The organism is Hydrogenophaga sp. GW456-12-10-14-TSB4, assembly GCF_059424305.1.
The window spans coordinates 1-55,022 of the sequence record NZ_JBWKZH010000025.1 but is presented as its reverse complement, the minus strand read 5'-3'; the positions used below and the strand labels follow the sequence as shown (position 1 = coordinate 55,022).

The 55,022-nt window shown below is 68.4% G+C and carries 56 protein-coding genes (1 of these 56 running past the window's edge); 36 read left to right on the top strand and 20 right to left on the bottom strand.

What is annotated here, in order from left to right:
* The 4 genes from AC07ZS_RS14120 to zapE form a co-directional block, all read left to right on the top strand.
* Window positions 1–2,750 carry the 3' portion of a 2-oxoglutarate dehydrogenase E1 component gene (locus tag AC07ZS_RS14120; RefSeq protein WP_494799169.1) on the top strand. The gene continues 142 nt to the left of window position 1, outside the view, so only the last 2,750 of its 2,892 coding nucleotides appear in the window; the start codon falls outside the window, past its left edge; its stop codon occupies window positions 2,748–2,750.
* Between the two features lie 88 nt (window positions 2,751–2,838).
* On the top strand, window positions 2,839–4,095 hold the full coding sequence (odhB, locus tag AC07ZS_RS14115; protein ID WP_494799168.1) for a 2-oxoglutarate dehydrogenase complex dihydrolipoyllysine-residue succinyltransferase: 1,257 nt from the start codon (window positions 2,839–2,841) through the stop codon (window positions 4,093–4,095).
* Window positions 4,096–4,158: 63 nt separating this feature from the next.
* Window positions 4,159–5,586 (top strand): dihydrolipoyl dehydrogenase, encoded by a 1,428-nt coding sequence (gene lpdA / locus AC07ZS_RS14110; protein ID WP_494799167.1) that lies wholly within the window; start codon window positions 4,159–4,161, stop codon window positions 5,584–5,586.
* Between the two features lie 10 nt (window positions 5,587–5,596).
* Window positions 5,597–6,694: a cell division protein ZapE gene (gene zapE / locus AC07ZS_RS14105; protein ID WP_494799166.1), complete on the top strand. Its 1,098-nt coding sequence runs from the start codon at window positions 5,597–5,599 to the stop codon at window positions 6,692–6,694.
* Window positions 6,695–6,706: 12 nt separating this feature from the next.
* Here zapE and AC07ZS_RS14100 read toward each other — a convergent pair whose 3' ends face one another.
* Window positions 6,707–7,465, bottom strand: coding sequence for a PP2C family protein-serine/threonine phosphatase (locus AC07ZS_RS14100; RefSeq protein ID WP_494799165.1), 759 nt, complete (start codon window positions 7,463–7,465; stop codon window positions 6,707–6,709).
* A 164-nt stretch (window positions 7,466–7,629) separates the two neighbouring features.
* Between AC07ZS_RS14100 and AC07ZS_RS14095 the strand changes: the two genes are divergently transcribed.
* Window positions 7,630–9,669 carry an ATP-dependent DNA helicase gene (locus tag AC07ZS_RS14095; RefSeq protein ID WP_494799164.1) on the top strand — a complete coding sequence of 680 codons (2,040 nt, stop codon included), beginning with the start codon at window positions 7,630–7,632 and terminating at the stop codon, window positions 9,667–9,669.
* Here AC07ZS_RS14095 and AC07ZS_RS14090 read toward each other — a convergent pair.
* Complete coding sequence (locus tag AC07ZS_RS14090) at window positions 9,632–10,396, bottom strand: outer membrane protein assembly factor BamD (protein WP_494799186.1); 765 nt, start codon at window positions 10,394–10,396, stop codon at window positions 9,632–9,634. The genes AC07ZS_RS14095 and AC07ZS_RS14090 overlap by 38 nt on opposite strands.
* Before the next feature lie 116 nt (window positions 10,397–10,512).
* Here AC07ZS_RS14090 and AC07ZS_RS14085 point away from each other — a divergent pair, with 116 nt between their 5' ends.
* The 22 genes from AC07ZS_RS14085 (at window position 10,513) to AC07ZS_RS13980 (ending at window position 31,949) form a co-directional block, all read left to right on the top strand.
* Window positions 10,513–11,523, top strand: a complete 1,011-nt coding sequence (locus AC07ZS_RS14085) for an RluA family pseudouridine synthase (RefSeq protein ID WP_494799185.1) — start codon at window positions 10,513–10,515, stop codon at window positions 11,521–11,523.
* Between the two features lie 189 nt (window positions 11,524–11,712).
* On the top strand, window positions 11,713–12,435 hold the full coding sequence (gene scpB / locus AC07ZS_RS14080; protein WP_494799163.1) for an SMC-Scp complex subunit ScpB: 723 nt from the start codon (window positions 11,713–11,715) through the stop codon (window positions 12,433–12,435).
* Window positions 12,344–13,687, top strand: a complete 1,344-nt coding sequence (locus AC07ZS_RS14075; RefSeq protein WP_494799162.1) for a pseudouridine synthase — start codon at window positions 12,344–12,346, stop codon at window positions 13,685–13,687. The genes scpB and AC07ZS_RS14075 overlap by 92 nt, the downstream gene beginning before the upstream one ends.
* A gap of 116 nt (window positions 13,688–13,803) precedes the next feature.
* The gene (gene ndk, locus AC07ZS_RS14070) at window positions 13,804–14,229 is read left to right on the top strand and encodes a nucleoside-diphosphate kinase (RefSeq protein WP_159593822.1); all 426 of its coding nucleotides are present in this window, start codon (window positions 13,804–13,806) and stop codon (window positions 14,227–14,229) included.
* Window positions 14,230–14,236: 7 nt separating this feature from the next.
* Window positions 14,237–15,385, top strand: coding sequence for a dual-specificity RNA methyltransferase RlmN (rlmN, locus tag AC07ZS_RS14065; RefSeq protein WP_494799161.1), 1,149 nt, complete (start codon window positions 14,237–14,239; stop codon window positions 15,383–15,385).
* Window positions 15,382–16,248, top strand: a complete 867-nt coding sequence (gene pilW / locus AC07ZS_RS14060; RefSeq protein WP_494799160.1) for a type IV pilus biogenesis/stability protein PilW — start codon at window positions 15,382–15,384, stop codon at window positions 16,246–16,248. The genes rlmN and pilW overlap by 4 nt, the downstream gene beginning before the upstream one ends.
* The gene (locus AC07ZS_RS14055) at window positions 16,241–17,152 is read left to right on the top strand and encodes a RodZ domain-containing protein (RefSeq protein WP_494799159.1); all 912 of its coding nucleotides are present in this window, start codon (window positions 16,241–16,243) and stop codon (window positions 17,150–17,152) included. Before pilW ends, AC07ZS_RS14055 begins: the two co-directional genes overlap by 8 nt.
* 2 nt (window positions 17,153–17,154) lie before the next feature.
* The gene (gene ispG, locus AC07ZS_RS14050; RefSeq protein ID WP_494799184.1) at window positions 17,155–18,435 is read left to right on the top strand and encodes a flavodoxin-dependent (E)-4-hydroxy-3-methylbut-2-enyl-diphosphate synthase; all 1,281 of its coding nucleotides are present in this window, start codon (window positions 17,155–17,157) and stop codon (window positions 18,433–18,435) included.
* A 49-nt stretch (window positions 18,436–18,484) separates the two neighbouring features.
* Complete coding sequence (hisS, locus tag AC07ZS_RS14045; protein WP_494799158.1) at window positions 18,485–19,789, top strand: histidine--tRNA ligase; 1,305 nt, start codon at window positions 18,485–18,487, stop codon at window positions 19,787–19,789.
* Between the two features lie 91 nt (window positions 19,790–19,880).
* Entirely contained in the window at window positions 19,881–20,546 is a 666-nt protein-coding gene (locus AC07ZS_RS14040; RefSeq protein ID WP_494799157.1) for a YfgM family protein, read from the top strand.
* Window positions 20,547–20,551: 5 nt separating this feature from the next.
* Window positions 20,552–21,706, top strand: coding sequence for an outer membrane protein assembly factor BamB (gene bamB / locus AC07ZS_RS14035; RefSeq protein ID WP_494799183.1), 1,155 nt, complete (start codon window positions 20,552–20,554; stop codon window positions 21,704–21,706).
* Window positions 21,707–21,756: 50 nt separating this feature from the next.
* A complete protein-coding gene (der, locus tag AC07ZS_RS14030) occupies window positions 21,757–23,091 on the top strand; it encodes a ribosome biogenesis GTPase Der (RefSeq protein ID WP_494799156.1) in 1,335 nt (444 codons plus the stop codon).
* 65 nt (window positions 23,092–23,156) lie between these two features.
* Window positions 23,157–23,426: an RNA chaperone Hfq gene (gene hfq, locus AC07ZS_RS14025; RefSeq protein ID WP_084360358.1), complete on the top strand. Its 270-nt coding sequence runs from the start codon at window positions 23,157–23,159 to the stop codon at window positions 23,424–23,426.
* Between the two features lie 79 nt (window positions 23,427–23,505).
* Window positions 23,506–24,678, top strand: coding sequence for a GTPase HflX (gene hflX / locus AC07ZS_RS14020; protein ID WP_494799155.1), 1,173 nt, complete (start codon window positions 23,506–23,508; stop codon window positions 24,676–24,678).
* Window positions 24,679–24,808: 130 nt separating this feature from the next.
* Window positions 24,809–26,107: an FtsH protease activity modulator HflK gene (gene hflK / locus AC07ZS_RS14015; protein ID WP_494799154.1), complete on the top strand. Its 1,299-nt coding sequence runs from the start codon at window positions 24,809–24,811 to the stop codon at window positions 26,105–26,107.
* A gap of 26 nt (window positions 26,108–26,133) precedes the next feature.
* Complete coding sequence (gene hflC, locus AC07ZS_RS14010) at window positions 26,134–27,027, top strand: protease modulator HflC (RefSeq protein ID WP_494799153.1); 894 nt, start codon at window positions 26,134–26,136, stop codon at window positions 27,025–27,027.
* Window positions 27,028–27,059: 32 nt separating this feature from the next.
* Window positions 27,060–27,245: a DUF2065 domain-containing protein gene (locus AC07ZS_RS14005; protein ID WP_494799152.1), complete on the top strand. Its 186-nt coding sequence runs from the start codon at window positions 27,060–27,062 to the stop codon at window positions 27,243–27,245.
* A 106-nt stretch (window positions 27,246–27,351) separates the two neighbouring features.
* On the top strand, window positions 27,352–28,545 hold the full coding sequence (locus AC07ZS_RS14000; protein WP_494799151.1) for an ATP phosphoribosyltransferase regulatory subunit: 1,194 nt from the start codon (window positions 27,352–27,354) through the stop codon (window positions 28,543–28,545).
* Entirely contained in the window at window positions 28,542–29,930 is a 1,389-nt protein-coding gene (locus tag AC07ZS_RS13995; RefSeq protein WP_494799150.1) for an adenylosuccinate synthase, read from the top strand. Before AC07ZS_RS14000 ends, AC07ZS_RS13995 begins: the two co-directional genes overlap by 4 nt.
* Window positions 29,931–29,996: 66 nt before the next feature.
* Window positions 29,997–30,521, top strand: coding sequence for a phosphoribosyltransferase (locus AC07ZS_RS13990; protein WP_494799149.1), 525 nt, complete (start codon window positions 29,997–29,999; stop codon window positions 30,519–30,521).
* Between the two features lie 5 nt (window positions 30,522–30,526).
* The gene (locus AC07ZS_RS13985) at window positions 30,527–31,720 is read left to right on the top strand and encodes a PLP-dependent transferase (protein WP_494799148.1); all 1,194 of its coding nucleotides are present in this window, start codon (window positions 30,527–30,529) and stop codon (window positions 31,718–31,720) included.
* Between the two features lie 34 nt (window positions 31,721–31,754).
* A complete protein-coding gene (locus AC07ZS_RS13980; protein ID WP_494799147.1) occupies window positions 31,755–31,949 on the top strand; it encodes a hypothetical protein in 195 nt (64 codons plus the stop codon).
* A gap of 35 nt (window positions 31,950–31,984) precedes the next feature.
* Here AC07ZS_RS13980 and mnmH read toward each other — a convergent pair whose 3' ends face one another.
* Entirely contained in the window at window positions 31,985–33,064 is a 1,080-nt protein-coding gene (gene mnmH, locus AC07ZS_RS13975) for a tRNA 2-selenouridine(34) synthase MnmH (protein WP_494799146.1), read from the bottom strand.
* Window positions 33,065–33,070: 6 nt separating this feature from the next.
* Window positions 33,071–33,733, bottom strand: a complete 663-nt coding sequence (locus AC07ZS_RS13970; RefSeq protein ID WP_494799145.1) for an arylesterase — start codon at window positions 33,731–33,733, stop codon at window positions 33,071–33,073.
* 16 nt (window positions 33,734–33,749) lie between these two features.
* On the opposite strand from AC07ZS_RS13970, the gene AC07ZS_RS13965 reads away from it, so the two are divergent.
* Entirely contained in the window at window positions 33,750–34,436 is a 687-nt protein-coding gene (locus tag AC07ZS_RS13965) for an ABC transporter ATP-binding protein (RefSeq protein WP_494799144.1), read from the top strand.
* 7 nt (window positions 34,437–34,443) lie between these two features.
* Here the strand turns inward: AC07ZS_RS13965 and AC07ZS_RS13960 are convergent, their stop codons facing one another.
* Genes AC07ZS_RS13960 through AC07ZS_RS13945 form a run of 4 tightly spaced genes read right to left on the bottom strand, consistent with a single transcriptional unit; the run spans window position 34,444 to window position 37,490 of the window.
* The gene (locus AC07ZS_RS13960) at window positions 34,444–34,791 is read right to left on the bottom strand and encodes a thioredoxin family protein (RefSeq protein ID WP_494799143.1); all 348 of its coding nucleotides are present in this window, start codon (window positions 34,789–34,791) and stop codon (window positions 34,444–34,446) included.
* The gene (locus AC07ZS_RS13955; protein ID WP_494799142.1) at window positions 34,781–36,079 is read right to left on the bottom strand and encodes a c-type cytochrome; all 1,299 of its coding nucleotides are present in this window, start codon (window positions 36,077–36,079) and stop codon (window positions 34,781–34,783) included. Before AC07ZS_RS13955 ends, AC07ZS_RS13960 begins: the two co-directional genes overlap by 11 nt.
* Window positions 36,076–36,813 carry a c-type cytochrome gene (locus AC07ZS_RS13950; RefSeq protein ID WP_494799141.1) on the bottom strand — a complete coding sequence of 246 codons (738 nt, stop codon included), beginning with the start codon at window positions 36,811–36,813 and terminating at the stop codon, window positions 36,076–36,078. The genes AC07ZS_RS13955 and AC07ZS_RS13950 overlap by 4 nt, the downstream gene beginning before the upstream one ends.
* Window positions 36,810–37,490 carry an acyl-CoA dehydrogenase family protein gene (locus AC07ZS_RS13945; RefSeq protein WP_494799140.1) on the bottom strand — a complete coding sequence of 227 codons (681 nt, stop codon included), beginning with the start codon at window positions 37,488–37,490 and terminating at the stop codon, window positions 36,810–36,812. The genes AC07ZS_RS13950 and AC07ZS_RS13945 overlap by 4 nt, the downstream gene beginning before the upstream one ends.
* Window positions 37,491–37,688: 198 nt before the next feature.
* Here AC07ZS_RS13945 and AC07ZS_RS13940 point away from each other — a divergent pair, with 198 nt between their 5' ends.
* The 7 genes from AC07ZS_RS13940 (at window position 37,689) to AC07ZS_RS13910 (ending at window position 42,656) form a co-directional block, all read left to right on the top strand.
* Window positions 37,689–38,042, top strand: a complete 354-nt coding sequence (locus AC07ZS_RS13940; protein ID WP_494799139.1) for a CidA/LrgA family protein — start codon at window positions 37,689–37,691, stop codon at window positions 38,040–38,042.
* Window positions 38,039–38,716, top strand: coding sequence for an LrgB family protein (locus AC07ZS_RS13935; protein WP_494799138.1), 678 nt, complete (start codon window positions 38,039–38,041; stop codon window positions 38,714–38,716). Before AC07ZS_RS13940 ends, AC07ZS_RS13935 begins: the two co-directional genes overlap by 4 nt.
* Window positions 38,717–38,772: 56 nt before the next feature.
* The gene (locus tag AC07ZS_RS13930; protein ID WP_494799137.1) at window positions 38,773–40,197 is read left to right on the top strand and encodes an aminotransferase-like domain-containing protein; all 1,425 of its coding nucleotides are present in this window, start codon (window positions 38,773–38,775) and stop codon (window positions 40,195–40,197) included.
* Window positions 40,198–40,223: 26 nt separating this feature from the next.
* Window positions 40,224–40,967: a 23S rRNA (guanosine(2251)-2'-O)-methyltransferase RlmB gene (gene rlmB / locus AC07ZS_RS13925; protein ID WP_291113339.1), complete on the top strand. Its 744-nt coding sequence runs from the start codon at window positions 40,224–40,226 to the stop codon at window positions 40,965–40,967.
* A 4-nt stretch (window positions 40,968–40,971) separates the two neighbouring features.
* On the top strand, window positions 40,972–41,700 hold the full coding sequence (locus tag AC07ZS_RS13920; protein WP_494799136.1) for an SIR2 family NAD-dependent protein deacylase: 729 nt from the start codon (window positions 40,972–40,974) through the stop codon (window positions 41,698–41,700).
* 188 nt (window positions 41,701–41,888) lie between these two features.
* The gene (locus tag AC07ZS_RS13915) at window positions 41,889–42,179 is read left to right on the top strand and encodes a GNAT family N-acetyltransferase (RefSeq protein WP_494799135.1); all 291 of its coding nucleotides are present in this window, start codon (window positions 41,889–41,891) and stop codon (window positions 42,177–42,179) included.
* A gap of 84 nt (window positions 42,180–42,263) precedes the next feature.
* A complete protein-coding gene (locus tag AC07ZS_RS13910; RefSeq protein WP_494799134.1) occupies window positions 42,264–42,656 on the top strand; it encodes a nuclear transport factor 2 family protein in 393 nt (130 codons plus the stop codon).
* Window position 42,657: 1 nt separating this feature from the next.
* Here the strand turns inward: AC07ZS_RS13910 and AC07ZS_RS13905 are convergent, their stop codons facing one another.
* The 10 genes from AC07ZS_RS13905 to AC07ZS_RS13860 form a co-directional block, all read right to left on the bottom strand.
* Window positions 42,658–43,251: a chromate transporter gene (locus tag AC07ZS_RS13905; protein WP_494799133.1), complete on the bottom strand. Its 594-nt coding sequence runs from the start codon at window positions 43,249–43,251 to the stop codon at window positions 42,658–42,660.
* A 4-nt stretch (window positions 43,252–43,255) separates the two neighbouring features.
* Entirely contained in the window at window positions 43,256–43,876 is a 621-nt protein-coding gene (locus tag AC07ZS_RS13900) for a chromate transporter (protein WP_494799132.1), read from the bottom strand.
* A gap of 7 nt (window positions 43,877–43,883) precedes the next feature.
* Complete coding sequence (locus tag AC07ZS_RS13895; protein WP_494799131.1) at window positions 43,884–44,756, bottom strand: AraC family transcriptional regulator; 873 nt, start codon at window positions 44,754–44,756, stop codon at window positions 43,884–43,886.
* Window positions 44,753–45,214 carry a GyrI-like domain-containing protein gene (locus AC07ZS_RS13890; protein WP_494799130.1) on the bottom strand — a complete coding sequence of 154 codons (462 nt, stop codon included), beginning with the start codon at window positions 45,212–45,214 and terminating at the stop codon, window positions 44,753–44,755. Before AC07ZS_RS13890 ends, AC07ZS_RS13895 begins: the two co-directional genes overlap by 4 nt.
* Window positions 45,215–45,298: 84 nt before the next feature.
* Window positions 45,299–46,228 carry a bifunctional helix-turn-helix transcriptional regulator/GNAT family N-acetyltransferase gene (locus AC07ZS_RS13885; RefSeq protein WP_494799129.1) on the bottom strand — a complete coding sequence of 310 codons (930 nt, stop codon included), beginning with the start codon at window positions 46,226–46,228 and terminating at the stop codon, window positions 45,299–45,301.
* A gap of 53 nt (window positions 46,229–46,281) precedes the next feature.
* Window positions 46,282–46,674: a response regulator gene (locus AC07ZS_RS13880; protein WP_494799128.1), complete on the bottom strand. Its 393-nt coding sequence runs from the start codon at window positions 46,672–46,674 to the stop codon at window positions 46,282–46,284.
* Window positions 46,675–46,682: 8 nt separating this feature from the next.
* Entirely contained in the window at window positions 46,683–48,305 is a 1,623-nt protein-coding gene (locus AC07ZS_RS13875) for a sensor histidine kinase (RefSeq protein ID WP_494799127.1), read from the bottom strand.
* Window positions 48,306–48,442: 137 nt separating this feature from the next.
* Window positions 48,443–49,186 carry a 3-oxoacyl-ACP reductase FabG gene (gene fabG / locus AC07ZS_RS13870; protein WP_494799126.1) on the bottom strand — a complete coding sequence of 248 codons (744 nt, stop codon included), beginning with the start codon at window positions 49,184–49,186 and terminating at the stop codon, window positions 48,443–48,445.
* Window positions 49,187–49,189: 3 nt separating this feature from the next.
* On the bottom strand, window positions 49,190–51,343 hold the full coding sequence (locus tag AC07ZS_RS13865) for a 3-hydroxyacyl-CoA dehydrogenase NAD-binding domain-containing protein (RefSeq protein WP_494799125.1): 2,154 nt from the start codon (window positions 51,341–51,343) through the stop codon (window positions 49,190–49,192).
* Between the two features lie 118 nt (window positions 51,344–51,461).
* Window positions 51,462–52,667, bottom strand: coding sequence for an acetyl-CoA C-acetyltransferase (locus tag AC07ZS_RS13860; RefSeq protein WP_494799124.1), 1,206 nt, complete (start codon window positions 52,665–52,667; stop codon window positions 51,462–51,464).
* A 98-nt stretch (window positions 52,668–52,765) separates the two neighbouring features.
* Between AC07ZS_RS13860 and AC07ZS_RS13855 the strand changes: the two genes are divergently transcribed.
* Entirely contained in the window at window positions 52,766–53,929 is a 1,164-nt protein-coding gene (locus AC07ZS_RS13855) for an acyl-CoA dehydrogenase family protein (protein WP_494799123.1), read from the top strand.
* A gap of 13 nt (window positions 53,930–53,942) precedes the next feature.
* Here AC07ZS_RS13855 and AC07ZS_RS13850 read toward each other — a convergent pair whose 3' ends face one another.
* Together AC07ZS_RS13850 and AC07ZS_RS13845 are read right to left on the bottom strand one after the other, a co-directional pair.
* The gene (locus tag AC07ZS_RS13850) at window positions 53,943–54,572 is read right to left on the bottom strand and encodes an ABC transporter ATP-binding protein (RefSeq protein ID WP_494799122.1); all 630 of its coding nucleotides are present in this window, start codon (window positions 54,570–54,572) and stop codon (window positions 53,943–53,945) included.
* 1 nt (window position 54,573) lies between these two features.
* Window positions 54,574–55,022: general secretion pathway protein GspB (locus AC07ZS_RS13845; protein WP_494799121.1), on the bottom strand; the 449-nt coding region annotated here is incomplete at its 5' end.

Below are 55,022 nucleotides of genomic sequence, written 5' to 3'. Positions count from 1 at the left end.
GCGGCTACTTCGACGCGCTGCAGAACGTCCCCGCCGGTGATGGCTCCGACGCCCGCGACGTCCCGCACCAGCCCGTCATCAATGCCTTCGCCGAGCGCGCCAAGCAGGGCGGCACCAAGGTGGTCGTCGCCGCTGGCGCCGATTCCGAACTCGCCCGCAAGCGCACCGCCGTCCAGCAGCTCATTGCCGCCTACCGCAACGTCGGCGCCCGCTGGGCCGATCTCGACCCGCTCAAGCGCGCCGAGCGTGACCACATTCCCGAACTCGAACTCTCGTTCTACGGCTTCACCGACGCCGACCTCGAGACCGTGTTCAACACCAGCAACACGTTCTTCGGCAAGGAAACCATGTCCTTGCGCGAGTTGCTCAACGCCTTGCGCGAGACGTACTGCGGCACCATCGGTGCCGAGTACATGTACATCACCGACCAGAGCCAGAAGCGCTGGTGGCAGGAGCGCCTGGAAGCCACGCGCACCAAGCCCGTCTTCAATGCCGACAAGAAGAAGCACATCCTCGACCGCCTGACGGCGGCCGAAGGCCTGGAGCGCTTCCTGCACACCAAGTACGTGGGCCAGAAGCGCTTCTCGCTGGAAGGCGGCGAGAGCTTCATCGCCTCGATGGACGAACTGATCACCCAGGCCGGCCAGATCGGCGTCCAGGAAATCGTGATCGGCATGGCGCACCGTGGGCGCCTGAACGTGCTGGTCAACACCCTGGGCAAGATGCCCAAGGACCTGTTTGCCGAGTTCGACCACACCGCCCCCGAAGAACTGCCCTCCGGTGACGTGAAGTACCACCAGGGCTTCAGCTCCGACGTGACCACCCCCGGCGGCCCGGTGCACCTCTCGCTGGCGTTCAACCCCTCGCACCTGGAAATCGTGAACCCGGTGGTGGAAGGCTCCGTGCGCGCCCGCATGGACCGCCGTGGCGACCCCCTGGGCAAGCAGGTGCTGCCCGTGCTGGTGCATGGCGACGCCGCCTTCGCCGGCCAGGGCGTGGTGATGGAAACCTTGGCGCTGGCCGAAACCCGTGGTTATTCCACCGGCGGCACGGTGCACCTGGTGATCAACAACCAGATTGGTTTCACCACCTCCGACCCGCGTGACAGCCGTTCCACGCTGTATTGCTCGGACGTCGTGAAGATGATCGAAGCGCCGGTGCTGCACGTCAACGGCGACGATCCCGAAGCCGTGGTGTTCGCCACCAAGCTCGCGCTTGATTTCCGCATGACCTTCCAGAAGGACGTGGTGGTTGACATCGTGTGCTTCCGCAAGCTCGGCCACAACGAACAGGACACCCCGAGCCTGACGCAGCCGCTCATGTACAAGAAGATCGCGGCCCACCCCGGCACGCGCAAGCTGTACGCCGACAAGCTGGCCGCGCAAGGCCTGGGCGAGACGCTGGGCGACGACATGGTCAAGGCCTACCGCGCCGCCCTGGACGCCGGTCGCCACACCGTGGACCCGGTGCTGACCAACTTCAAGAGCAAGTTCGCCGTGGACTGGAGCCCGTACCTGGGCAAGAAGTGGACCGACAGCGCGGACTCGGCCATTCCCATGGCCGAATGGAAGCGCCTGTCGGATCGACTGACCACGATTCCGGACAACGTCACCCCGCACCAGCTGGTGAAGAAGGTGTATGCCGATCGCGCGGCCATGGGCCGTGGCGACATTCCGGTGGACTGGGGCATGGGCGAGCACATGGCGTTCGCCTCGCTGGTGGCCAGTGGCTTCCCCGTGCGCCTCTCGGGTGAGGATTGCGGCCGCGGCACGTTCACGCACCGCCACGCCGTCATTCACGACCAGAACCGCGAGAAGTACGACGAGGGCATCTACGTGCCGCTGCAGAACGTGGCCGACAACCAGGCTCCGTTCGTGGTGATCGACTCCATCCTGTCCGAAGAGGCCGTGCTCGGTTTCGAATACGGCTATGCCTCGAACGATCCGAACACGCTGGTGATCTGGGAAGCCCAGTTCGGCGACTTCGTCAACGGTGCGCAGGTCGTGATCGACCAGTTCATCGCCTCCGGCGAAGTGAAGTGGGGCCGCGTCAACGGCATCACGATGATGCTGCCGCACGGCTACGAAGGCCAGGGCCCGGAGCACAGCTCCGCTCGCCTGGAGCGCTTCATGCAGCTGGCCGCCGACACCAACATGCAGGTCGTGCAGCCCACCACCGCGAGCCAGATCTTCCACGTGCTGCGCCGCCAGATGATCCGTGGGCTGCGCAAGCCGCTGATCATCTTCACGCCCAAGTCGCTGCTGCGCAACAAGGACGCGACCTCGCCGCTGTCCGAGTTCACCAAGGGCGGTTTCCAGACCGTGATCCCGGAGCAGAACGCCGATGTCGTGAAGAAGGCCGAGAAGGTCAAGCGCGTCATCTGCTGCTCGGGCAAGGTGTACTACGACCTCGTCAAGAAGCGCGAAGAGCGCGGCTCGGACGACGTGGCGATCGTGCGCGTGGAGCAGCTGTACCCGTTCCCGCACAAGGTGTTCGGCGCCGAGCTGCGCAAGTACCCCAACGCGACCGACATCGTCTGGTGCCAGGACGAACCGCAGAACCAGGGCGCCTGGTTCTTCGTGCAGCACTACATCCACGAGAACATGCTCGAAGGCCAGAAGCTGGGCTACGCCGGGCGCGCAGCCTCCGCGTCGCCGGCCGTGGGTTATGCCCACCTCCACCAGGAGCAGCAGAAGACCTTGATCGAAGCTGCTTTCGGCAAGCTCAAGGGCTTCATTCTCACCAAGTGAATTGAGCGGACCCGAGCCGGTCTGCAGGCGATGACGTCCTGCGACCGGCCCGTCCGACGCACCCCACAGAAAACCAGGTAGAACACTCATGGCAATCGTAGAAGTCAAAGTCCCGCAACTGTCCGAATCGGTGGCTGAAGCCACCCTGCTGGCATGGAAGAAGAAGGCCGGCGAGGCCGTCGCCGCCGACGAAATCCTGATCGAAATCGAAACCGACAAGGTCGTGCTCGAAGTGCCCGCACCCGCCGCCGGCGTGCTGGTCGAGCTGGTCCAGGGCGACGGCGCCACCGTGGCCGCCGATCAGCTGATCGCTCGCATCGACACCGCTGCCGTCGCCGGCACGGCCGCACCCGCACCCGCCGCCGCACCCGCGGCCCCTGCCGCCGCGCCGGCCGCAGCCGCTGCGGCCACGTCCCAGTCCAAGGCCGGTGTGGCCATGCCCGCCGCCGCCAAGCTGATGGCCGACAACAACCTGGCCGCCGGCTCGGTCGCCGGCACCGGCAAGGACGGTCGCGTGACCAAGGGCGACGTGCTGTCGGCCGTGGCCGCCCCCAAGGCCGCCGTGGCGGCGCCCGTGGCGATCCCCACCGGCGCGCCCACCAAGGTGCTGCCGCAGGTGCCCGTGGTGGCGCCTGACCTGGGTGACCGCCCTGAAGAGCGCGTGGCCATGACCCGCCTGCGCGCCCGCGTGGCCGAGCGCCTGCTGCAGTCGCAATCGACCAACGCCATCCTGACCACGTTCAACGAAGTGAACATGGCGCCCGTGATGGAGATGCGCAAGAAGTTCCAGGAGAAGTTCGAGAAGGAACACGGCGTCAAGCTGGGCTTCATGAGCTTCTTCGTGAAGGCTGCTGTGCATGCGCTCAAGAAGTACCCGATCCTCAACGCCTCGGTCGACGGCAACGACATCGTCTACCACGGTTACTTCGACATCGGTATCGCCGTCGGTTCGCCCCGCGGCCTGGTGGTGCCCATCCTGCGCAACGCGGACCAGATGAGCTTCGCCGAGATCGAGAAGAAGATCGCCGAGTTCGGCCAGAAGGCCAAGGACGGCAAGCTGGGCCTGGACGACCTCACCGGCGGCACGTTCTCCATCTCCAACGGCGGCACCTTCGGCTCGATGATGTCCACCCCCATCATCAACCCGCCGCAGTCGGCCATCCTGGGCGTGCATGCCACCAAGGACCGCGCCATGGTGGAAAACGGCCAGGTGGTCGTGCGTCCGATGAACTACTTCGCCATGTCCTATGACCACCGCATCATCGATGGTCGTGAAGCCGTGCTGGGTCTGGTGGCGATGAAGGAAGCGCTGGAAGATCCCGCCCGCCTGCTGTTCGACATCTGATCCGCAAGCTATCCCGCCAACGCCCCGCCAGGGGCGTTGGCCCTTTGAATTCAGGAACACAACATGTCCCAATCCTTTGACGTCGTCGTGATCGGCGGCGGCCCCGGCGGCTACATCGCCGCCATCCGTGCGGCACAGCTCGGCTTCAAGGTCGCCTGTATCGACGAGTGGAAGAACGCCGCCGGCGGTCCGGCACCGGGCGGCACCTGCACCAACGTCGGTTGCATTCCCAGCAAGGCGCTGCTGCAATCGTCCGAGCACTTCGACCACGCCAACCACCATTTCGCTGATCACGGCATCAGCGCCACCAACGTGAAGATCGACATCGCCAAGATGGTCGGCCGCAAAGACACGGTGGTGAAGCAGAACAACGACGGCATCCTGTACCTGTTCAAGAAGAACAAGGTCACCTTCTTCCACGGCCGCGGCTCGTTCGTGAAGGCCGTCGAAGCCGGCTACGAGATCCAGGTGACTGGCGCGAAGGAAGAAGTCATCACCGGCCAGCAGATCATCCTGGCCACGGGCTCCAACGCCCGCGCGTTGCCCGGCGTGCCGTTCGACGAAGAGACCGTGCTGTCCAACGACGGCGCCCTGCGCATCGGCGCAGTGCCCAAGAAACTGGTGCTGATCGGCTCCGGCGTGATCGGCCTCGAAATGGGTTCGGTCTGGCGCCGCCTGGGCTCCGACGTGACCATCCTCGAAGGTCTGCCGACCTTCCTGGGCGCGGTGGACGAGCAGATCGCCAAGGAAGCCAAGAAGGCGTTCGACAAGCAGGGCCTGAAGATCGAACTGGGCGTGAAGGTCGGTGACATCAAGACCGGCAAGAAGGGCGTGAGCGTGGCCTACACCAACGCCAAGGGCGAGGCGCAAAGCATCGATGCCGACAAGCTGATCGTTTCCATCGGCCGCGTGCCCAACACCATCGGCCTCAACGCCGAAGCCGTGGGCCTGCAGCTCGACGAGCGCGGCGCCATCGTGGTGGACGACGAGTGCCGCACCAGCCTCAAGGGCGTGTGGGCGGTGGGCGACGTGGTGCGTGGCCCCATGCTGGCGCACAAGGCGGAAGAAGAGGGCGTGGCCGTGGCCGAGCGCATCGCCGGCCAGCACGGGCACGTCAACTTCAACACCATCCCCTGGGTGATCTACACCAGCCCCGAGATCGCGTGGGTGGGCCGCACCGAGCAGCAGCTCAAGGCCGACGGTGTGAAGTACAAGGCCGGCACCTTCCCGTTCCTGGCCAACGGCCGCGCGCGGGCGCTGGGCGACACCACCGGCATGGTGAAGTTCCTGGCCGATGCGACCAGCGACGAAATCCTGGGCGTGCACATCGTGGGCCCCATGGCCAGTGAACTGATCGCCGAGGCCGTGGTCGCGATGGAGTTCAAGGCCAGCGCCGAAGACATCGCGCGCATCTGCCACGCCCACCCTTCGCTCTCGGAAGCGACGAAGGAAGCCGCGCTGGCGGTGGACAAGCGCACGCTGAACTTCTGAAGCGCCGATCTTGAGCGTTCGCAGCAGGTACGAGGCCGCGCTCAAAGAGCGCGGCTACACGACGGACCCCGCGCAACAGCGCGCCATTGACGCGCTGGAGCGTTGCGCGTCCGAATGGGCGGTGTACAAGCAGAAGCGCTCGAACTCGCTGAAAAAGCTCTTCGTCAACCCCGAGATTCCGCGCGGCGTGTACATGTACGGCGGCGTGGGCCGGGGCAAGAGCTTCCTCATGGAGTGCTTCTTCGAGGCGGTGCCGCTGCGGCGCAAGACGCGGCTGCACTTCCACGAGTTCATGCGCGAGGTGCACCGTGAACTGCGCGAGCTGCAGGGCACGGTGAACCCGCTGGACGAACTGGGTGCGCGCATCGCCAAGCGCTACAAGCTCATCTGCTTCGACGAGTTCCACGTGGCGGACGTGACCGATGCCATGATCCTGCACCGCCTGCTGGACGCGCTGTTCAAGGCGGGCGTGGGATTCGTCACCACGTCCAATTTCCGTCCCGACGACCTCTACCCCGACGGGCTGCACCGCGATCGCATCCTGCCGGCGATCGAGCTGCTCAAGCAGCGGCTGGAGGTGCTGAATGTGGACAACGGCACCGACTACCGCCAGCGCACGCTCAACCACATCCAGCTCTACCACTGGCCGCTGGGACCGCAGGCCGACGAGGCGATGGAGACCACCTTCCAGGAGCTGGCCGAGATGGGGGACCAGGACGCCGTGATGCACATCGAAGCGCGGCAGATCCAGGCCTTGCGGCGCGCGGGCGGCGTGATCTGGTTCGACTTCCGCACGCTCTGCGGCGGCCCGCGTTCGCAGAACGACTACCTCGAAATCGCCTCGCAGTTCCACACGCTGATGTTGTCGAACGTGCCGCAGATGTCGGTGCGCCAGGCATCGGAAGCGCGGCGCTTCACCTGGCTGGTGGACGTGCTGTACGACCGGCGCGTCAAGCTGGTGATGTCGGCGGCGGTACCGCCCGAGCAGCTGTACCAGGAAGGGCCGATGTCGCACGAGTTCCCGCGCACTGTCTCGCGGCTGACCGAGATGCAGTCACAGGAATTCCTGTCGCTGGAGCACCGGTTGGTGGATACCGGCCTGACCTGATGGAACCCGGCCTCAGCCCAGCGGGTCGAGCTTGACGATGGTGATCGAGAGGTTGTCGCCCATGCCTTTGGCGCGGGAGCGGGCCTTCTGGATCAGAAACTCACAGGCCTCGCGGGGCGAGAGCATGGCGATGGTGCTGGCCAGTTCTTCCGGGGTGAAGTAGTGCCAGATGCCGTCGCTGCAGGCCATGATCGCGTCACCCGCGCTCAGCTGAGGCACCACATGCAGGTCCACCGGCGGGTCGTTCTCCGTGCCCAGGCAACCCATCAGGATGTTGGCGTGCGGGTGGTCCAGCGCTTCCTCCTCGCTGATCTCGCCCTGGTTGACCAGCGTCTGCACATAGGAATGGTCCATGGTGCGGAAGACCATCCGACCGTTGCGGAAGTGGTAGATGCGCGAGTCGCCCGCGTGCACCCAGTGGCTGTCGCCGCCCGGGTTGATCAGGAACGCGGCGATGGTGCTGTGCGGCTCCTGCTCGGCGGAGACGGCCGTGAGCTTGATGACCAGATGGGATTCCTCGACGATCTGGCGCAGCAGCGCGGCGGCATCGTCCGTCTCCGGGTCGTAGCGGTCGAACAGCTGCCGGGCCGTGAGCATCACCTGGTCCGAGGCTTTGCGCCCGCCGCTGCGACCACCCATTCCGTCGGCCAGCACCGCCAGCAGACAGGTGCCGTGGCGCGGATGGTGCAGCAGGCTGACCTGGTCTTGCTGGTAATCGCGGTCGCCCCGGTGGATGCCGGTGGACGCCTGGATGCGGTAGCCTTTGGACATGAATGTGCGGGGCGGTCTGTGCGGGTGGGGAAATGGGTGCAATGGTATCCACATCTGTGCTGCGCGAAGCCCGGCAGAGGCCGAAACCGTGAACCCTTGCGCGCCGGTCCGCCGTCCGGCGGCGTGGGCCTGCTCAACGGCGCCCGGCGCGGGTGGGAGTCGGCTTGAGCGAGCTTGAAAACGGCGTTGCGGCCGCGTTCGCCGCCGACGGGCCGTTGGCACGCGCGCACGGCCATCTGCGCCCGCGCCAGGGGCAGCTGGACATGGCCGCCGCCGTGGCCCGGGCCATCGAAAACGGGCACGGTCTGGCCGTCGAGGCCGGCACGGGGGTGGGCAAGACCTTTGCCTACCTCGTGCCCCTGTTGCTGAGCGGACGGCGCGCCCTGTTGTCCACCGCCACCCAGGCGCTGCAGGACCAGCTGTTCGCTCGCGACATTCCCGCCGTCGTTCGCGCGCTCGGGCTGCCGGTCCGGGTGGCCCTGCTCAAGGGGCGCTCGAGCTATGTGTGCCTGCATCGGCTGGAGCAGGCCTTGCACGGGCCGGCGTCGGCCGGTCCGCGCGATCCGGCCATCTCTGCCGGGCTGACCCAGGTGCTGCATTGGGCCCACCGGTCACGCAGCGGCGACCTGGCCGAGCTGGAGGCTCTGGACGAGCGCTCGCCGCTGCGTCCGCTGATCACGTCCACGCGAGACAACTGCCTGGGCGCCAGCTGCCCGCGCCATGGCGAATGCCATGTCAACCGCGCGCGCGGCGAGGCCTTGCAGGCCGAGTGGGTGGTGATCAACCACCACCTGTTCTTCTCCGATCAGTTGCTGCTGGAGACGGGGGTGGCCTCGCTGCTGCCCGCAGCCGATGTGGTGGTGTTCGACGAAGCGCACCAGTTGAACGACACCGGCATTCCCTTTCTGGGGCGAACGCTGGGTGCGGGGCAGCTGCGTGAGCTGGCGCGCGACCTCGCCACCCAGGGCGCGCAATGGGCCCGTGGCCAACGGCCTTGGGCGCACCTGGCGCTGGCGATCGAACAGGCCTCGCGTGCCATGGCGGCGCTGCCGCGGCAGGCCAGCGCCAGCGGTGGCCGGCATCGCTGGCACGGCGCGGCGCCCGAGGGTGTCGACACGCTCGCCTGGCAGCGCGGCATCGCCAATCTGGGGCAGGCGCTGGCGGCCGCTCTGGCGGCGCTCACCGCGACGGCTCAAGCCGCCGCCGAGCTCGAACGGCTGCGCGTGCGCGTGCAGGCTCTGCAGACCGTCTGGGACGATATGGGCTTCGGTCCGTCGGCCGCGCAAGCGTCCGAGATGGTGAGGTGGGTGGAGTGGGGGGAGGGCCGGCATTGGCGCATCGTCTGCGCACCGCCCGACAGTTCCCGTCTGTTCCAGTCCTTGCTGGACGAAGCTCCTGGCCGACGCAGCTGGGTGTTCTCGTCGGCCACACTCGGTGATGATGCGGAACTGAGCTGGTTCACCCGGGGCCTCGGGCTGGATGCGCTGGGCCTGCAAACGCTGCGCGTGCCCAGCCCGTTCGACCATGCGACCCAGGCGGCCCTGTATGTGCCGCACGACCTGCCCGAGCCCGCCGATGCCTCGCACACCCCCGCGCTGGCCGATGCGGTGGCGCGCTGGGCTTCGCGCCTGGGTGGCCGCACCCTGGTGTTGACCACCACGCTGAAGGCCGCATCGCGCATGGCCGAGCACCTGCAGGGGCTGGTGGCGCAGGGCCGCTGCGCACCGCTTCGGGTGCTGGCCCAGGGGCGCCTGTCCAAGCGCGCGCTGTTGGCCCGGTTCCGCGAGGGAAGCGAGCCGTCGGTGCTGGTGGCGTCGGCGTCGTTCTGGGAGGGGGTGGATCTGGCCGGCGACGCGTTGCAGCTGCTGGTGATCGACAAGCTGCCTTTTGCGCCGCCGGACGATCCCTTGATGCAGGCGCGCGGTCAGCGCCTGGAGGCCCAGGGCCTGAGTGCGTTCAACGATGCCTTCCTGCCCGAAGCCGCCATGGCGCTCAAGCAGGGGGCGGGGCGCCTGATCCGCGCCGAGACCGACCAGGGGATTCTCGTGATCGGCGACCGGCGCCTGATCACGCGGTCTTACGGCAACCGCTTGCTGGAGGCCTTGCCGGCGATGCGCCGGCTGGTGGACGAGACTGACATGGAGGCCGGCCTCGATGCGCTGGTGCTTACCAGATCTTCCACCAAGGATCGTCCTTGGATTTGAAACCCTGGCTCAGGTACTCGCTGTTCGGGTAGCTGGTCTGCATCACGCGGCGGGTGTCGTCGCGCAGTTGGGTCAGCCCGAGGGCATCGTAGGAACGCAGCATGATGAACAGCGCTTCTTCCAGGGCCGGGGCGTTGACGTAGTCGGTCAAGGCGGTCTGGGCGCGGTTGATGGCCGCCACGTAGGCGCCACGGCTGTGGTAGTAGCGCGCCACATGCACCTCGTACTGGGCCAGCGAATTGACGATGTACGTCATGCGGTCGCGGGCGTCGGGGCTGTAGCGGGAATCCGGAAAGCGGGTGACGAGCTCGCGGAAGGCGCCGAACGATTCCTTGGCGGCTTTCTGGTCGCGCTCGGAGAGGTCCTGGCGCGCCAGCGAGCCGAAGAGGCCGAGGTTGTCGTTGAAGTTCACCAGCCCCTTGAGGTACAGGGCATAGTCCATCGCCGGGCTGGTGGGATGGAGCTTCTGGAACCGGTCCAGGGTGGCGAGGGCCTGGGCTTGTTCGCTCGCCTTGTACTGGGCATAGGCCTTGTCGAGCTGGGCTTGCTGAGCCAGCGGGGTACCGGCGGCACGGCCTTCGAGCTTTTCGTACAGCGTCACCGACTTCTCGTAGTTGCCGGCGGCGCGCTCTTCGGTGGCTTCGCTGTAGATGCGGTTGGGGCTCCAGCCCGCCGTTTCATCCACGGGGGTCGTGCTGCAGGCACTGAGCACCAGCGCCGAGGCCATTGCGCACAGGGGCACAGCCGATAATCTGGACGTCAACTTCACGGGCGCACCTTTACAACGGAACAATAGACTTGGCTTCGCAAATTATATCGACGGGGGATGTGACAACCGGTTCCATGCCGGGCCCGGACATGGAGGGTGGCGCGGTGCTGGACGAACTGGCGCCGGAAGTGGAAACGCGGGTCTGCGAAGTGCCTGCGGACATGCACGGCTGGCGCATCGATCGCGCGCTGGCGCAATTGATCCCCGAGTTCTCGCGCTCCTACCTGCAGCAGCTGATGGTCGACGGGGCCGTGGAGATGCGCGGCACCGCCTTGCGCAAGCCCTCCGCCCGCATCGCGGCCGGCGACCGGCTGGCGGTGGAGCTGCGACCCACGCAGCAGGCGCAGGCCTTCGTGCCGCAGGCGATGGCGCTGGATGTCGTGTATGAAGACGCCGACCTGCTGGTGATCCAGAAGCCCGCCGGGCTGGTGGTGCACCCGGCGGCCGGGCACTGGACGGGCACCCTGCTCAACGGCCTGCTAGCGCACCACGCCGGCGCGGCCTCGCTGCCGCGCGCCGGCATCGTGCACCGGCTCGACAAGGACACCTCGGGGCTCATGCTCGTGGGCAAATCGCGCCAGGCCGTGGAGGCGCTCGTGCGCGCCATCGCCGCGCGCGAGGTGAACCGCCAGTACCTGGCCCTGGCTCATGGGCGCTGGCAGGGCGCGGCCGAGAAGGGGGTGGACCAGCCGATCGGACGCGACGTGCACAACCGGCTGCGCATGGCCGTCGTTCGCCCCGACACCGGGATCGGGAAGGCCGCGCAGACCACCATCCGTCTGCTCGACACGTCGGATCAGGCCTGCCTGGTGGCGTGCAAGCTGCACACCGGGCGCACGCACCAGATCCGGGTGCACATGGCCTGGCTGGGACATCCCCTGGTTGCGGACACGCTGTATGGCGGCCGGGCCCTGTGGGGCATCGATCGCCAGGCCCTGCATGCGGCGCGCTTGTCGCTTCGGCACCCGATCACCGGCGAGCCGCTGGCGTTTCGTTCGCCGCCGCCGCCCGACCTGCTGGCCGCCATGGCCGGCAGCGGCCTCCGCTACAATGAGCCGGGTCCGGGCAGCGGATTCCTCGAGTGAACGCCACCGTGCGACGAGTCGAGTCCCCGGCCTCACGAACCCCTCCTTTTTGGCCCTGCCAGGCAACAGGTTCTTTCCCGGCGTTTCGTGCCGACGGCCTTTGCCGTCCTCGCCGGTTCGAGTGTGACGGGCGTTGTGCCCACCCCCTGTACCGCCCCGGCCCAAGCCGGTTTTTGACAGACTGACACCATGAACACCACGGATGCCAAGCGCGTCCTCGAGACGGCGTTGATCTGCGCACCCCAGCCCCTGTCCGTGCGGGAGCTGGGCGCGCTGTTCGAGGCGGAGGTCTCGGCGGACACGCTCAAGACCTTGCTGGCCGACCTGCAGCTGGAGTGGACCGGCCGCGGCGTGGAGCTGGTGCAGGTGGCCAGTGGCTGGCGCTTCCAGAGCCGGCCCGAGCTGCGCCCCTACCTGGACCGGCTGCACCCTGAAAAGCCGCCCCGCTACAGCCGCGCCACGATGGAGACGCTCGCCATCATTGCCTACCGCCAGCCCGTGACCCGGGGCGACATGGAGGACATCCGCGGCGTGACCATCAACTCGCTGATCATCAAGCAGCTGGAAGACCGGGGCTGGGTCGAAGTCATCGGCCACCGCGAAACCGTGGGCCGTCCCGCGCTGTTCGCCACCACGCGCCAGTTTCTCGATGATCTGGGCCTGTCGTCGCTCGATCAGCTGCCCCCGCTCGAGAGCAATGAAATCCAGGAATCGGCCCTGGATCGGCTGGATTTCGAGGCCCTGTCGTCGAACCTGTCGCCCGAAGCTGCTGACGTGGCCGACGAGTCCGAAGCGCCGGCGCTGGTCGAGACCATGGCCGATGCCGAGACCCCCACCCCAGATACGCAGACCAGCGCCCCCTCCACCCAGGAACACCATGAACCCGGCGAACACCCCTCCAGCGACGCCTGAGTCGACCCCCGACGCGACGTTGCCGCCCGCCGATCCCGCGGTGGCGCCCCCTGAAGCCCTGCGCTTCGACGACGTCGTCAGCGGCGCCTTCGACGCCGAGCAGGAGCAGGACCAGTCGCTGCCGACCAAGCGCGTGCTGGCGCCTCAGGCCGAATCGCCCAAGCTGCACAAGGTGCTGGCGCAGGCGGGCATGGGCTCGCGGCTGGAGATGGAGCAGCTCATCCTGGAGGGCCGCATCTCGGTCAACGGCGAGCCGGCCCACATCGGGCAGCGCATCCAGTTCGGGGACGTCATCAAGGTCAATGGCAAGCCGGTGCGCGTGCGCATGACGCCGCCGCCGCCGCGCGTGCTGGCGTATCACAAGCCCGCGGGGGAGGTGGTCTCCCACGACGACCCGCAGAACCGGCCGACCGTGTTCCGGCGCCTGCCCAAGCTGATGCAGGGCAAGTGGCAGTCGGTCGGTCGACTGGACCTCAATACCGAAGGCCTGCTGCTGCTGACCAACTCCGGTGAGCTGGCCAACCGCCTGATGCACCCGCGCTTCGGTCTGCAGCGCGAGTACGCCGTGCGCGTGCTGGGCGCCTTGTCGAACGAGGAAAAACAGCGTTTGCTCGACGGCGTGAAGCTGGACGACGGCGTGGCCCAGTTCGCCAGCATCGAAGACGGCGGAGGCGAGGGCGCCAACTGCTGGTACCGGGTGACGATCGGTGAAGGCCGCAACCGCGAGGTGCGCCGCATGTTCGAGGCCGTCGGCCATGCGGTCAGCCGGCTGATCCGCATCCGTTATGGCGCCGTGATGCTGCCCAGGGGGCTCAAGCGCGGCGTGTGGCTGGAACTCGACGACCGCGACATCGCCCGCCTCACGGCGGCGGCCGGACTGGTAGAGGCCGACGAACCGCGCGGCCCGCGCCCCGGCGGCCGGCACCCGGCCCAGCGCGGCAAACAAGGCGCCAAGGGTGGCCGCACCCAGGGAAAACCGCCGGGCAGTCGCCCCGAAGGCCCCGGTTTCGGCGATCGCCGGACCAACAGCGGCTATGGCATGGGCGGGGCGCCAGGGGGCGCCAAGCCGCGCGGTGCCAAGGGCCCGGGCAAGGGGCAGGGTGGTGCGGGTTCGCAGCCGGACCCGATGAAAACCTCTTTTGGCTACATCGGTCAGGACGCCCTGCAGCGCCGGCGCGAACAGGACGCCGGGCGGGGCGGTCCGCCCGGAGGTGGCCGCCGCCGGGGTGGTGGACGTTCGGGCGGGCGCTGAAAGGCGTTCCACACGCCCACGCTCCACGGCACGGACACCCGGGCAATGTAGAATCGTGGGCTTTGTAAGGCCCTTGCGGGCTTCGACAAATTCAACCGAAAAACTTCAGGATTCCTATGGCCATCGAACGCACCCTCTCGATCATCAAACCCGACGCCGTCGCCAAGAACGTCATCGGCCAGATTTACGCCCGTTTTGAAGCCGCCGGCCTGAAGGTCGTGGCCGCTCGCATGGCCCACCTCTCGCGTGGCGAGGCCGAGGCCTTCTACGCCGTGCACAAGGAGCGTCCCTTCTTCAAGGACCTGGTCGACTTCATGATCTCCGGTCCCGTGATGATCCAGGCGCTCGAAGGCGAAGGCGCCATCGCCAAGAACCGCGACCTGATGGGCGCCACCGATCCCAAGAAGGCCGCCGCCGGCACCATCCGCGCCGACTTCGCCGACAGCATCGACGCCAACGCCGTGCACGGCTCCGACGCGCCCGAGACGGCCGCTGCCGAAGTGGCTTTCTTCTTTGCCGGTCTCAACGTCTATTCGCGTTGATCATGGTATGACGGCCAATCTGCTCGACTTCGATCTCGAGGGTTTGGCCGCCTTTTGCGAGCAGCTGGGCGAGAAGCGCTTTCGCGCCGTCCAGCTGTTTCGCTGGATCCACCAAAAAGGGGCGTCGGACTTCACCCAGATGACCGATCTCGCGCGCAGCCTGCGCGAGAAGCTGCCCGGCGTCTGCGCCATCACCGACCTGCCCGTGCTCTCGCGCCAGGATTCGGCCGACGGCACCATCAAATGGCTCTTCGATGTGGGCGACGGCAATGCGGTGGAAACCGTGTTCATTCCCGAAGAAGACCGAGGCACGCTGTGCATCTCCTCACAGGCCGGTTGCGCCGTGGGTTGCCGCTTCTGCTCCACGGGGCACCAGGGTTTCTCGCGCAATCTCACCACCGGTGAGATCCTGGCCCAGCTCTGGCACGCCGAGCATTTTCTGCGCCGCCACCTGCAACGGGGGGAACGCGTGATCACCAACGTGGTCATGATGGGCATGGGCGAACCCTTGCAGAACTACAACGCGCTGGTGCCGGCGCTGCGCGCCATGCTCGATGACCACGGCTATGGCCTCTCGCGCCGCCGCGTGACCGTCTCCACCTCCGGTGTGGTGCCGATGATCGACCGCCTGGCGCAGGATTGCCCGGTGGCCCTGGCGGTGTCGCTGCACGCCCCCAACGACCCCCTGCGCGACGACCTCGTGCCGTTGAACCGCAAATACCCCATCGCCGAGCTGCTGGATGCCTGCCTGCGCTACCTGCCGGCGGCGCCACGCGACTTCATCACCTTCGAGTACTGCATGCTCGACGGCGTGAACGACCAGCCCGAGCACGCCCGTGAACTGCTGGCCTTGCTCAAGCAGCACGGCGAGCGCGGTGTGCCGTGCAAGATCAACCTGATTCCTTTCAACCCCTTCCCCGACTCCGGCCTGACCTGCTCGCCGCGCGCGGTGGTGCAGCGTTTCGGGCAGATGCTCAATGAAGGCGGTGTGGTGACCACGGTGCGCAAGACCCGTGGGGACGACATCGATGCCGCCTGCGGTCAGCTGGCCGGCGACGTGCTCGACCGCACCAACGCGGCCCAACGCCTGGCAAAGCGCCGCGGCGCCGCGGCCGAGCGCCCCATCCGTTTCGTTCACAAGGAAAGGCAGGCATGACACACGCGATCCGCTCCGGTTTCTTCGGGCCCCACGCAACCTCGGGTCTGCGTGGTTGGGTGACGAGTTTCTGGATGGGCGTGCTGCTCATGTTGCTGGCAGGCTGCGCACAGACGCGTGGCTTGCCCGCCAGCACCGCCGCTGCGGTGGCGGCCGGTGCCGAACCGGTCACCGAGTCGGACGAGCCCGAAGCGCGCAAGCGCGCGCGCATCCGGGTCGAGCTGGCCTCAGGCTACTTCGAGCAGGGCCAGACCACGGTGGCGCTGGACGAGATCAAGCTGGCACTGGGAGCCGATCCGAACTACGCGCCGGCCTACACCCTGCGCGGCCTGGTGTATGCGCGCTTGAACGAGCTGCGGCTCGCGGAAGACAGCTTCAAGCGCGCCCAACTGCTCAGCCCGCGCGACCCCGACGTCCTGCACCACTACGGCCTGTTCGCGTGCCAGCAGGGCCGCTATCCGCAGGCGATCGAGCTGTTCCAGCAGGCGCTGGCCAGTCCCGTGTACGGCGGGCAGGCCAAGACGCTCATGGTCAAGGGCATCTGCCAGGTGCGGGCAGCCCAGTTTGAAGAAGCCGAGGGCAGCCTGGCCCGTTCCTACGAGCTCGATCCCGGCAATCCCATCACGGCCTACAACCTCGCGACCCTGCAATTTCGCCGGGGCGAGAACGCCAAGGCGCAGTTCACCATTCGCCGGTTGAACAACAGCGAACTGGCCAACGCCGAAACCCTGTGGCTGGGCATCAAGGTGGAGCAGCGCATGGGCAACACCGAGGCCATGGCCCAACTGGCCCAGCAACTGAGCCGGCGTTATCCGGACTCGCGCGAATGGGCGTCGTATCAGCGGAGAGCATTTGATGAATGAGGTGTCAGCCAACGAGGGTTCCCCCGTGGCCATGGAGGGCGGGTCGCGCCCGGTGCTGCTGCGCGCGGCGCGCGAAGCCGCGGGCTTGCACATTGCCGCGCTCGCGGCCGCCCTCAAGGTGCCGGTGAAGAAGCTTGAAGCCCTGGAAGCCGGGCGCTACAGCGAATTGCCCGATCTGACCTTCGCGCGCGCACTGGCTTCCAGCGCCTGCCGCCATCTCAAGATCGACCCGGCACCCATCCTGCAACAGATTCCGCAGAGCGTGATTCCCGAGCTGGGTGGCTCGCGCCATGCGATCAACACGCCTTTCCAACCGGCGCACGACCCGGCACCGATCAACCCGCTGAGCTGGCTTTCGCGGCCTGCGCTGCTGGCCGCCATCGTGCTGCTGCTCGGCGCCCTGGTCATCGTCTTCATGCCGCGTGCGGAAGAGCCGGCTCCGGTCGAGGCGGGCAATGTGGTCACGCCACTCGAAACGCCGGCGGAGCCCGTGGCGGCGACCGAGCCTGTGCCGGCTCAGGAGCCTGCACCGGCCCCTGCGCTCCCGGGCGCAGACGGCGCGGCACCCGTGGCCCCGGCAGCACCGGTCTCCACCGCACCTGTGGTGCCGCCAGCGGCATCGACACCACCCGAGGCTGCGGCGTCCGCCGCTCCCACTCCCGCTGCCGGCAGTTTGCTCACCATCGCCGCGACCGGGGAGTCCTGGGTGGAGGTCGTCAATGGCTCGGGCAGCGTGGTGATCCAGCGCATGCTGCAGGCCGGTGACGCCGTCGATTTCTCCAGTGCACCGCCCTACACCGTGGTGCTGGGCCGCGCCGAGGCCGCGCAGGTCACGGTGCGCGGCAAGCCGTTCGATGTGACGCGCTATGCGCGCAACAATGTCGCCCGATTCGAGGTGAAATGAACATGGACACCCTGGTGCGCCCCGCCGCGTCATGTGAACCGATTCCGCTGTCGGCGGCGCGAGCGCGCCGCACCCGCCAGGGGGTGGTGGCCTGGGGCGACCACCGTGTCACCGTCGGCGGTGATGCGCCGGTGCGTGTGCAGTCCATGACCAACACCGACACCGCCGATGCCGTGGGCACGGCGATCCAGGTCAAGGAGCTCGCGCTGGCTGGCTCCGAGCTGGTCCGCATCACGGTCAACAACGACGAGGCCGCCAAGGCCGTGCCCTACATCCGCGAACAGCTCGATCGCATGGGCATCAACGTCCCGCTGATCGGCGACTTCCACTACAACGGCCACCGCCTGCTGACCGACCACCCGGCCTGCGCCGAGGCACTGTCCAAGTACCGCATCAACCCCGGCAATGTGGGTCGCGGCGACAAGGGCGATCGCCAGTTCGCGCAGATGGTGGAGATCGCCGCGCGCTACGACAAGGCCATCCGCATCGGTGTGAACTGGGGCAGCCTGGACCAGGATCTGCTCGCGCGCCTGATGGACGAGAACGCGAACCGCAGCACCCCGTGGGAAGCGCGCCAGGTGATGTACGAGGCGCTGATCACCTCCGCACTCGAATCCGCTCGCAAGGCCGAAGAGATCGGCCTGAACGGCAACAACATCGTGCTGTCCTGCAAGGTCAGCGGCGTGCAGGACCTCATCGCGGTCTACCAGGCCCTGGCGCAGCGCTGCGACTACGCGCTGCACCTGGGTTTGACCGAGGCTGGCATGGGCACCAAGGGCGCGGTGGCTTCGGCGGCAGCGCTCTCCGTGCTGCTTCAGCAGGGCATCGGGGACACCATCCGCGTCTCGCTCACGCCGCAACCGGGCGAAGCGCGCACGCAGGAAGTGGTGATCGCGCTGGAGATCCTGCAGGCCCTGGGCATGCGCGCCTTCGTGCCGTCGGTCACCGCCTGCCCGGGCTGTGGCCGCACCACCAGCACCACCTTCCAGGAGCTGGCCAAGCAGATCGACGACTACCTGCGCGGCTCCATGCCGGTCTGGCGCGCGCGCTACCCCGGCGTGGAAAACCTCAAGGTCGCCGTGATGGGCTGCATCGTCAACGGCCCGGGTGAAAGCAAGCACGCCGACATCGGCATCAGCCTGCCCGGCACCGGCGAAGCACCCGCCGCCCCGATCTTCATCGACGGGCAGAAGGCCATGACCTTGCGGGGCGACGGCATTGCCCGTGAGTTCCAGCAGATCGTTGAAAACTACATCGAGAAGAAATTCGGCACGACGCCCTGAGCGGTGGGCTCACCCACCGTGCCGGGCGCACGGCTGAACGAAAGATTGCATGGCAGACAAACTGAGCGCCGTCAAAGGCATGAACGACATCGCCCCTCCCGCGTCCGCGCACTGGGAGTGGCTCGAAGACACCCTGCGCACGCTGATGCGCCGCTACGGCTACCGCAACCTGCGCACGCCCATCGTCGAACCCACGGCGCTGTTCGTGCGGGGGCTGGGCGAAGTGACCGACATCGTCGAGAAGGAGATGTACTCCTTTGAAGACCGGCTCAACGGGGAGCAGCTGACGCTGCGTCCTGAGAACACGGCTGGTGTGGTGCGCGCGGCGCTGGAGCATTCGATGCTGTACGACGGCGGCAAGCGCCTGTACTACATGGGGCCGATGTTCCGGCACGAGCGACCGCAGCGCGGCCGTTACCGGCAATTCCACCAGTTCGGCGCGGAAGCCCTGGGCTTCGCCGGCCCGGATGTGGACGCCGAACTCATCGTGCTGGCCTGTGACCTCTGGGCCGAACTGGGCCTGACCGGCATCGAGCTCGAGATCAACAGCCTGGGGCAGCCGCCCGAGCGCCTGGCCCACCGCCAGGCCCTGATCGCCTACCTCGAGGCGCACGCCGACCAGCTCGACGAAGAAGCGAAGCGCCGCCTGTACAGCAACCCCTTGCGCATCCTGGACACCAAGAATCCTGCGATGCAGGACCTGGTCAACGCCGCGCCGCGCCTCATGGACCACCTGGGTGCCGAGTCGCTCGACCACTTCAACCGCCTGCGCGGCCTGCTCGATGCGCACGGCATCGCCTACCGCATCAACCCGCGCCTGGTGCGCGGCATGGACTACTACAACCTCTCGGTGTTCGAGTTCGTCACCACCCAGCTGGGTTCGCAGGGCACGGTGTGCGCGGGCGGCCGCTACGACGGCCTGTTCGAGCAGATCGGCGGCAAGGCCGCGCCGGCCGTGGGCTGGGCGATGGGCATGGAGCGCATCCTGGAGCTGCTGAAAGAGCAGGGCCTGCTGCCCGAGCAGCCCGCGCCCGATGCCTACGCCGTGGTGCCAGAGGCTGCCCGGGTGCCCCAGGTGATGCCGGTGCTGCGGGCCCTGCGCCAGCAGGGTGTGAACGTGCAGATGCATGCCGGTGGTGCCGACGGCATGGGCAGCATGAAGTCGCAATTCAAGAAGGCCGACGCCAGCGGCGCGCGGTTTGCGCTCATCTTCGGCGAGCATGAAATGGCCCAGGGCGCCGTGGCGCTCAAACCCCTGCGCGGCCCGCGCACGGACGCACCGGCCGAAGCCGCGCAGAGCCTGCTGCCGCTCGACGCCATCGCCGATTGGGCGGGGCGTCTGCGCGCCGCCTGAGGCTCGCGCCACCGCAAGGGCGGCCTGGGGGCCGCCCGCCTACAATCCCCCGTTGCGCACGCTGCGCACGAATTCCAGACAAGCATCCACCATGGCCAAACACCTCGACCTTGAAGAACAGGAACAGATCGATCAGATCAAGCACTTCTGGGCCCAGTACGGCAATCTCATCAGCTGGGTGCTGATCGTCGTCTTCGGTTCCTTCGCGGCCTGGAACGGCTGGAACTACTGGCAGCGCACGCAGGGCGTGAAAGCCGCCGCGTTGTACGACGAGGTCGATCGCGCGGTGCTGGCGCGCGACACCGATCGGGTGGAGCGCGCCCTGGCCGACATGCAGGCCCAGTTCGGCGGCACCACCTTCGCCACCCAGGCGGCTCTGCTGGCGGGCAAGACCCTGTTTGAGGCCGGCCAGGTCGACAAGGCCCGCGCCGCACTGAACTGGGTGGTCGACAAGTCCGGCGATGCGTCCTACCAGGCCGTGGCGCGCTTGCGCTTGGCCGCGCTGGACGTGGAAGCCAAGGCCTTCGATCAGGCCCTCAAGACGCTGGACGCCTCGGTGCCCAAGTCGTTTGTGCCCCTGGTGGCCGACCGCCGCGGCGATGTCTTCATGGCCCAGGGCAAGACCGACGAAGCCAAGGCCCAGTACCAAAGCGCCTGGCAGGCCCTGGGCGAACGCACCGAATACCGCCGGCTGGTCGAAGTGAAGCTCGCCGCCCTGGGCGTGGACACCGCCAGCCTGACTTCCACCGCACGATGAATTCCATGGTCACCTGCACCCCCCGTTCAGTCTCGGCCTCCTGGCGCCGGGCCTTGCCCGTCATCGGTTTGGTTGCCGCCGCCTTGCTGTCGGCCTGCGGTTCCAGCACGAAGAAGCCGCAACCCACCGAGTTGCCGGCCGTGGCGGCCTTGATGGGCACCCAGCTCGCCTGGTCGGCCCAGGTCGGCGAAAGCCATGCCTCGCTGGTGCCGCTGGTGGCGGGTGGCCGTGTGTTCGTGGCCGGCGGCACGGGCCAGGTGGCCGCGCTGGATGCCGCCACCGGCCGGGATGTGTGGCGCCTGAATCTGAACACGCCGATCGCCGCTGGTGTGGGCGCCGACGGCCAGACGGCCGCCGTGGTGACCCGCAACAACCAGCTGGTGGCGATCGCCGATGGCAGCGAGCGTTGGCGAGTGCGCCTGCCCGCGCGCTCCTTCACCGCGCCCCTTGTGGCCGGCGAGCGCGTGTTCGTGCTCACGGCCGACCGCGTGGTCACCGCCTTCGACGGCAAGACCGGCGCCCGGCTCTGGAGCCAGAGCCGCCCCGCGGAACCGCTGGTGCTGAGCCAGACGGGCGCGCTGCTGGCGGTCGGTGACACGCTGGTGGTGGGCTTGGCAGGGCGCCTGACGGGCCTGAACCCCGACAACGGATCGGTGCGCTGGGAGGCCCCCATCGCCACATCGCGGGGCACCAACGAGGTGGAGCGCCTGGTCGACATCGTGGGTCCGGTCAGCCGCATCCGCAACAGCGTCTGCGCCCGGGCCTATTCGGCCGCCGTGGGCTGCGTGGACGCGAGCCGTGGCACCGTGGTCTGGACGCGCGCCGCCCAAGGCACGACCGGTGTGCATGGCGACGACCGCCTGGTCTTCGGCAGCGAGAGCGATGGCCGATTCCAGGCCTGGCAGCGCGCCACCGGTGAGCCGGCCTGGAGCATCGACCGCCTGAAATACCGCGGCCTGACCGCACCGCTGGCCCTGGGCCGTGTGGTGGCGGTGGCCGACAGCCGCGGGCTGGTGCACCTGATCTCCCGCGAGGACGGCAGCGAAATGACCCGCCTGACCACCGACGGCTCGCCCATCGACGCGGCGCCGGTGCTGGCGGGCGACGCGTTGCTGGTGCAAACCCGCAACGGCGGCGTGTTCGCCTGGCGTCCCCAATAATGGCCGCCACGAACACCGTGTTCGTGACCGCCTGAACGAAAGCTTTTTCCGTGAAACCCGTCATCGCCCTGGTGGGCCGGCCCAATGTCGGCAAGTCCACCCTGTTCAACCGCCTGACGAGTTCACGCGACGCCATCGTGGCCGACTTTGCCGGCCTGACCCGCGACCGCCACTACGGCAATGGCCGACAAGGCCGGCGCGAGTACATCGTCATCGACACCGGCGGCTTCGAGCCCGAGGCCAGCGAAGGCATCTACAAGGAGATGGCCAAGCAGACGCGGCAGGCCGTGGCCGAGTCCGATGTGGTGATCTTCGTGGTGGATGCCCGAGCGGGCATCAGCGCGCAGGACCATGAGATCGCGGGTTACCTGCGCCGCCTGGGCAAACCCACGTTGCTGGTGGCCAACAAGTCCGAAGGCATGACGCAAGGGCTGCAGCTGGTGGAGTTCTACGAACTCGGGCTGGGCGAGGTGATGGCGGTGTCCGGTGCCCACGGGCAGGGTGTGCGCTCCATGCTGGACACGGCCCTGGAGCTCATTCCGGGTCTGCCGCCGGAGGACGAGGAAGAGCCCGAAGTCGAGACCGGCGTGATCCGCCTTGCGGTGGCAGGTCGCCCCAACGTGGGCAAGTCCACCCTCATCAACGCCTGGCTGGGCGAAGAGCGCCTGGTGGCCTTCGACCTGCCGGGCACCACGCGCGATGCCATTTCCGTGCCCTTCGAGCGCTCGGGCCAGAAATTCGAGCTGATCGACACGGCCGGCATCCGCCGCAAGGGCAGGGTGTTCGAGGCGATCGAGAAGTTCTCGGTGGTCAAGACCCTGCAGGCGATCGAAAACGCGCATGTGGTGCTGCTGCTGCTGGACGCCACGCAGGGTGTGACCGACCAGGATGCGCACATTGCCGGCTACATCCTGGAGAGCGGCCGTGCCGTGGTGCTCGCCATCAACAAGTGGGACGCGGTGGACGCTTACCAGCGCGAGCAGATCGAGCGCCAGGTCGAGACGCGGCTGGCCTTCCTCAAGTTCGCCTCGCTGCACCTGATTTCCGCCCAGAAGCGCCAGGGCCTGGGCCCGGTGTGGAAGTCGATCACGCAAGCCCACGCTTCGGCCATGCGCAAGATGTCGACCCCGGTGCTGACCCGGTTGTTGATGGAGGCGGTCGCCTTCCAGGCGCCCACCCGCAGCGGCATGTTCCGGCCCAAGATGCGCTACGCTCACCAGGGCGGCATGAACCCGCCGGTGATCGTGATCCACGGCAATTCCCTGGAAAACGTGCCGGACGCCTACAAGCGCTTTCTCGAAGGGCGCTTCCGCAAGGCCTTCGATCTGGTGGGTACCCCCTTGCGGATCGAGTTCAAGACCTCGGCCAATCCCTTCAAGGAGTAGGAGTTTCGACTCAACCGCGGTCCGGTGACACGGCTGTGGTATTGTCCATTCCTCATTAACTTTCATTGAACACGGAGCATATCGTGAGCAATAACAAAGGCCAGCTCTTGCAAGACCCTTTCCTGAACCAGCTTCGCCGGGAACATGTGCCCGTGTCGATCTACCTGGTCAACGGCATCAAATTGCAGGGTCAGATCGAGTCGTTCGACCAATACGTCGTGTTGCTTCGCAACACGGTCACGCAGATGGTCTACAAGCACGCGATCTCCACCATCGTGCCGGGCCGCCCGGTGCAGTTCTCGGCCGTCGGCACGGACGAGCCGGCAGCCTCCTGATTCAGCACCTGAATCGCATCCGGCCCGTGCAGCCGACCTGCCGGGCCCGCAACGCCTTGCGCGTTGTTGCCCTACCGAATTGAATTCACCCTCATCCTCCCCGTCTTCCACGCCCTCCGTCATCCTGGTTGGCGTGGACTTTGGTGTGCCTCATTTCGACGCCGGGCTCGAGGAACTGGGCTTGTTGGCCCAGACCGCGGGCTACACGGTGGCCGAGCGCGTCAGCTGCAAGCGCCGTGCACCCGACCCGGCCTTGTTCGTGGGTTCGGGCAAGGCCGACGAAATCAAGATGCTCGCGCAGTCCACCGGCGCGACCGAGGTGCTGTTCGATCAGTCGCTCAGCCCGGCGCAGCAGCGCAACCTGGAGCGGCATCTGGGCCTGCCGGTCAACGACCGCACCCTCCTGATCCTGGAAATCTTCGCCCAACGCGCGCGCAGCCACGAAGGCAAGCTGCAGGTCGAGCTGGCGCGCCTGCAGTACCTGTCGACGCGCCTGGTGCGGCGCTGGTCGCACCTGGAGCGGCAGAGCGGCGGCATCGGCATGCGCGGGGGCCCGGGTGAAACGCAGATCGAACTGGACCGCCGCATGATCGGCGAGGCCATCAAGCGCACCAAGGAGCGCCTGGAGAAGGTGAAGAAGCAACGCTCCACCCAGCGCCGCCAGCGCGAGCGCCGCGACACGTTCTCCATCTCGCTCGTGGGCTACACCAACGCCGGCAAATCTTCGCTGTTCAACGGCCTCGTGAAGGCGCGCGCCTACGCGGCCGACCAGCTCTTCGCCACGCTGGACACCACCACGCGCCAGCTCTACCTGGGCGAAGCAGGGCGCTCGGTCTCGCTCTCGGACACCGTGGGCTTCATCCGCGACCTGCCGCACGGCCTGGTCGATGCTTTTGCGGCCACGTTGCAGGAAGCGGCCGATGCCGACCTGCTGCTGCATGTGGTCGATGCGTCCAACCCGTCTCACCCGGAGCAGATCGCTTCGGTGCTCGATGTGCTCAAGGACATCGGCGCGGACCAGGTGCCCCAGATCCTGCTGTTCAACAAGCTCGACGCCATGGACCCGGCCTCCGTGCCGCATGTTCTGAGCGATGCCATGGAACTGGAAGGCCAGTCGGTCCCTCGAATCTTCGTCAGTGCGCGCACGGGCGAGGGCCTGCCCGAGTTGCGGGCCCTGCTGGCCGCGCACGTGATCGCGCAAAGGCCGGGTGCAGACCCCATGCTCCCGGAAATCGGCGAACCCGTGTCCTGATTGGGCACAATGTGATGGTTTTGAATCGACAAAGAGTTGGCAACCCATGGATGTGAATCTGCTATTCCCCGCCCGCGGCGCTGACCGCGCGACCCGCCCTGTCCACCGCGGCTGGCGTGGGCTGTGGGGCATGTTCAATCTGAATGATCCCCGTTGGGGCCGGGGCGACGACGAACCGCGCAACGACGGCGGTCAGGACCCGGGACGTGACGACGATCGCAACGCACAGCGTCCCCCGCCGCGCGGGCAGGGCCCCAACCAGGGGCCGCCGGATCTGGACGAACTCTGGCGCGATTTCAACCGCAAGCTCGGTGGACTGCTGGGCAACAAGGGCCGTGGCGGTGGCCATGGCGGCGGCAACGGTTCCGGTGGCGGTGCCGGTTTCAACCCCAATCCCAAGGCGACTGGCATCGGCTTCGGCCTCATTGCCGGCGTCGCGCTGCTCATCTGGATGGGCACGGGCTTCTTCATCGTGCAGGAAGGCCAGCAGGCCGTGATCACCCAGTTCGGCAAGTACCACAGCTCCGTGGGCGCGGGCTTCAACTGGCGCCTGCCGTACCCGATCCAGCGCCATGAAACCGTGTTCGTCACGCAGATCCGCTCGGTGGACGTCGGCCGCGACAACGTCGTGCCGGCCACCGGCCTGCGCGAATCGGCCATGCTGACCGAAGACGAGAACATCGTGGAGATCAAGTTCGCGGTGCAGTACCGCCTGAACGACGCCCGCGCCTTCCTGTTCGAGAGCCGCGATCCCGATGCCGCTGTCGTGAAGGTGGCCGAGACGGCGGTGCGCGAGGTGGTCGGCAAGATGAAGATGGACGCGGCGCTGGCCGAGGAGCGCGATCAGATCGCTCCGCGCGTGCGCACGCTGATGCAGAACATCCTCGACCGCTACAAGGTGGGCATCGAGGTCGTGGGCATCAACCTGCAGCAGGGTGGGGTGCGCCCGCCCGAGCAGGTGCAGGCGTCGTTCGACGACGTGCTCAAGGCCGGCCAGGAACGTGAACGGGCCAAGAACGAGGCCCAGGCCTACGCCAACGACGTGGTGCCGCGCGCCCGCGGTGCGGCTTCGCGCCTGACCGAAGAGGCCGAAGGCTACCGTGCCCGCATCGTGGCGCAGGCCGAAGGTGATTCGCAACGCTTCCGCTCGGTGCTGGCCGAGTACCAGAAGGCGCCTCAGGTGACGCGCGAGCGCATGTACACCGACGCCATGCAGGAGATCTACAGCAACGTGACCAAGGTGCTGGTGGATTCCAAGTCGGGCTCCAACCTGCTGTACCTGCCGCTGGACAAGATCATGCAGATGACGGGCCAGCCAGCCTCGACGCCGAGCGTGCAGCCCAGCGCGCCCACGCCGAGCACGATCCCGGCGCCCACCAGCCGCAGCACGGACAACGCCGCGCGTTCGCGCGAGCGCGAGAGCCGCTGAACGACGCCAGCGACCAGAGAAGCAACATGAACAAACTCGGTTTCATCATCACATCCTTCATCGTGGTTCTGGCGATCGCCAGCTCCATGCTGTTCGTGGTGGACCAGCGCCAGTTCGGCGTGGTCTTCCAGCTGGGCCAGATCAAGCGGGTCGTCACCGAACCCGGCCTGAACTTCAAGCTGCCGCCGCCGTTCCAGAACGTGTCCTACATCGACAAGCGCCTGCTCACCCTGGAGAGCACCGACACCGAGCCGACACTCACCGCCGAGAAGCAGCGCGTGGTGATCGACTGGTACGTGCGCTGGCGCATCAGCGAGCCGCAGGAATACATCCGCAACGTCGGCGTCAACGAACGCGCCGGCGCCCTGCAGCTCAACCGTGTGGTGCGCAACTCCTTCCAGCAGGAAGTCAACAAGCGCACGGTGAACGAACTGCTGTCTACCCGCCGCGAGCAACTCATGGCCGACGTCAAGCGCGAAGTGCTGGCGGCCGTGCGTGGTGCCGACAAGCCCTGGGGCATGGACGTGGTCGACGTGCGCATCACGCGCGTCGATTACGCCGAGAGCATCACCGCCTCGGTCTACCAGCGCATGGAAGCCGAGCGCAAGCGCGTGGCCAACGAGCTGCGTTCCACCGGCTTTGCCGAGGGTGAAAAGATCCGCGCCGATGCCGATCGCCAGCGCGAGGTGATCGTCTCCGAAGCCTACCGCGATGCGCAGGCGATCAAGGGCGCGGGCGATGCCAAGGCCGCCGCGGCGTTCTCCGACGCTTTCGGCCGCGACCCGGCATTCGCCCAGTTCTACCGCAGCCTGGAAGCGTACAAGTCGAGCTTCGCCAGCAAGTCCGACGTGCTGGTGGTCGACCCTTCGTCCGACTTCTTCAAGGGCATGCGCAGCAGCAACGTGGCGCCGGCTCGATGAGCCTCAGCCGTTGACGCGGGCCGGTTGAACCCATGTCGGATGCGATCTGGCCCGCGCTGGCCCTGGTGCTGATCTTCGAGGGGCTGCTGCCCCTGCTGGCACCCAGGCTGTGGCGCCGCGTCTTCACCGACATGCTGAGCCTGCGCGACGGGCAGTTGCGCTTCTTCGGTCTGATCTGCCTGGGCAGCGGTGTGCTGCTCTGGTGGTCGCTGACCTGATCCTTCGCCCCCTTTTCGGCGCCGATCCGTGCGCTGGCCGATACCCGCCGGGGTTGCCTCCGGGGGGCCGGTAGAATCACGTTTTTAACAGCGCCTGAAAATAGCCATGTCTGCCTGGGTCCTCCCGGATCACATTGCCGATGTCCTGCCTTCCGAGGCCCGTCACATCGAAGAACTTCGCAGGGGCTTGCTGGACACGGCCCGGGGCTACGGCTACGAGCTGGTCATGCCGCCGTTGCTGGAGCACCTGGAATCCCTGCTCACCGGCACGGGCGAAGCCCTCGGTCTTCAGACCTTCAAGCTGGTCGATCAGCTCTCCGGACGCACCCTGGGGTTGCGCGCGGACAGCACGCCCCAGGTCGCCCGCATCGACGCCCACCTGCTCAACCGCCAGGGCGTGGCCCGCCTGAGCTACTGCGGTCCGGTGGTGCACACCCGCATCGATCGCCCGCTGGCCAGCCGTGAGCCGCTGCAGTTCGGCGCCGAGATCTACGGCCACGCGGACCAGGAAGCCGACCTGGAAATCATCGAGCTCGCGCAAGCCTGCCTGCGCAGCGCGGGCGTGAAGGGCCTGCAACTGGACATGGCCGACGTGCGCGTGATCGACGCCGTGCTCGCCCCCGCCTCGCTGACCGCCGCGCAGGAAGCCCGCATCCACGCCGCGCTCAATGCCAAGGACGTCGCCGAACTCGAACAGCTCGCGCGCGACCTGCCGCCTGCCGTGCGCCGCGATCTGGTGGCCTTGCCGCGCCTGTTCGGCGGCGTGGCCGTGCTCGACGAGGCGCAGCGCATCCTGCAACCGTCTGCGGCCCTGCACGCCGCGCTGGACAGCCTGCGCTGGCTGGCCTCGCACGCGCAGGGCATGGACGTGTCGATCGACCTGGCGGACCTTCGCGGCTACGCCTACTACACCGGCATGCGCTTCGCCCTGTTCGCCCAGGCGCCGCAAGGCCAGGCCGGGCAGGCGCTCGAGCTGGCGCGGGGAGGGCGCTATGACGAGGTCGGCGCCGTGTTCGGTCGCAACCGCCCGGCGGTGGGCTTCAGCCTGGACCTCAAGGAGCTGGTGAGCGCCGTGGCGCCGCGGCCCCTGGTGGCCGCCATCCGCGCCCCTTGGGGCATGGACGCCGGCCTGCGCCAGGCCATCGCCGAACTGCGCGCGCAGGGCCACACCGTGGTGTGCGCCTTGCCGGGCCACGACCACCAGGTCGACGAATTTCACTGCGACCGCGAACTGGTGCCCGATGCGGCCCGCCGCGGCGCCTGGACAGTACAAACCCTTCAAACGGAAACCAGCAAATGAAGAACAGCAGCAGCGCCGTGACCCCCGGGCGCAACGTCGTGGTGGTGGGCACCCAGTGGGGTGACGAAGGCAAGGGCAAGCTGGTCGACTGGCTGACCGAAACCGCCACCGGCGTGGTGCGCTTCCAGGGCGGCCACAACGCGGGCCACACGCTGGTCATCAATGGCGTGAAGACGGCGCTGCACCTCATCCCCAGCGGCATCATGCGCGCCGGCGTGAAGTGCTACATCGGCAACGGTGTGGTGCTCTCGGTGAGCAAGCTGTTCGAGGAAATCGCGGGCCTGGAGAAGGCCGGTGTCGAGGTGCGTTCGCGCCTGCGCGTGAGCGAAGGCTGCCCATTGATTCTGCCGTTCCACGCCGCCATCGACATCGCGCGCGAAGCCGCCAAGGTGAAGGCCGGCACCGAGAAGATCGGCACCACGGGTCGCGGCATCGGCCCGGCCTACGAAGACAAGATCGCGCGCCGTGCGCTGCGCGTGCAGGACCTGAAGTACCCCGACCGTTTCGCCACCAAGCTGCGCGAACTGCTGGACCTGCACAACCACGTGCTCACCAGCTACCTGCACTCCGCCGACATGGCCTGGGACGACAAGCTCGCCTCGTACATGAAGGACGGCGCGATCCAGTTCGAGCCGGTGTACGCCGAGGCCATGCAGCAGGCCGAACTGCTCAAGCCCATGATCGCCGACGTCTCGCGCGAACTCAACGCCGCGCACCAGGCGGGTGCCAACCTGCTGTTCGAGGGTGCGCAAGGCACGCTGCTCGACATCGACCACGGCACCTATCCCTTCGTCACCTCCAGCAACTGCGTGGCCGGCAACGCCGCCGCCGGTTCCGGCGTGGGCCCGGGCCTGCTGCACTACGTGCTGGGCATCACCAAGGCGTACTGCACCCGCGTGGGCGGCGGCCCGTTCCCCACCGAGCTGGAATGGGAAAAGGAAGGCACGCCCGGCTGGCACATGGCCACCGTGGGCGCTGAAAAGGGCGTGACCACCGGTCGCAGCCGCCGTTGCGGCTGGTTCGATGCCGCGCTGCTCAAGCGCTCGGCCCAGGTCAACGGCCTCTCGGGTCTGTGCATCACCAAGCTCGACGTGCTGGACGGGCTCAAGGAACTCCAGCTTTGCACCGGTTACGAATTGGATGGCGAGGTCATCGACATCCTGCCGATGAGCGCGGAAGACATCGCGCGCTGCAAGCCGATCTACGAAACGCTGCCCGGATGGAGCGACTCGTCGGTGGGCGCCACGCGCTACGAAGACCTGCCGGTCAACGCCCAGCGCTACCTCACGCGCATCGCGGAGACGACCGGGGTGCCGATCCACATCGTCTCCACCAGCCCGGACCGCGACCACACCATCCTGCTGCACAACCCCTACCATGGGTGAAATCCCCGGGGGCCGCGCGCGGCCCTTCGTGCAGAATTCCCACCGATATCCCCATCCGGAGCCCGCATGCTGACCGAAGACGGCAAACACCTCTACGTCTCCTACGACGAGTACCACAACCTGATCGAGAAGCTCGCGCTCAAGGTCTACCAGTCGGGGTGGGAGTTCGACACCATCCTGTGCCTGGCACGGGGTGGCATGCGTCCGGGCGACATCCTCTCGCGCATCTTCGACAAGCCGCTGGCCATCATGTCCACCAGCTCCTACCGCGCCGCCGCCGGTACCGAGCAGGGCAACCTGGACATTGCGCGTTACATCACCACGCCCAAGGGCGAGATCGCAGGCAAGGTGCTGCTGGTGGACGACCTCGCCGACTCGGGCCACACGCTCAAGGCCGTCATCGACCTCCTCAAGAACAACTACGCGCCGATCACCGAGATGCGCAGCGCCGTGATCTGGACCAAGCAGCTCTCGACCTTCACGGCCGACTATTCGGTGGAGTTCCTGCCCACGAACCCGTGGATCCACCAGCCTTTCGAGGGCTACGACAGCATGCGCCCGGCGCAACTCCTGGAAAAGTGGAAGCTCTGAACTGAATGCGTGACGACCTGTCCACCCGTCTGATCCACCACCCCTACAAGCCCCCGGAGGGCTTCGAGGGGGTGGCCCCGGGGGTGTACAAGGCGTCCACCGTCTTCTTCCCCAACGTCCAGGCCCTGCGCACCACGGACTGGAAGGACAAGAGCGGCTACACCTACGGCCTGCACGGCACGCCGACCACCTTCACGCTGGAAGAGCGCATCGCCACCATCGAGGGCGGCCTGCATTGTGTGCTCGCGCCCAGCGGCCTCTCGGCCGTGTCGCTGGTGGACATGGCCCTGCTGCGACAGGGCGACGAGGTGCTGATTCCCGACAATGCCTACGGGCCGGGCAAATCCTTCGCCGCGGTCGAACTCGCGGCCTGGGGCATCACGCACCGCTACTTCGACGCCATGGACCCGGCCGATCTCGCGGCCAAGATCGGCCCGGCCACGCGCCTGGTCTGGCTGGAGGCCCCCGGCTCGGTCACGCTGGAGTTTCCCGACCTGCCGGCCCTGGTGGCCTGCGTGCGCCAGGTCAATGCCGCGCGGGGAGGCCAGCGGCCCATCGTCACCGCGCTCGACAACACCTGGGGCGCGGGCATCGCATTCCAGCCGTTCGACCTGGGCGTGGACATCTCGGTGCAGGCCCTGACCAAATACCCCAGCGGCGGTGCCGATGTGCTCATGGGCTCGGTCGTCACGCGCGACCTGGCGCTGCACCGCCTGGTGCTGCTCACCCACATGCGCCTGGGGCTGAACATCGGCGTGAACGACGCCGAGCTGGTGCTGCGCGGCCTCGCCAGCATGGCGCTGCGCTACCACGCCCAGGATGCAAGCACCCGCGAACTCGCCACCTGGATGCAGCAGCAAGCCGGCGTGGTGCAGGTGCTGCACCCGGCCTTGCCGGGTTCGCCCGGCCATGCCACCTGGCAGCGCGATGCGAGCGCTGCCGCCTGTCTGTTCAGCGCGGTGTTCGACCCTGCCATTTCCCAGGACCGCATCGACGCGTTCTGCGACCGCCTGCGGCTGTTCAGACTGGGCTGGAGCTGGGCCGGGCCGATCAGCCTGTGCGCGCCGTATGACATCCGCCCCAGCCGCACCCAGGGCTGGCCCCATGCGGGGGGTCTGGTACGCTTTGCCGTGGGCCTGGAATCCGTGCACGACCTCCGCGCCGACCTGGCGCAGGCCTTGACCGCATTGAAACCCTGACCCTTACCTTTTCCCACCGACCTGAAGGACTGACTTGGCCACCCCCAATTACGGATACGAAAAGCGCCAGCGCGAGCTCGCCAAGAAGAAAAAGAAAGAGGAAAAGCTCAGAGCCAAAGCCGCCGGCCGCCAGCACCCGGACGCCGATGCGCCCGAGGAGCCGGGGGCCGGATCGCCCGACACGCCCGGTGACGCACCGGCGGCGGGTGGCGACAGCGCGGCCGACTGAGCCCGCTGGTTCCCACGTCGGCCCGAGCCGCGCGCTCAGGCCGGGTGGGTGGCTGTGGCCTCGTCGGCCATCAGCACCTGCGCCGCGGCCGCCAGGGCGTGCGGTGACCGGTCCTGCAGCACCAGCGGCCGGGCCTGCGCAAAGCGCGTGAAATTGCGCGCGATCGACTGGGCGTACATCGGGTCGTAGTGCCCCGTGAGCAGTTCCAGCACCACCTCGGGCGTGCGCCCCGCGCGCACCTTCCCCGTCCAGCCTGACACCACTTCCTTGCCCCGCAACTCCGTGAGCGCTTCCAGGCGCTCGCAGAACGCCGCCGGGTCCTTGACGAAGAAGTCGTAGTCCTCCAGCAGCAAGGCCACGCGTTCGTCGTCGCTCAGGCGAAGGTCGATGCAGGGGCTGGCGCGCATGGCGTCGATCAGCGCCTCATTGACGCGCACATTGCCCACCTTCTTGCTCTCGCTCTCGACGTACACCACCCGGCCCGGGTCGAAACCGCGCAAGGCCGCCCACACCAGGGAGTCGAAGCGCTTCTGGCTGGGTTGCGGCTGGCCGGGAATATGGCCCAGCACCGAGCTGCGGTGGCAGGCCAGGGCCTCGAGGTCGAGCACCTGGGCACCCTGGGCCGCCAGGGCGTGGAGCAGGCGCGTCTTGCCGCTGCCCGTGGGGCCGCAGACCACGCGGTAGGACAGGCCCTGGGCCAGCGCCGGCAGCGCCTCCACCAGCGCCGCCCGCCAGGCCTTGTAGCCGCCCTCGATCAGGGTCACGTGAAAGCCGATGGCGCCCAGGATGGTGGCAAGCGCACCGCTGCGGTTGCCGCCGCGCCAGCAGTAGGCCAGCGGCTTCCAGCCCTTGGGCTTGTCGATCACCTCACGCTCGATGTGGGCGGCGATGTTGCGCGCGGAGAGCGCTGCGCCGCGCTTCTTGGCCTCGAAGGGGTTGACCTGCTTGTACAGCGTGCCGATGTCGATGCGCTGCTGGTTGTTCAGCGTGGGCCAGTTCACCGCGCCCGGCACGTGGTCGAGCGCGTACTCGTCTTCGGTGCGCGCGTCGATCAGGGTGTCGAAGTCGGCGAGGCGGGCCATCGCCTCGGCGGCGCTCAGGGTGTGGACAGGCATGCCCGATTATCGGGCGGCGAGCAGCTTGCGCAGTTCGGGCCAGACGTTGTCGCGCATCGTGGCCTGGGCGGATTCGTTGGGGTGGATGCGGTCGGCCTGGAACAGCGCTGTCGGGTCTTTCGTGTCGGCCACGCCCTTGAGGAAGAAGGGCACCAGCGCGGTCTTCTCGGCCTTGGCGACGGTGGTGAACACCTCGCGGAACTCCTGGCCGTACTTCGCGCCGTAGTTGGGCGGCATCTCCATGCCGACCAGCAGCACCTTGGCGCCGGCCTCGCGCGCGAGGCGGGCCATGGCGGCGAGGTTGTCGCGCGTCATGGTCAGCGGCAGGCCGCGCAAGGCATCGTTGCCGCCCAGCTCGATCACGACCAGGGCGGGCTGGTGCTGCTTGAGCAGGGGGGCGAGGCGCGAGCGCCCGCCCGAGGTGGTGTCGCCGCTGATGCTGGCGTTGACCACGCGGGCGCGAACTTTTTCCTGTTTCAGACGCTCTTCCAGCAGGGCCACCCAGCCGGTGCCGCGCTTGAGGCCGTATTCGGCGCTGAGCGAATCTCCCACCACGAGGATGAGCGGATCGGCGGAGGCGGTGGCCTGAGCATGGGTGAAGCCAGAAGACCCCGCGGCGGCCAGGGCGCACAGCGCGCCGGCCAGCACGTTAAAGTGACGGCGTTTCAACTTGAGAAGTCCTTCCATGTCCGATGTGATGATTGCGGTCCAGCATGTGTTCAAGTCCGTGACCGACTCCACCGGCTCCCTGACGATTCTGCGCGATATCGATTTCACCCTGAACAAGGGGGAAACCGCCGCCATCGTGGGTGCGTCCGGGTCGGGCAAGAGCACGCTGCTGTCGATCGTTGCGGGTTTGGACACGCCCAGCAGCGGCACAGTTCACATCGACGGCGTCGATTTGTTCGCGCTGGATGAAGACCAGCGCGCCGCGCTGCGCGCACAGAAGGTCGGTTTCGTGTTCCAGAGCTTCCAGCTGCTGGGCAACCTGACCGCGCTGGAAAACGTCATGCTGCCGCTGGAGCTGGCCGGCCAGCGCGATGCGCGCGCCACCGCGACCCAGATGCTGCAGCGCGTGGGCCTGGGCGAGCGCCTGTCCAGCTACCCCAAGGTGCTCTCGGGCGGGGAACAGCAGCGCGTGGCCCTGGCGCGCGCCTTCGTGGTGCAGCCTGCGGTGCTGTTGGCCGACGAGCCCACCGGCAGCCTGGACTTCGCCACCGGCGCCCGGATCATGGAACTGATGTTCGAGCTCAACCGGGAGCAGGGCACCACGCTCGTGCTGGTGACGCACGACCGCGCCATCGCCCAGCGCTGCGAGCGCCGCATCACCATCGAAGGCGGCCAGGTGGCGGCCGAGGCCGAAGCGGCCTGAGTCGCTTTCAGGCGGTGGTGGCGCGCAGCCGCTGCCAGAGCGTGGCGACCTCGTCATCGACGGGCGCGGCGGGGTGATCCGGTTCGCCCAGCGTCTCCAGCAGGCGCGTCAGCAGCTCCACCCGGGGCAGCACTGGCCCGAAGAACAGCACCCGATCGCCCCGGCCCACCAGCACCGTGGGGAGGGTTTCCACGTCCAGCTCGCCCAGCAGCGCGGCCTCGTCCTCGATGTCCAGCCACCGCCAGCGCCACTGCGGGTGGCTGCGGGCGACCTCGTCCATCACCGGCTGCCAGTCGCGGCAGGTGCCGCACCACTGGGCGCACAGGCTGACGACGTGGAGGGGTTCAGCGGCCAAGCGGTCCCCGGAGCTGTTGCACGTCCAGTGCGCTGACCGGTGGGGCCTGGTTGCCCCACTGGGTGCGCACGTAGGTCAGCACATCGGCCAGTTCCTGGTCGCTGAGCTGCAGCACGAACGGCGGCATGCCGAAGGGGCGTGGGTGCCCCTCGGTGGCCACGCCGAAGCCGCCGTTGAGCACGATCTGCACCAGGTTGGCGGGGGAGGCCATGGTCACCGCGCGGTTGCCGGCCAGGGCCGGGTAGGCCGTGGCGCCCTGGCTGGTGAGGCCTTCGCCCTGCTTGCCATGGCATTGGGCGCAGTGTTGTTCGTAGCGCTGGCTTCCCACGCTGAGCGCGCGGCTGTCGGCGGCGGCGGGCTTGTCGCTGCGCGACGCGGGCGGTTTCGGCAATTGCTGCAGGTAGGTCGCCATGGCTTGCAGGTCCGCGGGTGCCCAGTGCTGGGTGCTGTGCTGAACCACCTCGGCCATGGGGCCTGAGAGCAGCGCGCCGCGGGCGCGGCCGTCCTTGAACAGGGCGACGATCTCGTCGACGGACCAGTCCTGCACGCCGGCTTCCGCGGGGTCGAGCAGCGAGGGCGCGTACCAGCGCTGCATGGGAATCAGCCCGCCGGAGAGACCGAGCATGTCGCCCTGGCCGCCGAGCGCGTCGCGCGGCACGTGGCAGGCGCTGCAGTGGCCCAGGCCGTTGACGAGGTAGGCCCCGCGCAGCATCTCGGGCGTGCGCGCGGCCGAGGCCGGCGGTTCCTCGGGGCCGGCCTTGAAGTACAGCGTGCGCCAGGCCTTGAGCGCGAACTGGGTGTTGTAGGGCCAGCGCATGTCGTGCGGGGGCGCGGGCGCATCCACCGCGGGCAGGCTTCGGAAGTAGGCGTAGAGCGCGTCGCTGTCCTCGCGGGTGATCTGGGTGGTGTTGTTGTACGGGAAGGCCGGGTTGAGCCAGCGGCCGTCCGGGCCCTGGCCGTGGTGCATGGCGCGCCAGAAGTCGTCGGCGCTCCAGGGGCCCAGGCCGCTCTCGCTGGGGGTGAGGTTGCTGCCGTACACGGTGCCGAACGGGGTGGACAGGGCAAAGCCGCCGGCGAACGGCTCGCCGCCGCGCGTGGTATGGCAGGCCTGGCAGTTGCCCACCACGGCGAGGTAGCGGCCGCGCTCGATGGTGTGCGGGTCGCGCAGGTCGGGGGCCGCCGCCGCGGGCGACACGGCGATGGGGCGTGCGGGCCAGGCCAGCCAGGCCAGCACGGCCCCGCCGATCAGCAGCAGCGCGAGGAACGCGCGCAAGGCGATGCGGCTCATGGGCGGCCTCCCTTGGGCGGCATGGCACTGCCGCATTGCAGGGGCAGGGGCGCCGCACCAGGCGCGACGGCGTGGGTGTTCGCCGGCAGGCGCTGGGTGGAGAGCCAGGCGCTCACGGCCGCGATGTCGCGGATGTCCAGGCGCTGGGCGATGTCGGCCATGCAGTCGGGTGCGTGGGCCTTGCGCTGGCCGGTGCGCCAGGCGCCGAGCTGCGCGTTGAGGTAGTCGCGCGGCAGTCCCAGCAGGCCGGGGGTGGCGGGCTGTACGCCGGTGAGGGCGGCGCCATGGCAGGCGACGCAGGCCGGCAGGCGGCGCGCGGCATCGCCGTGCAGGGCCAGCTGTTCGCCGCGTTGCAGTTCCTGCGGCGTGGCCTGCGCCTTGGCCGGTGCGGGGTAGGGCACGTCCATGGCGGCGAAGTGCTCGGCGATTTCCAGCAGGTAGGCGTCGCTCAGCGGATCGACCATCTGCGTCATCAGGCGGTACGTGCGGCGACCCTCGCGGAAATGCAGCAGCTGGTTGTAGAGGTAGCCGGCGGGCTTGCCCGCCAGGCGCGGGTAGTAGCCGTCGGGCGCGGCGCGGCCCTGGTTGCCGTGGCAGGCGGTGCAGGCCAGCATGCGCTGGGCCATGGTGTCTTCGAACGTGGGCGTCTGGGCGGCAGCGGGCAGCAGCACGCAGCCGACGGCCAGCAACAGGGCGGGGCGCCAGCGCCGGTAGGAACGGGAGAAAAAGCTCATGTCGTGGGGAAAGTTGTAGGTGAGAGCGTGGGCAGGTGGTTTCGGTTCCAGTCGGTCGGGCAGGGCAGGCCGGGGGCCAGCGCGGCGGCCACCGGGGCCAGGCGCTGGGGCAGGTCGGGCCCGCCCAGCCATTCGTCTTCGCGGAAGAACACGTTGTCCAGCCTCAGGGCCGCCGCATGGGCTTGTTCGGGCCAGTGTGCCTCAGGTTCGGGCACCACCGACAGACCGTCCTCCTCGCTGCGCAGCAGCACCCAGTGATCCAGCGGTGCGTTCAGGCGCACCGGCGCGACCAGCGAGAAACCGGCCCATTGCAGGTTGGGCACCGGCTGCAGCGCACCGCGCAGCAGCCAGCCGCGGCCGGTGTCGTGTGCGTACAGCGCCTCGAACGTCGGCGCCACGGTCGCCGCGCGCTCGCCACTCAGGAAGTCGGGCAGCCAGTGCTCGCGCAGGGCGACGTTGGGCGACTGCAGCAGCGCCTCGATGGCCAGGCGCTGCGCCCACAACAGCCAGGCCGCGCCGGGGTGGTGTCTGGCCAGCTCGGTCGCACCGTGGGCCAAAACATCGAGCGTTTCGCCCGACCCGCCCAGATGGACGGGCACGCCGCAGCGCAGCAGGCCGCTGTCCACCAGCTCGCGCAGCGCGTCCGGGTCGCGGGGTGTCGTGGGTTTCAGGGGCATGCGGTCATCGTCGTCGAGAAGCATCTGATTCGCAAGATGCAGATTTATTGAAAATATGACAGATCAGATGGGGCAACTGATTCGTTCTGATCCGCCTGCATTGGGCCGCATCTGAGCCGTGGCAGATGCGGCGCAGCGGGCGATACTGGCCCGATGATGTCCCCGCTTTTCCAAGATCGTGGGCCGGGCGCCAGGCGCATGGCCGGGTGGTTGGCTGCCGCTGTGCTGCTGGCCGGCTTGCAATGGCTGGGCGACGCTCTGGTGGCGTTCCTGGGCTGGCCTTTGCCCGGTTCGTTGCTGGGCTTGCTGATGCTGCTCGGCTTGCTGGCGCTGCGCGGCGGCGTGCCGCGCGGCCTGGACGAGGTGACCGCGCCGCTGCTGCGCCACCTCATGCTGTTCCTGATCCCCTCGGTCGCGGCGGTCGGTTTGTACGGCCACCTGCTGTGGCAGCACGCGGCGCTGTTCGCGCTGGCGGCCACGCTGGTCACGGCGTTCACCATCGCCGTCACGGGCTGGACCCTGCGCCGGCTGATGCGCCGCAGCCGGCCATGAGCGCGGCGGCCTGGACGCTGGTGACGCTCGCGGCCTACGCGGCCGCGCTGGGGCTGTACCGGCGCAGCGGCCACCACCTGCTGTGCCTGCCGGTGCTCACCGGCACGGCGCTGGTGCTGGGCGCGCTGGCACTGGCGGGCACCGGCTACCCGGTGTATGCCGAGGCCACGCGCCTGCTGCGCTGGCTCACCGGGCCGGCCATCATCGCGCTGGCCGTGCCGCTGTACCGGCAGGCCGCGCTGTTGCGGCGCCTGGCGCTGCCCTTGCTGGGGGCCTTGCTGGCCGGTTGCCTGGCCTCGGTGCTGGGCACGCTGCTGCTGGCCTGGGGCCTGGGATCCCCGTTGCCTTTTGCCCTGTCGATCGCGCCCAAGGCCGCGACCATGCCGATCGCCATGCAGGCGGTAGAACGGGCAGGGGGGCTGCCGGCGGTCGCGGCCCTGGCCGTGGTGGCCACCGGCGTGCTGGGCACGCTGCTCGCCGGCCCGGTGCTGCGGCTGCTGCGGCTGGACGATGCGACCACGCGCAGCTTCGCGCTGGGTCTGGTGGCGCACGCCATCGGCACCGCGCGCGCCCTGCAGACGCACCCCGGCAGCGTGGCCTTCGCCGCGCTGGCGATGGGCCTGAACGGCGTGTGCACTGCGCTGGTGATCGCGCTGCTGGCGCGCTGGCTGTGAAAGGCCCGGAGATGGGGCCGCTAAGATCGGCCGACCCTTTGCACGATGCCGATCCGATGAGTGGCGCCCGCCTCACCCGCTACCAGCAACTGGCCGAAGAAATCGCCGACGGCATCCGTGCCGGTCTGCTGCGCCCCGGTGAGCGCCTGCCCTCGGTGCGCCAGACCTGCGAACTGCGCGGGGTGAGCCCGTCCACGGTGTTCCAGGCCTATGGGCAGCTGGAGTCGCAGGGTTTGGTGGAGGCGCGCGCCCGGTCCGGCTTCTTCGTTCGCGCCACGCGCCGGCCCGCGCGCTCGGCGCCGCAGGCCGCGCGGCCCAGCGGGGAGGCCACGCCAGTGGCCATCAGCGACCTGGTGTTCGAGCTGCTCGGCTCCACGCGCGACGCCGACGTGGTGCCGCTGGGCTCGGCCTTTCCGGCGCCGCACCTGTTTCCCTTCGATGCGCTGGCGCGCAGCGGCGCGCGCGCCATGCGCCGCTTGCCCGCCGCCCGCATCACCGGCGCGCTGACCGCCGGCGACGAGGGCCTGCGTCAGGCGGTGCGACGGCGCTATGCCCTGCACGGCGTGCCGCTGGCGGCGGACGAACTGGTCATCACCAACGGCGCCATGGAGGCGCTCAACCTGTGCTTGCAGGCCGTGACCCGGCCCGGCGACGTGGTGGTGGTGGAGTCGCCCACCTTCTATGCCGCGCTGCAGGCGCTGGAGCGCCTGCACCTCAAGGCGGTGGAGGTCGCCACCGATCCGCGCGAGGGGGTGGACCTCGACGCCCTGGCCGCGCTGCTGGAACGCCAGCCCGTGGCGGCCTGCTGGTTCATGCCCAGCTTCCAGAACCCGCTGGGCGCGCTGATGCCGCCCGAGCGCAAGCAGGCGCTGGTGGCCCTGCTGGCGCGCCACCGCGTGCCGCTGATCGAGGACGACGTGTACGGCGAGCTGCATGCCGGGGCGCGCCGGCCGCCGCCGGCCAAGGCCTTCGACCGCGAGGGCGGCGTGCTGCACTGTGCCTCGTTTTCCAAGTGCCTCGCGCCGGGTTACCGCGTGGGCTGGGCCGCCGCCGGGCGCTACGCTGCGGCGGTGGAGCGCCTGAAGATGTCGAATTCGCTGGCCACCGCCATCCCGCCCCAGCTCGCGTTGGTGGACTACCTGGCGCAGGGCGGCTACGACCGCCACCTGCGCCGCCTGCGCGAGGCGCTGGCGGGCCAGCAGCAGCACGCGCTGCGCCTGATCGAGCGCCATTTCCCGGCCGGCACGCGCGTCACCCGCCCGCTGGGCGGCTACTTCCTCTGGCTGGAGCTGCCGCCGTCGGTGGATGCCCTCGCGCTGCACCACCGCGCGCGCGAGCGCAACATCAGCACCGCGCCGGGCGTGCTGTTCTCGGCCGACCGGCGATTCACGCACCACCTGCGGCTCAACGTCGGCCACCCCGGCGATCCGCGCTTCGATGCGGCGCTGCGCCTGCTCGGCGAGCTGGCGCAAACCGCCTGAGGGCGGCCAGCGTCGATAATCCCCGGATGTCTTCCCCCAAAGTGCTGTTCGGCTTTCACGCCGTGGGCGTGCGCCTCAAAACCGCGCCGCAATCCATCATCGAGATCTACTACGAGCCGACCCGGCGCGACGCGCGCATGCGCCAGTTCCTGGACAAGGCGCGTGAAGCCAACGCCCGGCTGATCGAGGCCGACGGCCTGCGCATCGCCAAGCTGGCCGGCAGCCACGGCCACCAGGGCGTGGCCGCGCGCGTGGAAGCGGTGGCGCAGGTGCGCTCGCTCGACGACCTGCTCGAACAGCTCGAACCCACCGGCATCCCGCCGCTGCTGCTGGTGCTCGACGGCATCACCGACCCGCACAACCTGGGTGCCTGCCTGCGCGTGGCCGATGGGGCCGGTGCGCACGCCGTGATCGCGCCCAAGGACCACGCCGCTGGCATCAACGCCACCGTGGCCAAGGTGGCCAGCGGCGCGGCCGAGACCATGCCGTACTTCATGGTGACCAACCTCGCGCGCACCCTGGGTGAACTCAAGGAACGCAACATCTGGGTCATCGGCACCAGCGACGACGCGCCCAAGACGCTCTACCAGGTCGATCTCAAGGGCCCGGTGGCGCTCGTGCTCGGCGCCGAAGGCGCAGGCATGCGCCAGCTCACGCGCAAGACCTGCGACGAGCTGGTGAGCATCCCCATGGCCGGCGCGGTCGAGAGCCTGAACGTCTCGGTCGCCAGCGGCGTCTGCCTCTACGAAGCCCTGCGCCAGCGCAGCTGACACCATGGGTGACACGGACGCGGTGCGCGGCTGGGTTCGGGACGCGCGCCACATCGCCGTGCTCACCGGCGCGGGCATGAGCGCCGAATCCGGCGTGCCCACCTTCCGCGACGCACAGACCGGCCTGTGGGCGCACTTCGATCCGCAGGAGCTCGCCACCGAATCCGCCTTCCGGGCCCACCCGCAGCGCGTGTGGGACTGGTACGCCCACCGCCGCGACATGATCCGCGCCGTGTCGCCCAACGCGGGCCACGCGGCGCTCGCGGCTTTCGCGCGGCAGCACCCGGGGCGCCTGACCCTGATCACCCAGAACGTGGACGGCCTGCACCAGCGGGCCGGGAACACCGACGCCCTGGCCTTGCACGGCAGCATCGCCGAGGACCGCTGGCTCGATGCGCCGCGCGCCTGCTGCCGGCCTGACGCCGTCGAAGCAGGGCATCCGCCGCGCTGCCCGGTGTGCGGCAACCTGCGGCGCCCGGCCGTGGTCTGGTTCGGCGAGAACCTGCCGGCCGATGCGCTCGAAGCCGCCGAACACGCGGTGCGCCACTGCGACCTGATGCTGGTGGTGGGCACCTCCGGCGAGGTCTATCCGGCAGCGGGCCTGGCCTTCACGGCCCACCAGAGCGGTGCGCGCGTGGTCATCCTCAACCCCGAGCCGACCCCGCTGGACGTGGTGGCCGAGACCTGCCTGAGGGAGACGGCAGCGGTTTGTCTGCCCGTTTTGCTGGGCTGAGTTCGCCGGCCCATTGAACCGATCTTCCATCCAGGAGCAACGCATGCAAGTCATTCACTGCACCGAGGCGCAGCTCGATGTGCTGTCGATGCTGTTCAACGACTACCGGATCTTCTACGAGCAGGCCAGCGACCTGCCGGGCCTTCATCCAGCAGAACCTCCGGCAGAACCGGTCGAAGATTTTTCTGTTGCTGGACGAGCAAGGTCAGGCGGTCGCGTTCTCACAGCTTTATCCGGCGGTCTGCTCGATCAGCATGCGGCCTTACTACTACCTGTCCGATCTGTACACCACCCCATCCACCCGCAAGAACGGTTATGCACGGCACCTGATGAACCACATCACCGAGCATTTCACCAAGGAGGGCGCGCGGCGTCTCACCCTCGATACCGCGACGACCAACAAGATCGCGCAGGGCCTGTACGAATCCTTGGGCTATCAGCGTGAAGCGGTGTACATCACCTACCACCAGGTGCTGTAGACGCCAGCCTGATCCGTCCACGGTCTTCCGCTGCGCCTGGGGGCCGGTCACAATGGCCACCCACCGACTTCATGGAGACCACCCGTGGCCCACACTGTCCTCGACACATGGCACGACTTGGTGCAGACCCGCAACGCGAAAGGCCTGCGAGATCTGCTGGCCGATGACGTGGTGTTCCATTCGCCGGTCGTGCACACGCCGCAGGCCGGCAGGGCGGTGACGACGCAGTACCTGGCGGCGGCGTTCCAGGTCTTCTTCAATGCCTCGTTCCGCTACGTGCGCGAGGTCGTCGGGCCGCGCGACGCGGTGCTGGAGTTCCAGGTCGAGATCGACGGCATCACCGTCAACGGCGTGGACATGATCCGCTGGAACGACGAGGACCGCATCATCGATTTCAAGGTGATGATCCGCCCGCTCAAGGCCATCAACCTGATCCACCAGAAGATGGCCGCGATGCTGCAGGCCCAGCAGCAATAGCTCAGACCAGCCCCAACGCCCCCAGCAGGCCGCCGGCGCCGATCATCCACAGCAGGTGCATCTTCGTGCGCCACACCAGCACGGTGGTGACGGCGGTGAGCAGCCACAGCGGCCAGTCGCGCGCGGGGTGCTCGTGCGAACCGGTGAGCAGCCAGCCGGTGGCGATCAGCAGCGCGATCACGATCGGCGCCATGCCGGTCTTGAAGGCGCGCACCGCGCGCAGCTCGCGGTTCTGGTGCGCCCAGCGCGTGGCGGTGTAGGTCAGCACCGAGGACGGCAGCAGGATGGCCACCATGGTGACCAGCACACCGAACAGGGCCAGCGCCCAGGCCAGCCAGCCGGCCGAGGGGCCGCCGCCCGCGTTGAGGCCCACGTTCCAGCCCAGCACGGCGACGAACAGCACGTTGGGGCCGGGGGCGGCCTGCGAGATGGCGATGGACGAGGTGAACTGCGCCTCGCTCAGCCAGCCGTTCTGGAGCACGAGGTAGCGGTGCATGTCGGGCGCGGTGGTGATCGCGCCGCCCACGGCCAGCAGCGAGAGCGAGGCGAAGTGGGTGAACAGGTCGAGCCAGTTGGCGGGGGTGGGCAGCATCATGCGCTCAGCCCTGCGCTTTCTTCTGGCGGTCGGCGTCGACGTCGCTCAACACCCGGTAAGCCCACAGGCAGGCCCCCCCGCCGATGCCCAGCAGCACCCACAGCAGCGGCCAGCGCAGCAGGCCGATGGCGACGAAGGTGAGCACGGCCAGAAAGACGCAGACCCCCATGCCCATGGCGTTCTTGTCGAGCGCGCTGATGAGCTTGATGCCGGTGGCCGCGATCAGGCCGGCGGCCACCGCGCCCATGCCGCGCAGCGCGTTCTGGGCCACGGCGCTGTCGGCCACGCTGCCGTAGAGCGCGGCCAGCAGCAGCACCAGGACCATGGGCGCGGTCAGCATGCCGGCCAGCGCCGCCAGGGCACCCGGCAGGCCGAAGTAGCGCCCGCCGATCATCATGGAGAGGTTGACCACGTTGGGGCCCGGCATGATCTGCGCGACGGCCCAGTCTTCCACGAACTGCTCGCGGCTCATCCAGCGCTTTTTCTCCACCAGCTCGCGCTGCACCACCGCCAGCACCCCGCCGAAGCCCTGCAGGGCCAGCCAGGTGAAGGAGACGAACAGGTCGGTTTTCGACTGCGGATGCTGGAGGGGAAGGGTGTCGGGGATGTTCTGGGCGGGCGGCATGCCCGGATTATCGGGCCGTGGTGGACCAGGCCAGTGGCAGGCAGATGTCGGTGAGCAGGTCGGCCGGCGCGGTGTCGCGCGGGTTGTTGAGGTATTCCTCGAACACCGGTGCGTCGCCCACCTCGTGGCCGCTGTCCACCAGCCAGTGGCCGTAGAGCCACTGGTAGGCCGCGCGCATGGTGGCGTAGGGCCCGCGGTGGCGCAGCACGGCACAGGGCCCGCCGCCGACTTCAAAGGCCACCAGGGGCGGCGCCACCTCGGCGCCGTCGGGCACGGACAGGCCGGCGCGCGAGCACAGCTGGCGTTCGGGCACCGCGGACGGGTCGTCGACGTACTCGGCGATCCAGCGCGAGGACGGGCCCACCTGGCCGCGCGCGGCCAGCTGCACATAACTGCGCTCGAACGCCTGGCCGATGCCCATGTAAGAGCCCCGGTGGTCCAGGCCGGCCAGGCGCACGCGAGGGATCGCCCGCACGCTCACCTCGTAACCCGGCGGCACGGCCTGGGCCGCCTGCGCCGCACGGAAGGCCACGTGCTCGCCCTGCTGGCGGTACTGCAGCGGGCTCATGCCGTAGGCCGTGCGGAAGGCGCGCGCGAAAGACTGGGCATTGGGGTAGCCGCAGCGTCGGGCGAGCTGTTCCACCGGCAGGCTGGTGTTGGCCAGGTAACCCGTGGCCTTGTGAAGGCGCAGCCGGCGCACCGTGACCGCGATGGTCTCGCCGTGCAGCGCGTGGTAGACGCGGTGCCAGTGGTAGGGCGAGAGGTGCGCCACCTCGGCCAGGCGGTGCAGGTCCAGGGGCTCGTCGAGGTGGTCGTGCAGGTAGGCGATGACGCGGCCCAGGCGCTGCTGGTAGTCGGTCCAGCCGTGGCCCGGGTTCATGCGCTGGCGCCGGGCCGCAGGCCGATGAGGATGTCGATCTGGCCGTCGGCGCGGTAGCGCTCGCAGTCGGCCACGAAGGTTTTGGGCAGGTCGTCGCGCTGCCAGACCGCCTGCCACGCAGGGCCCACCTGGTCGAACCGCCCGGCGGGCACGGGGAACACCGCGCGCGGCGCGGCCGGCAGCATCGCGTGGCTCATGCCCGGCGGCACGGGCTGCGCGCTGTCCACCGGCGCGCCGATGATGAGCGAGTAGATGCCCTGGTTGTTCACGCCCGCGTTCTCGAAGTGCGTGTAGACCGCGTACACCTCGTCGGAAAGCTTGCCCGGGATGCGAGCGAGCACGCCTTCTTCGGTGAAGCGCTGCCAGTGCGAGGGGATGGTCCGCATGGCCTCGTCGTTGGAGGTTCTGAGTTCGATGCCGATGATGCGCAGGGCGCGGTCTTGCTGTTCGAGGTGCATGGAAGGCTCCTGAGTGGGATGGATCAAGGCCTTCAATCTAGCCGCGTCGGGCTGACATTTCTTGCGGAGTTGCGGGGCCAGCCTTCACAGCTCCAGCTCCCAGGTCTCGCCCACCAGGTCCTTGCCGTAGCCGTGGTGCGCTTCGCTGTGCACGAGTGAGAAGCCGCGCTTGGCGTAGATGGCGCGCGCGGCGCTCAGGATGCTGTTGGTCCACAGCACCATCTTGCGGTAGCCCTTGGCGCGCGCGAAGGCCAGGCATTCGTCGGTGAGGCGGCCGCCCAGGCCCAGGCCGCGCGCGGCGGGGCTGAGGATGAGCAGGCGCAACTGGGCCTCGGTCTCGCTCTTGCGCACCACGAACACCGAGCCCACGCGCTCGCCGTCGAGTTCGGCGATCCAGCCGCGTTCCCAGGCCGGGTCGTGCTGCCGGATCATGCCGGCCGCGATCTCGGCGACCAGGGCCTCGAATTCGCTGTTCCAGCCGTACTCGCGGGCGTAGATCTCGCCGTGCTGCTGCACCACCCAGCCCATGTCGCCCGGGCGCACGTCGCGCAGCACCACGGTGCGGGAGGTGGGGGCGCGGTCCGGGTCGAGCAGGCCCTGGGCGCGGGCGAGCGCGGCCACCAGGGCCTGTCGCTGGTCGGGCGCCAGCGGGGCCAGCAGGTGGGCGGCTTCGTCGCGCGAACGCTGCTGCAGGGGCTCGAAGGCGGCGCGGCCTTCGGGGGTCAGTCCCAGCGCGTGTTGGCGGGCGTCCGTGGGCAAGGGGGTGCGCGTGATCCAGCCGGCGTCGGTGAAGCGGCGCACGATGCGGCTGAGGTAGCCGGCGTCGAGCACCAGGCGGCGCCCGAGCTCGCTGGCGGTGCAGGGCGCGTGATGCGCCAGCTCGTACAGCACGCGCACCTCGGTGAGCGAAAACGCGCTGCCGAGGTAGGGGTCGAGCAGGCCGGTGCGCTGGGTGTAGAAGCGGTTGAAGGCGCGCAGCGCGCGCACCTGGGTGGGATCAACGGGGAGGGCCATGACCCCGATTCTGGGTCATTTATTTGACTTTGGCAATAAAATGATTGAGTCAGTCAGCTTAAGGCTGCTTCCAGCATCGCCCGCACCCGCTCCCGGGTGAGCGGCTTGGTGACGAACCCCTGGATGAGCGGCATCTGGCTGGCGCGCTTCTGATCCTGCGCGGCGTCGGACGAGGTCAGCATCATCACCAGCAGGGTGGGTTTGTCCTGCAGCAGCGGCTGCGCCAGGCGCGCGAACTCGAAGCCGTCCATCTGCGGCATGTTGATGTCCAGGAACAGGCAGGTGGGGGCGGTCAGCGGGTCGCAGCCCAGGAAGTCCAGCGCCTCGGCGCCGCTCTCGAACACAAGCACCTCGCCCGTGAAGCCTGCGCGGCGGATCATGATCTCGTGGTAGACGTTGTCGGCCTCGTTGTCGTCCACCAGGATGAAGCGTTGCGGTATGGCCATGGGGTGCCTCAGGACGGTGCGGCGTTCGCCACCGGCAGGTGCAGCGTGAAGCGGCTGCCTTCGCCCGGCACCGACTGCACGGAAAGGTGGCCACCGTGCAGCGCCGCGATGCGCCGGCAGATCGGCAGGCCCAGGCCGGAGCCGGCGTGCGTCTTGTGCGGCTGCAGGCGCTTGAAGAGGTCGAAGATGATGGCCTGGTGTTCGGGGGCGATGCCCAGGCCGTTGTCGTGCACGTGGATCTGGTCGAAGCCCTGTTCGCGCGTCGCGCTGATCCGCACGTGGGGCGGCACGCCGGGCTGGGCGAAGGCCAGGCCGTTGGATACCAGGTTCTGCAGCACCATGCGCAGCAGGGCGGCGTCGGCTTTCACCATGGGGAGCGCGTCGCATTGCAACCGGCCCTGGGTGCGCGCCAGCGCGTCGCCGAGGTCGTCGCCCACCTGGGCGACCACCGCCATGACCTCCACGGGCGCCCTGTCGAGCGGGTGGCGGTCCAGGCGCACGTACTTCAACAGGCTGTCGAGCAGGCAGGCCATGCGCTGGCCGCCTGCGCGCACGAAACCGAGGTAACGCCGCGCCTCGGGCGCGAGGTCCTGCTGGTGGTCGGCCTCCAGCAGCGAGGTGAAGTTGTTGATGGCGTTGATGGGCTCGCGCAGGTCGTGCGACAGGATGTGGATGAAGCGCTCCTGTTCCAGCGTCTTCTTTTCAAGCTGGACGATGGTCTCGCCAAGCTGGCGTTCCTTGTTCTTGAGTTCCTGGATGTCGCGCCCGCGCATGACCACGCCGCTGACCTGGCCGTCCGCGCCGCGCACGGGCAGCAGGGCGATCTCCATGTGCCGGCTGCCGGCGACCTTGAAATGCGAGACGCGCTGGTAGATCACGGTCTCGCCGGCCATGGCGCGCTCCATTTTCGAGCCCACCATGTTGTTGTAGTTGGCCTCTCCCAGGCGCTCCTTCACGGTCAGGCCGATGACCTCGCTGCGCGTGCTGCCGATGTAGTTCAGGTAGGTCTGGTTGACGTGGCGGTAGACACCGTCGGCGTCGATGTAGGCCTGCAGGTCCAGCCCGGCCGCGGCCATGGCCGTGAGTTCCTCGTGCGCCCGCTGGGCCTCGTTGGCGGTGCGCCGGGCTTCGAGCTGGCGCGCCCGCTCGTGTTCGAGCAGGGTGGCCACCAGGGCCGAGAGGCGGCTCAGGGCGTCCAGTTGCACCGAATGCAGCGTGCGCGCCATCTGGTCGACGACGCACACCGTGCCCAGCGCGAAACCGTCGCTGGTGACGATGGGCGCGCCGGCGTAGAAGCGCACGTTGGTGGGGCCGGTCACCAGCGGGTTGCACTGGAAGCGGGCGTCCTGGCTCATGTCCTCCACCACCATGACGTGCTCGGGGTCCAGGATGGCGTGCGTGCAGAACGCCACTTCGCGTGGGGTTTCGCTCACGTCCACGCCGACGCGGGACTTGAACCACTGCCGGTCGCGGTCGATGAGGGTGATGAGCGCCACCGGCGTGCCGCAGATCACCTGGGCCAGCGCCGAGATGTCGTCAAACGCTTTCTGGGGCAGGGTGTCGAGCACGCCCAGGCCGCGCAACCGGGCCAGGCGTTGTTCCTCGTTGGAGGGAAGGGGGGCAGTCTGCATGCGGGCCGGAACGGGACGGGACGGAGCAAGGGCCCGATGATTGCACACCGGCCGGCTTGTGTCTGCAGGGCGCGACGCGGCATCCGGCGGCACCGGGCAGTACCGCACGCGATTCCGTCACGCTGGGGCCGTTGGCGTCAGACGCTCATGCCACCCGAGACTTCGATCACGGCGCCGTTGATGTAGCTGGCCTCGTCGCTGGCCAGGAAGGCGTAGACGTTGGCGATCTCTTCCGGGCGGCCCAGGCGGTGCAGCGGCACCCGGTGTTCCATCTCGGCGATGACCTTGGCCGGGATGGTGTCCAGGATGGGCGTGGCGATGAAGCCGGGGGCCACCGCGTTCACGCGCACGCCCTTGGGGCCGAGTTCGCGGCTCCAGGTCTTGGTGAAGCCGATCACGCCGAACTTGCTCGCGGCGTAGTTGGTCTGTCCGAAGTTGCCGTAGATCCCGACCACCGACGAGGCGTTGAGGATCACGCCGCCGCCTTGCGCCGTCATGGTGTCGGCCACGGCCTGGGCGCAATGGAACACGCCGCGCAGGTTGACGTCGATCACGCGGTCGAACTGCTCCGGCGTCATCTTCTGCAGCCGGGCGTCCTGCGTGATGCCGGCGTTGTTCACCAGCACGTCGATGCGGCCGAAGCGCGCCTTCACCTGGGCCACCACCGCATCGACCATCTCACGCTGGGTCACGTCCATCACGAAGCCCAGGGCGGTGGCACCGAGCGCCTCGCATTGCTGCACCGCGCTGTCCACGGCGGCCTGCTTCACGTCGCAGACGATGACCGTGGCGCCTTCGCGGGCGAACTTGAGCGCGGTGGCCAGGCCGATGCCTTGGGCTGCGCCGGTGACGAGGCTGATTTTTCCTTCGAGTCGTTTCATGTCTCAGTAAACAGGTTGGTGTTGTCGGATCGCATTGCGGGTCGCCTCGTCGAGCGCGAAGCCCGCGCCGTGGTGCGCCGCCAGCTCAGCGCAGCGCCGCTCGAAGGCGTCGATGCCCATGCCGTAGATGAACTGCAGCGCGCCGCCCGTCCAGGCCGGGAAGCCGATGCCGAAGATCGAGCCGATGTTGCCGTCGTGCACGGTGGTGAGCACGCCTTCGGCCAGGCAGCGCGCCGTTTCCACCGACTGGCGGAAGATCAGGCGGTCCTTGACGTCCTGCAGGTTCCAGGCGGTGCCGGGCTGCTCGAAGCGGGCCTTGAGCTCGGGCCAGAGCTGCTTCTTCTGGCCCGCCGGGTAGTCGTAGAAGCCGCCGCCGCCAGCCCGGCCGGGCCGCTTGAATTCCTTGACCATGCGCTCGACCAGCAGCTCGCCCGGCGTGGCGGTGTAGCGGCGGCCTTCCTTCTCGAAATCGGCGCGGGTCTGGTCCATCACGTGCACCGAGAGCGAGAGCGCGGTCTCGTCCAGCACCGCCAGTGGCCCGACGGGCATGCCGGCCTGCATGGCGGCGTTCTCGATCACCGGCGCGGGAATGCCTTCGCCCAGCATGGCCGCGCCTTCCATGACGAAGGTGCCGAAGGTGCGGCTGGTGTAGAAGCCGCGCGAGTCGTTGACCACGATGGGCAGCTTGCCCAGGGCCTGCACGTAGTCGAAGGCGCGCGCGATGGTCTCGTCGTCGGTCTCCTTGCCGCGGATGATCTCCACCAGCTTCATCTTGTCCACCGGGCTGAAGAAGTGGATGCCGACGAAGCGCTGCGGCCGGCTGCTGGCCTGCGCCAGGCCGGAGATTGGCAGGGTGGAGGTGTTGCTGGCGAAGAAGCCGCCGGCGGCCAGCATGGGCTCGGTTTCCTTGGTGACGGCGGCCTTGAGCTCGCGGTTCTCGAACACCGCTTCGATGATGAGGTCGCAACCCTTGAGGTCGCTCGGGTGGTCGGTGGGCAGGATGCGGTCGAGCAGCTCGCGCTGGTCGTAGGGGCTCATGCGGCCCTGGTCCACGCGGGTCTGGGTGAGCTTGAAGCTGTAGGACTTGCCGCGTTCGGCGGTCTCGATGCTCACGTCCTCCAGCACGGTGTGGATGCCCCGGCCGGCCTGCACGTAGGCGATGCCCGCGCCCATCATGCCGGCGCCGAGCACGCCCACCTTTTTCGGCTTGTAGCGCGAGATCCCCTTGGGGCGCGACTGGCCGCTCTTGATGGCGTTGAGGTTGAAGAAGAACGTGTTGATCATGTTCTTCGCCACCGGGCTCACGATGAGCTTGGCCAGGTAGCGGCTTTCGATGCGCAGCGCGGTGTCGAAGTCCACCATGGCGCCTTCGGCCATGGCAGCGAGCGCAGCCTCGGGCGCGGGGTAGAGCCCGCGCGTCTTCTGCTTGAGCATGGCCGGCGCCACGGTGAGCATGCCCGCGACCTTGGGGTTGCTCGGTGTGCCGCCAGGGATCTTGTGGTCCTTGGTGTCCCAGGGCTGGCGCGACTGCGGGTGCGCCGCGATCCAGTCCAGCGCGGCGTTGCGCAGCGCATGGGCCACGTCGCCCTCGGGCGAGACCAGCTCATGCACCAGGCCGAGCTCCTGCGCTTCGCGCGGGTTGAACAGCTTGCTCTCCAGGATGTAAGGCTGCGCGCCCATCAGGCCGAGCAGGCGCACCATCTTCGTGATGCCGCTGGCGCCGGGAATGAGGCCCAGCGTGATCTCGGGCAGGCCGAGCTGGATCTTGGGGTCGTTCACCGCAACGCGGTGGTGGCCGACCAGCGCCACCTCCCAGCCGCCGCCCAGCGCCGTGCCGTTGATGCAGCTCACCACCGGCACGCCCAGGGTCTCCAGCGTGCGGAAGTTCTTCTTGGTCTGCTCGATTTCGGCGAACACGCGCGGCGCGTCGCCGGGCTGCAGGCGCATCGTGCCCTTGAGGTCGGCGCCGGCGAAGAAGGTGCTCTTGGCCGAGGCCAGGATGATGCCCTTGATGTCGGCGCAGTCGTGCATGACTTGCGCGGTGACCTCGGTGAGGTCGCGCTGCCAGTCGGCGCACATGGTGTTGACGGGGGAACCCTCTTCGTCGAAGGTGATGGTGGCGATGCCGTCGGCGAGTTCGTAGCGGATGGTTTTCATCGTTTCGCTTTCAAGTGTCTTCCTGTCCAGAAACACCGCGGAACCGGCTTTGCCGGGCCGCTGGTGTTGCCCCCTCCCAGGGGGTGACGCGCTGAAGGCGCGGCGCGGGGGTGGGTCGTCAGACCCTTTCGACGATCGTGGCGATGCCCATGCCGCCGCCCACGCACAACGTGGCGAGGCCGTAGCGCAGCTGGCGGCGGTGCAGCTCGTCGATCAGCGTGCCCAGGATCATGGCGCCGGTGGCGCCCAGCGGATGGCCCAGGGCGATCGCGCCGCCGTTCACGTTCACCTTCTCATGGGGCACACCCATCTCCTTCATGAACTTCATGGGCACCGCCGCGAAGGCCTCGTTGACCTCGAACAGGTCGATCTGGTCGATGGACAGACCGGCCTTCGCCAGCGCCTTGCGCGCCGCCGGCATGGGGCCGGTCAGCATGATGGTGGGGTCGGCGCCCGAGAGCGCCACCGAGACAATGCGCGCGCGCGGCGTGAGCCCGTGCGCCTTGCCCGCGCCTTCGCTGCCGATCAGCACGGCGGTCGCGCCGTCGACGATGCCCGAGGAGTTGCCTGCATGGTGCACGTGGTGGATGCGCTCGACCTGCGGGTAGCGCTGCAGCGCCACGGCATCGAAGCCCATGCCGCCCAGGTGCTCGAACGCAGGCTTGAGCGAGGCCAGGCCGTCCATCGTGGTTTGCGGTTTGATGAACTCGTCTTCTTCCAGGATGGTCTGGCCCAGGAAGTCGGTGACGGGCACCACCGAGCCCTTGAAGTGGCCGGCCGCGCGCGCCGCCGCGGCGCGCTTCTGCGACTCGAGGGCGAAGGCGTCCACGTCCTCGCGCGTGAAGCCTTCGAGCGTGGCGATCAGGTCGGCGCCCACGCCCTGCGGCACGAACAGCGTCTCGCTGTTGGTTTGAGGATCCTGCGCCCAGGCGCCGCCGTCGGAGCCGATGGGCACGCGGCTCATGCTCTCCACGCCGCCGGCCACCACCAGGTCTTCCCAGCCGCTTCGGACTTTCATCGCCGCCATGTTCACGGCCTCCAGGCCGGAAGCGCAGAAGCGGTTGAGCTGCACCCCCGAGCAGCGCCAGTCCCAGCCGGCCTTGAGCGCGGCCACCTTGGCGATCACCGAACCCTGTTCGCCGATGGGCGAGACCACGCCCATGACCACGTCGTCCACCGCACCGGTGTCGAAGCCGTTGCGCTGCTGCAGTTGGGTGAGCACGCCCGCCAGCAGGTCGATCGGCTTGACCTCGTGCAGGCTGCCGTCTTTCTTGCCCTTGCCGCGCGGCGTGCGCACGGCATCGAATACGAATGCTTCGCTCATGGTGTCTCCTGGGGGAAGGCGGATGCCGCGAATCAGTATAGACTTTTGCCAAGCATTTGCTTTCTGTAATTCTCAGCCACAGTCTGATAGGTGACACCATGATCGAACGCACCCTGTTCAACGCCGACCACGAGGCCTTTCGGGACAGTTTCCGCAAGTTCGTGGAGAAGGAGATCGCGCCGCACCACGAGGCCTGGGAAGAGCAGGGCTATGTGGACCGAGCGGTCTGGAGCAAGGCGGGCGAGAACGGCTTTCTCTGCATGACGCTGCCCGAGGCCTATGGCGGCTCGGAGGCGGACAAGCTGTACTCGGTGGTGCAGATGGAGGAGATCGCGCGCAGCGGTTTCAGCGGCATCGGTTTCGGCCTGCACAGCGAGATCGTGGCGCCGTACATCCTGCACTACGGCACCGAGGAGCAGAAGAAGAAATACCTGCCCCGGCTCGCCACAGGCGAGATGGTCGGCGCGATCGCGATGAGCGAACCCGCCGCCGGCAGCGACCTGCAGGGGGTCAAGAGCACCGCCATCCAGCAGCCTGACGGCAGCTACCTGCTCAATGGCAGCAAGACCTTCATCACCAACGGCTGGCACGCCGACCTGGTGATCGTGGTCGCCAAGACCGACCCGGGCGCGGGCGCCAAAGGCACCAGCCTGCTGCTGGTCGAGCGCGGCATGCCGGGCTTCGAGAAGGGCAAGCGCCTGAAGAAGCTGGGCATGAAGGCGCAGGACACCTCCGAGCTGTTCTTCGACAACGTGAAGGTGCCGGCCGAGAACCTGCTGGGCGGGCCGGCCATGGAAGGCCGGGGCTTCATCTGCCTCATGGAACAACTGCCCTGGGAGCGGCTGCAGATCGCCATTGGCGCGGTGGCCTCGGCCCAGGCCGCGATCGACTGGACGGTGCAGTACACCAAGGACCGCAAGGTCTTCGGCCAGGCCGTGGCCCAGTACCAGAACACGCGCTACACGCTGGCCGAGCTGCAGACCGAGGTGCAGGTGGCGCGCGTGTTCGTCGACAAGTGCTGCGAGCTGATCGTGGACGGCAAGCTCGACACCGCGACCGCCAGCATGGCCAAGTACTGGTGCTCCGACCTGCAGTGCAAGGTGATGGACGAGTGCCTGCAACTGCACGGCGGCTACGGCTACATGTGGGAATACCCCATCACCCGCGCGTATGCCGATGCGCGCGTGCAGCGCATCTACGGCGGCACGAACGAGATCATGAAAGAGGTGATCTCGCGCGGGATGGGGCTGGGCGGGCGCTGAGCCGCAGGCCCCGCTAGAGCGAGATCGTCTGCTTCAGCGGGACGCCCTCGGGCGCCTCGTGGTCCGCCAGCAGCCAGGCGCGGCCGGGGTGGTCGGCGGCGTCCTGCAGCAGCCCGCGCAGGAAGCGGATCGAGGGCGCGTCGAGCGCGGCGAAGGGCTGGTCGATCAGGGTGAGCGGCGTGCCCGACGCGAACGCCGCGGTGAGCCAGACCTTGCGCCGGCTGCCGGTGGACAGCATGTACATCGGCTTGGCCAGGTGCGGCCCCAGGCCGAAACCCTGCACCAGCTCGTCCATGGCCTCGGCGTTGAAGTTCGGGTAGTGGTGGCTCAGGCTGTCCAGGTAGCCCTTGGCCGCCAGCGCGTCGTGCGCCTCGGTCTGCGGATCGATCCAGAACACCTGGTGGCGGTAGGCGTCGTGCCGTTCATCGAGGTGGATGCCGTGGATGGCGAGCGAGCCGGCGTCGGCGTTCTGGGCCCCGGCCAGCAGCCGCAGCAGCGTGCTCTTGCCGCTGCCGTCGTCGCCGCGCACCAGGCTGACGCCGGGCGGGATGTCGAAGGACAGCCCATTGAACAGCGGCGGTTCGGACCAGCCGAACCGCAGGCCCTTGACGTGGAGGACGGGTTCTTCCGGATCGGCGTTCATCTCAGTACCCGATGGAGTAGCGCAAGCCGTTGTGGTTGAGCACCGCGCTGCGCTGGCCGATGGTCTCCAGCTTGAAGCCGGGAGCGATTTCCTGGCCCTCCTGCAGCACCTTGCCGTTGACGATCAGCATGCGCAGCGCCGGGTTCTTGGAGTAGGTCGAGCCGCTCACGTTCACGGCCGGCAGTTGCGCACGGGCTTCGGGGGACAGCTCAGCGAAGCTGCGCACGGGCGCGGCGTTGGCCTCCGGGGCGGCGGGCGCGGCAGGGGCTGCCGCCTTGGCCGGTGCGGTCGGTGCCGCAGGGGCCGGCTCGGCAGCCGGCGCAGGCGCAGGGGGTGCACTGGCCGCGGGCCGTTTGGGCGGCGGTGTTTCCACGCGGGGTGGCGCCAGGATGGGCTGCACCGGTTCGGGCGCCGGTGCGGCCACGCTGGGTGCGGGGGCCGGCGGGGGTG

What these genes read in the sequence shown, in the direction of transcription:
- AC07ZS_RS13850 (WP_494799122.1), bottom strand. Translation starts at nt 54,572, where the DNA reads ATGAACGCCGATCCGGAAGAACCCGTCCTCCACGTCAAGGGCCTGCGG.
- hflK (WP_494799154.1), top strand. Translation starts at nt 24,809, where the DNA reads ATGTTCAATCTGAATGATCCCCGTTGGGGCCGGGGCGACGACGAACCG.
- AC07ZS_RS13905 (WP_494799133.1), bottom strand. Translation starts at nt 43,251, where the DNA reads ATGATGCTGCCCACCCCCGCCAACTGGCTCGACCTGTTCACCCACTTC.
- AC07ZS_RS13935 (WP_494799138.1), top strand. Translation starts at nt 38,039, where the DNA reads ATGAGCGCGGCGGCCTGGACGCTGGTGACGCTCGCGGCCTACGCGGCC.
- AC07ZS_RS14100 (WP_494799165.1), bottom strand. Translation starts at nt 7,465, where the DNA reads ATGTCCAAAGGCTACCGCATCCAGGCGTCCACCGGCATCCACCGGGGC.
- AC07ZS_RS14090 (WP_494799186.1), bottom strand. Translation starts at nt 10,396, where the DNA reads ATGGCCTCGGCGCTGGTGCTCAGTGCCTGCAGCACGACCCCCGTGGAT.
- AC07ZS_RS14005 (WP_494799152.1), top strand. Translation starts at nt 27,060, where the DNA reads ATGTCGGATGCGATCTGGCCCGCGCTGGCCCTGGTGCTGATCTTCGAG.
- AC07ZS_RS13945 (WP_494799140.1), bottom strand. Translation starts at nt 37,490, where the DNA reads ATGCCCCTGAAACCCACGACACCCCGCGACCCGGACGCGCTGCGCGAG.
- lpdA (WP_494799167.1), top strand. Translation starts at nt 4,159, where the DNA reads ATGTCCCAATCCTTTGACGTCGTCGTGATCGGCGGCGGCCCCGGCGGC.
- mnmH (WP_494799146.1), bottom strand. Translation starts at nt 33,064, where the DNA reads ATGCCTGTCCACACCCTGAGCGCCGCCGAGGCGATGGCCCGCCTCGCC.
- scpB (WP_494799163.1), top strand. Translation starts at nt 11,713, where the DNA reads ATGAACACCACGGATGCCAAGCGCGTCCTCGAGACGGCGTTGATCTGC.
- AC07ZS_RS14075 (WP_494799162.1), top strand. Translation starts at nt 12,344, where the DNA reads ATGCCGAGACCCCCACCCCAGATACGCAGACCAGCGCCCCCTCCACCC.
- fabG (WP_494799126.1), bottom strand. Translation starts at nt 49,186, where the DNA reads ATGAAACGACTCGAAGGAAAAATCAGCCTCGTCACCGGCGCAGCCCAA.
- AC07ZS_RS13860 (WP_494799124.1), bottom strand. Translation starts at nt 52,667, where the DNA reads ATGAGCGAAGCATTCGTATTCGATGCCGTGCGCACGCCGCGCGGCAAG.
- AC07ZS_RS13940 (WP_494799139.1), top strand. Translation starts at nt 37,689, where the DNA reads ATGGCCGGGTGGTTGGCTGCCGCTGTGCTGCTGGCCGGCTTGCAATGG.
- AC07ZS_RS13890 (WP_494799130.1), bottom strand. Translation starts at nt 45,214, where the DNA reads ATGCACCTCGAACAGCAAGACCGCGCCCTGCGCATCATCGGCATCGAA.
- hisS (WP_494799158.1), top strand. Translation starts at nt 18,485, where the DNA reads ATGGCAGACAAACTGAGCGCCGTCAAAGGCATGAACGACATCGCCCCT.
- AC07ZS_RS13990 (WP_494799149.1), top strand. Translation starts at nt 29,997, where the DNA reads ATGCTGACCGAAGACGGCAAACACCTCTACGTCTCCTACGACGAGTAC.
- AC07ZS_RS14000 (WP_494799151.1), top strand. Translation starts at nt 27,352, where the DNA reads ATGTCTGCCTGGGTCCTCCCGGATCACATTGCCGATGTCCTGCCTTCC.
- AC07ZS_RS13855 (WP_494799123.1), top strand. Translation starts at nt 52,766, where the DNA reads ATGATCGAACGCACCCTGTTCAACGCCGACCACGAGGCCTTTCGGGAC.
- pilW (WP_494799160.1), top strand. Translation starts at nt 15,382, where the DNA reads ATGACACACGCGATCCGCTCCGGTTTCTTCGGGCCCCACGCAACCTCG.
- AC07ZS_RS13930 (WP_494799137.1), top strand. Translation starts at nt 38,773, where the DNA reads ATGAGTGGCGCCCGCCTCACCCGCTACCAGCAACTGGCCGAAGAAATC.
- bamB (WP_494799183.1), top strand. Translation starts at nt 20,552, where the DNA reads ATGGTCACCTGCACCCCCCGTTCAGTCTCGGCCTCCTGGCGCCGGGCC.
- AC07ZS_RS13985 (WP_494799148.1), top strand. Translation starts at nt 30,527, where the DNA reads ATGCGTGACGACCTGTCCACCCGTCTGATCCACCACCCCTACAAGCCC.
- AC07ZS_RS13880 (WP_494799128.1), bottom strand. Translation starts at nt 46,674, where the DNA reads ATGGCCATACCGCAACGCTTCATCCTGGTGGACGACAACGAGGCCGAC.
- AC07ZS_RS13900 (WP_494799132.1), bottom strand. Translation starts at nt 43,876, where the DNA reads ATGCCGCCCGCCCAGAACATCCCCGACACCCTTCCCCTCCAGCATCCG.
- AC07ZS_RS14040 (WP_494799157.1), top strand. Translation starts at nt 19,881, where the DNA reads ATGGCCAAACACCTCGACCTTGAAGAACAGGAACAGATCGATCAGATC.
- ndk (WP_159593822.1), top strand. Translation starts at nt 13,804, where the DNA reads ATGGCCATCGAACGCACCCTCTCGATCATCAAACCCGACGCCGTCGCC.
- AC07ZS_RS13965 (WP_494799144.1), top strand. Translation starts at nt 33,750, where the DNA reads ATGTCCGATGTGATGATTGCGGTCCAGCATGTGTTCAAGTCCGTGACC.
- AC07ZS_RS13920 (WP_494799136.1), top strand. Translation starts at nt 40,972, where the DNA reads ATGGGTGACACGGACGCGGTGCGCGGCTGGGTTCGGGACGCGCGCCAC.
- AC07ZS_RS13865 (WP_494799125.1), bottom strand. Translation starts at nt 51,343, where the DNA reads ATGAAAACCATCCGCTACGAACTCGCCGACGGCATCGCCACCATCACC.
- odhB (WP_494799168.1), top strand. Translation starts at nt 2,839, where the DNA reads ATGGCAATCGTAGAAGTCAAAGTCCCGCAACTGTCCGAATCGGTGGCT.
- rlmN (WP_494799161.1), top strand. Translation starts at nt 14,237, where the DNA reads ATGACGGCCAATCTGCTCGACTTCGATCTCGAGGGTTTGGCCGCCTTT.
- AC07ZS_RS13885 (WP_494799129.1), bottom strand. Translation starts at nt 46,228, where the DNA reads ATGGCCCTCCCCGTTGATCCCACCCAGGTGCGCGCGCTGCGCGCCTTC.
- rlmB (WP_291113339.1), top strand. Translation starts at nt 40,224, where the DNA reads ATGTCTTCCCCCAAAGTGCTGTTCGGCTTTCACGCCGTGGGCGTGCGC.
- AC07ZS_RS13895 (WP_494799131.1), bottom strand. Translation starts at nt 44,756, where the DNA reads ATGAACCCGGGCCACGGCTGGACCGACTACCAGCAGCGCCTGGGCCGC.
- AC07ZS_RS13995 (WP_494799150.1), top strand. Translation starts at nt 28,542, where the DNA reads ATGAAGAACAGCAGCAGCGCCGTGACCCCCGGGCGCAACGTCGTGGTG.
- AC07ZS_RS14085 (WP_494799185.1), top strand. Translation starts at nt 10,513, where the DNA reads ATGCCGGGCCCGGACATGGAGGGTGGCGCGGTGCTGGACGAACTGGCG.
- AC07ZS_RS13875 (WP_494799127.1), bottom strand. Translation starts at nt 48,305, where the DNA reads ATGCAGACTGCCCCCCTTCCCTCCAACGAGGAACAACGCCTGGCCCGG.
- AC07ZS_RS13950 (WP_494799141.1), bottom strand. Translation starts at nt 36,813, where the DNA reads ATGAGCTTTTTCTCCCGTTCCTACCGGCGCTGGCGCCCCGCCCTGTTG.
- ispG (WP_494799184.1), top strand. Translation starts at nt 17,155, where the DNA reads ATGGACACCCTGGTGCGCCCCGCCGCGTCATGTGAACCGATTCCGCTG.
- AC07ZS_RS14055 (WP_494799159.1), top strand. Translation starts at nt 16,241, where the DNA reads ATGAATGAGGTGTCAGCCAACGAGGGTTCCCCCGTGGCCATGGAGGGC.
- AC07ZS_RS13955 (WP_494799142.1), bottom strand. Translation starts at nt 36,079, where the DNA reads ATGAGCCGCATCGCCTTGCGCGCGTTCCTCGCGCTGCTGCTGATCGGC.
- hflC (WP_494799153.1), top strand. Translation starts at nt 26,134, where the DNA reads ATGAACAAACTCGGTTTCATCATCACATCCTTCATCGTGGTTCTGGCG.